This is a genomic window from Streptomyces sp. NPDC110618, from assembly GCF_055657065.1.
The window spans coordinates 1-57671 of sequence record NZ_JBVKBN010000029.1 but is presented as its reverse complement, the minus strand read 5'-3'; the positions used below and the strand labels follow the sequence as shown (position 1 = coordinate 57671).

General features: G+C 71.3%; 47 protein-coding genes, 1 tRNA gene and 1 rRNA gene (1 of these 49 running past the window's edge). 18 read left to right on the top strand and 31 right to left on the bottom strand.

Annotated features, from left to right (window positions below; all coding sequences use genetic code 11):
* Nucleotides 1-613, top strand: partial view of a trypsin-like serine peptidase gene (locus tag ACZ7L7_RS33890; protein ID WP_285516523.1) — the 3' portion only. The gene continues 563 nt to the left of window position 1, outside the view; only the last 613 of its 1176 coding nucleotides appear in the window; its start codon lies off the left edge, out of view; its stop codon occupies nt 611-613.
* 68 nt (nt 614-681) lie between these two features.
* On the opposite strand, the gene hflX is transcribed toward ACZ7L7_RS33890, so the two are convergent.
* The 6 genes from hflX to miaA all read right to left on the bottom strand — a co-directional run bounded on the left by hflX (nt 682) and on the right by miaA (nt 8914).
* On the bottom strand, nt 682-2175 hold the full coding sequence (hflX, locus tag ACZ7L7_RS33885) for a GTPase HflX (RefSeq protein WP_285516524.1): 1494 nt from the start codon (nt 2173-2175) through the stop codon (nt 682-684).
* A 165-nt stretch (nt 2176-2340) separates the two neighbouring features.
* Entirely contained in the window at nt 2341-3828 is a 1488-nt protein-coding gene (locus ACZ7L7_RS33880) for a M1 family metallopeptidase (RefSeq protein ID WP_453603807.1), read from the bottom strand.
* A gap of 144 nt (nt 3829-3972) precedes the next feature.
* Entirely contained in the window at nt 3973-6099 is a 2127-nt protein-coding gene (locus ACZ7L7_RS33875) for a RelA/SpoT family protein (RefSeq protein ID WP_453603809.1), read from the bottom strand.
* 339 nt (nt 6100-6438) lie between these two features.
* Nucleotides 6439-7308 carry a diaminopimelate epimerase gene (gene dapF / locus ACZ7L7_RS33870; RefSeq protein ID WP_471593219.1) on the bottom strand — a complete coding sequence of 290 codons (870 nt, stop codon included), beginning with the start codon at nt 7306-7308 and terminating at the stop codon, nt 6439-6441.
* A 52-nt stretch (nt 7309-7360) separates the two neighbouring features.
* Nucleotides 7361-7867, bottom strand: a complete 507-nt coding sequence (locus tag ACZ7L7_RS33865) for a hypothetical protein (RefSeq protein WP_285516566.1) — start codon at nt 7865-7867, stop codon at nt 7361-7363.
* Nucleotides 7868-7975: 108 nt separating this feature from the next.
* On the bottom strand, nt 7976-8914 hold the full coding sequence (gene miaA, locus ACZ7L7_RS33860) for a tRNA (adenosine(37)-N6)-dimethylallyltransferase MiaA (RefSeq protein ID WP_453603812.1): 939 nt from the start codon (nt 8912-8914) through the stop codon (nt 7976-7978).
* Between the two features lie 242 nt (nt 8915-9156).
* Between miaA and ACZ7L7_RS33855 the strand changes: the two genes are divergently transcribed.
* On the top strand, nt 9157-9351 hold the full coding sequence (locus ACZ7L7_RS33855) for a gliding motility protein (protein WP_352230239.1): 195 nt from the start codon (nt 9157-9159) through the stop codon (nt 9349-9351).
* A 24-nt stretch (nt 9352-9375) separates the two neighbouring features.
* Nucleotides 9376-9654 carry an antitoxin gene (locus ACZ7L7_RS33850; protein ID WP_285516530.1) on the top strand — a complete coding sequence of 93 codons (279 nt, stop codon included), beginning with the start codon at nt 9376-9378 and terminating at the stop codon, nt 9652-9654.
* 119 nt (nt 9655-9773) lie between these two features.
* On the opposite strand, the gene ACZ7L7_RS33845 is transcribed toward ACZ7L7_RS33850, so the two are convergent.
* The 4 genes from ACZ7L7_RS33845 to ACZ7L7_RS33830 form a co-directional block, all read right to left on the bottom strand.
* Entirely contained in the window at nt 9774-10487 is a 714-nt protein-coding gene (locus ACZ7L7_RS33845) for a class III extradiol dioxygenase subunit B-like domain-containing protein (protein WP_285516531.1), read from the bottom strand.
* A 48-nt stretch (nt 10488-10535) separates the two neighbouring features.
* Nucleotides 10536-12056 carry a tRNA (N6-isopentenyl adenosine(37)-C2)-methylthiotransferase MiaB gene (miaB, locus tag ACZ7L7_RS33840; protein ID WP_285516532.1) on the bottom strand — a complete coding sequence of 507 codons (1521 nt, stop codon included), beginning with the start codon at nt 12054-12056 and terminating at the stop codon, nt 10536-10538.
* A 43-nt stretch (nt 12057-12099) separates the two neighbouring features.
* Nucleotides 12100-13974 (bottom strand): glycoside hydrolase family 5 protein, encoded by a 1875-nt coding sequence (locus tag ACZ7L7_RS33835; RefSeq protein WP_472077859.1) that lies wholly within the window; start codon nt 13972-13974, stop codon nt 12100-12102.
* 343 nt (nt 13975-14317) lie between these two features.
* Nucleotides 14318-14737: a pyrophosphohydrolase domain-containing protein gene (locus ACZ7L7_RS33830; protein ID WP_472077857.1), complete on the bottom strand. Its 420-nt coding sequence runs from the start codon at nt 14735-14737 to the stop codon at nt 14318-14320.
* Between the two features lie 75 nt (nt 14738-14812).
* On the opposite strand from ACZ7L7_RS33830, the gene ACZ7L7_RS33825 reads away from it, so the two are divergent.
* A complete protein-coding gene (locus tag ACZ7L7_RS33825) occupies nt 14813-15808 on the top strand; it encodes a TAXI family TRAP transporter solute-binding subunit (RefSeq protein WP_472077856.1) in 996 nt (331 codons plus the stop codon).
* Nucleotides 15809-15824: 16 nt separating this feature from the next.
* Here ACZ7L7_RS33825 and ACZ7L7_RS33820 read toward each other — a convergent pair whose 3' ends face one another.
* Nucleotides 15825-17216, bottom strand: a complete 1392-nt coding sequence (locus tag ACZ7L7_RS33820) for a sensor histidine kinase (protein ID WP_472077855.1) — start codon at nt 17214-17216, stop codon at nt 15825-15827.
* Nucleotides 17217-17225: 9 nt separating this feature from the next.
* The gene (locus tag ACZ7L7_RS33815) at nt 17226-17912 is read right to left on the bottom strand and encodes a response regulator transcription factor (RefSeq protein ID WP_285516536.1); all 687 of its coding nucleotides are present in this window, start codon (nt 17910-17912) and stop codon (nt 17226-17228) included.
* A 289-nt stretch (nt 17913-18201) separates the two neighbouring features.
* Here ACZ7L7_RS33815 and ACZ7L7_RS33810 point away from each other — a divergent pair, with 289 nt between their 5' ends.
* The 8 genes from ACZ7L7_RS33810 (at nt 18202) to ACZ7L7_RS33775 (ending at nt 24733) form a co-directional block, all read left to right on the top strand.
* Complete coding sequence (locus ACZ7L7_RS33810) at nt 18202-18978, top strand: amino acid ABC transporter ATP-binding protein (RefSeq protein ID WP_285516537.1); 777 nt, start codon at nt 18202-18204, stop codon at nt 18976-18978.
* A gap of 79 nt (nt 18979-19057) precedes the next feature.
* Nucleotides 19058-19906, top strand: a complete 849-nt coding sequence (locus ACZ7L7_RS33805; protein ID WP_285516538.1) for a glutamate ABC transporter substrate-binding protein — start codon at nt 19058-19060, stop codon at nt 19904-19906.
* Between the two features lie 133 nt (nt 19907-20039).
* On the top strand, nt 20040-20717 hold the full coding sequence (locus ACZ7L7_RS33800; RefSeq protein ID WP_285516539.1) for an amino acid ABC transporter permease: 678 nt from the start codon (nt 20040-20042) through the stop codon (nt 20715-20717).
* Nucleotides 20714-21661 (top strand): amino acid ABC transporter permease, encoded by a 948-nt coding sequence (locus tag ACZ7L7_RS33795; RefSeq protein ID WP_453603825.1) that lies wholly within the window; start codon nt 20714-20716, stop codon nt 21659-21661. Before ACZ7L7_RS33800 ends, ACZ7L7_RS33795 begins: the two co-directional genes overlap by 4 nt.
* A 199-nt stretch (nt 21662-21860) precedes the next feature.
* The gene (locus ACZ7L7_RS33790; protein WP_472077854.1) at nt 21861-23501 is read left to right on the top strand and encodes an FAD-dependent monooxygenase; all 1641 of its coding nucleotides are present in this window, start codon (nt 21861-21863) and stop codon (nt 23499-23501) included.
* Nucleotides 23502-23602: 101 nt separating this feature from the next.
* Complete coding sequence (locus tag ACZ7L7_RS33785) at nt 23603-23689, top strand: putative leader peptide (protein WP_351985706.1); 87 nt, start codon at nt 23603-23605, stop codon at nt 23687-23689.
* Nucleotides 23690-23768: 79 nt separating this feature from the next.
* Nucleotides 23769-24311 (top strand): cupin domain-containing protein, encoded by a 543-nt coding sequence (locus tag ACZ7L7_RS33780; RefSeq protein WP_285516542.1) that lies wholly within the window; start codon nt 23769-23771, stop codon nt 24309-24311.
* Nucleotides 24308-24733, top strand: coding sequence for a rhodanese-like domain-containing protein (locus ACZ7L7_RS33775; RefSeq protein ID WP_453603829.1), 426 nt, complete (start codon nt 24308-24310; stop codon nt 24731-24733). Before ACZ7L7_RS33780 ends, ACZ7L7_RS33775 begins: the two co-directional genes overlap by 4 nt.
* Nucleotides 24734-24862: 129 nt before the next feature.
* Here the strand turns inward: ACZ7L7_RS33775 and recX are convergent, their stop codons facing one another.
* Together recX and recA are read right to left on the bottom strand one after the other, a co-directional pair.
* A complete protein-coding gene (recX, locus tag ACZ7L7_RS33770) occupies nt 24863-25714 on the bottom strand; it encodes a recombination regulator RecX (protein WP_453603831.1) in 852 nt (283 codons plus the stop codon).
* A 4-nt stretch (nt 25715-25718) separates the two neighbouring features.
* Nucleotides 25719-26843, bottom strand: a complete 1125-nt coding sequence (recA, locus tag ACZ7L7_RS33765; protein WP_313895784.1) for a recombinase RecA — start codon at nt 26841-26843, stop codon at nt 25719-25721.
* 255 nt (nt 26844-27098) lie between these two features.
* Here recA and ACZ7L7_RS33760 point away from each other — a divergent pair, with 255 nt between their 5' ends.
* A complete protein-coding gene (locus ACZ7L7_RS33760; protein WP_453603834.1) occupies nt 27099-27671 on the top strand; it encodes a GNAT family N-acetyltransferase in 573 nt (190 codons plus the stop codon).
* A 4-nt stretch (nt 27672-27675) separates the two neighbouring features.
* Here ACZ7L7_RS33760 and ACZ7L7_RS33755 read toward each other — a convergent pair whose 3' ends face one another.
* Entirely contained in the window at nt 27676-28932 is a 1257-nt protein-coding gene (locus ACZ7L7_RS33755) for an AI-2E family transporter (RefSeq protein ID WP_285516546.1), read from the bottom strand.
* 125 nt (nt 28933-29057) lie between these two features.
* Nucleotides 29058-29255, bottom strand: coding sequence for a DUF3046 domain-containing protein (locus tag ACZ7L7_RS33750; RefSeq protein ID WP_285516547.1), 198 nt, complete (start codon nt 29253-29255; stop codon nt 29058-29060).
* Nucleotides 29256-29335: 80 nt separating this feature from the next.
* Here ACZ7L7_RS33750 and ACZ7L7_RS33745 point away from each other — a divergent pair, with 80 nt between their 5' ends.
* Nucleotides 29336-30280 carry a prenyltransferase/squalene oxidase repeat-containing protein gene (locus ACZ7L7_RS33745; protein WP_472077853.1) on the top strand — a complete coding sequence of 315 codons (945 nt, stop codon included), beginning with the start codon at nt 29336-29338 and terminating at the stop codon, nt 30278-30280.
* Between the two features lie 474 nt (nt 30281-30754).
* Here ACZ7L7_RS33745 and ACZ7L7_RS33740 read toward each other — a convergent pair whose 3' ends face one another.
* The 3 genes from ACZ7L7_RS33740 to ACZ7L7_RS33730 are packed head-to-tail and all read right to left on the bottom strand — an operon-like array spanning nt 30755 to nt 32645.
* Nucleotides 30755-31063: an AzlD domain-containing protein gene (locus ACZ7L7_RS33740; RefSeq protein ID WP_285516549.1), complete on the bottom strand. Its 309-nt coding sequence runs from the start codon at nt 31061-31063 to the stop codon at nt 30755-30757.
* The gene (locus tag ACZ7L7_RS33735) at nt 31063-31782 is read right to left on the bottom strand and encodes an AzlC family ABC transporter permease (RefSeq protein WP_285516550.1); all 720 of its coding nucleotides are present in this window, start codon (nt 31780-31782) and stop codon (nt 31063-31065) included. Before ACZ7L7_RS33735 ends, ACZ7L7_RS33740 begins: the two co-directional genes overlap by 1 nt.
* Entirely contained in the window at nt 31689-32645 is a 957-nt protein-coding gene (locus tag ACZ7L7_RS33730) for an AraC family transcriptional regulator (RefSeq protein ID WP_285516551.1), read from the bottom strand. The genes ACZ7L7_RS33735 and ACZ7L7_RS33730 overlap by 94 nt, the downstream gene beginning before the upstream one ends.
* 92 nt (nt 32646-32737) lie before the next feature.
* Between ACZ7L7_RS33730 and ACZ7L7_RS33725 the strand changes: the two genes are divergently transcribed.
* The 3 genes from ACZ7L7_RS33725 (at nt 32738) to ACZ7L7_RS33715 (ending at nt 39484) form a co-directional block, all read left to right on the top strand.
* Nucleotides 32738-37603 (top strand): ATP-dependent helicase, encoded by a 4866-nt coding sequence (locus ACZ7L7_RS33725; protein WP_471432118.1) that lies wholly within the window; start codon nt 32738-32740, stop codon nt 37601-37603.
* Nucleotides 37604-37859: 256 nt separating this feature from the next.
* Nucleotides 37860-38687 (top strand): Fpg/Nei family DNA glycosylase, encoded by an 828-nt coding sequence (locus ACZ7L7_RS33720; protein ID WP_472077852.1) that lies wholly within the window; start codon nt 37860-37862, stop codon nt 38685-38687.
* Between the two features lie 32 nt (nt 38688-38719).
* On the top strand, nt 38720-39484 hold the full coding sequence (locus ACZ7L7_RS33715; RefSeq protein ID WP_453603841.1) for an SDR family NAD(P)-dependent oxidoreductase: 765 nt from the start codon (nt 38720-38722) through the stop codon (nt 39482-39484).
* On the opposite strand, the gene ACZ7L7_RS33710 is transcribed toward ACZ7L7_RS33715, so the two are convergent.
* The 10 genes from ACZ7L7_RS33710 to ACZ7L7_RS33665 all read right to left on the bottom strand — a co-directional run bounded on the left by ACZ7L7_RS33710 (nt 39432) and on the right by ACZ7L7_RS33665 (nt 54218).
* Nucleotides 39432-39707, bottom strand: coding sequence for a hypothetical protein (locus ACZ7L7_RS33710; protein ID WP_285516555.1), 276 nt, complete (start codon nt 39705-39707; stop codon nt 39432-39434). The genes ACZ7L7_RS33715 and ACZ7L7_RS33710 overlap by 53 nt on opposite strands.
* A 193-nt stretch (nt 39708-39900) precedes the next feature.
* Nucleotides 39901-40371, bottom strand: coding sequence for a Dps family protein (locus ACZ7L7_RS33705; protein ID WP_453603858.1), 471 nt, complete (start codon nt 40369-40371; stop codon nt 39901-39903).
* A gap of 143 nt (nt 40372-40514) precedes the next feature.
* Nucleotides 40515-40895, bottom strand: a complete 381-nt coding sequence (locus tag ACZ7L7_RS33700) for a helix-turn-helix domain-containing protein (protein ID WP_015657463.1) — start codon at nt 40893-40895, stop codon at nt 40515-40517.
* Between the two features lie 109 nt (nt 40896-41004).
* Entirely contained in the window at nt 41005-41550 is a 546-nt protein-coding gene (locus ACZ7L7_RS33695) for a CinA family protein (protein WP_285516556.1), read from the bottom strand.
* Nucleotides 41547-42272 (bottom strand): CDP-diacylglycerol--glycerol-3-phosphate 3-phosphatidyltransferase, encoded by a 726-nt coding sequence (gene pgsA / locus ACZ7L7_RS33690; protein WP_285516557.1) that lies wholly within the window; start codon nt 42270-42272, stop codon nt 41547-41549. Before pgsA ends, ACZ7L7_RS33695 begins: the two co-directional genes overlap by 4 nt.
* The gene (gene rimO, locus ACZ7L7_RS33685; protein WP_285516558.1) at nt 42269-43738 is read right to left on the bottom strand and encodes a 30S ribosomal protein S12 methylthiotransferase RimO; all 1470 of its coding nucleotides are present in this window, start codon (nt 43736-43738) and stop codon (nt 42269-42271) included. The genes pgsA and rimO overlap by 4 nt, the downstream gene beginning before the upstream one ends.
* Nucleotides 43739-43824: 86 nt before the next feature.
* The gene (locus tag ACZ7L7_RS33680) at nt 43825-44661 is read right to left on the bottom strand and encodes a helix-turn-helix domain-containing protein (RefSeq protein ID WP_472077851.1); all 837 of its coding nucleotides are present in this window, start codon (nt 44659-44661) and stop codon (nt 43825-43827) included.
* A 243-nt stretch (nt 44662-44904) separates the two neighbouring features.
* Entirely contained in the window at nt 44905-47607 is a 2703-nt protein-coding gene (locus ACZ7L7_RS33675; RefSeq protein ID WP_453603847.1) for a DNA translocase FtsK, read from the bottom strand.
* Between the two features lie 134 nt (nt 47608-47741).
* Nucleotides 47742-48425 (bottom strand): response regulator, encoded by a 684-nt coding sequence (locus ACZ7L7_RS33670; protein ID WP_285516561.1) that lies wholly within the window; start codon nt 48423-48425, stop codon nt 47742-47744.
* Between the two features lie 342 nt (nt 48426-48767).
* Nucleotides 48768-54218 (bottom strand): HAMP domain-containing protein, encoded by a 5451-nt coding sequence (locus ACZ7L7_RS33665; RefSeq protein ID WP_472077850.1) that lies wholly within the window; start codon nt 54216-54218, stop codon nt 48768-48770.
* 374 nt (nt 54219-54592) lie between these two features.
* Here ACZ7L7_RS33665 and ACZ7L7_RS33660 point away from each other — a divergent pair, with 374 nt between their 5' ends.
* Entirely contained in the window at nt 54593-57343 is a 2751-nt protein-coding gene (locus ACZ7L7_RS33660) for a SpoIIE family protein phosphatase (RefSeq protein WP_453603851.1), read from the top strand.
* Nucleotides 57344-57438: 95 nt separating this feature from the next.
* Here the strand turns inward: ACZ7L7_RS33660 and ACZ7L7_RS33655 are convergent.
* Both ACZ7L7_RS33655 and rrf read right to left on the bottom strand, forming a co-directional pair.
* Nucleotides 57439-57514 (bottom strand) — tRNA-Thr (locus tag ACZ7L7_RS33655).
* A gap of 54 nt (nt 57515-57568) precedes the next feature.
* Nucleotides 57569-57671: ribosomal RNA gene (gene rrf / locus ACZ7L7_RS33650) — 5S ribosomal RNA — on the bottom strand; the annotation flags it as partial.

Sequence of the window (57671 nt, the reverse complement as noted above, 5' to 3'; positions counted from 1 at the left end):
CGCCGGCGGTAGCGGCGGCTGGTACCGCAACATCGTCTTCGTGCCGGCCTACAACGACCTCGGCAAGTCCGAGACGGAGCTGGCCAACGCCGACTCCACGCAGATCGCCCCCTACGGCAACTGGTGGGCGGACTGGGCCTCCACCTCCAACGAGTGGATCCAGGGCGGCTCGTCCTCGGGCGGCGCGGGTGCGCCGTACGACTACGCCGTGCTGCATGTGAAGCCTGAGCAGGGCGCGAAGTCGCTGGAGGAGACGGTCGGCGCCGCGCTGGACGTGGACTTCTCGGCCCCGTCCGCGACCGAGTCCGGCACGATGGGCGCCTGGGGCTACCCGGCGGCGCCGCCGTACAACGGCCTGAAGATGTTCAAGTGCCTGGACGAGCCGGGCCGTCTGTCGCTGAGCCCGACACTGCCGACGATGTACCGGATCGGCTGCACGATGACGGGCGGTTCGTCCGGCGGCGGCTGGTTCCGGGTGGTGGACGGCGAGACCAAGCTGGTGTCGAACACCTCGATCGGCCCCCAGGACAACACCTGGCTGGCGGGCCCGCAGCTCGGCAAGAACGCCGAGGCGCTGTACCAGAACATGAGCAAGACCTACGGCGGTCAGTGACCCCGACGTGAGAAGGCCCGCCTCCCGGGAAAGGGAGGCGGGCCTTCTGTCGTAGCCGTGTGTGCCGTCTACAGGGCCGGAGCCGGGACGTACGGCATGAGTTCCGCCGCCAGTTCCTCGTGCACCCGCACCTTGAGCAGGGTGCCCTCCGGGGTGTGCTCCTCGGAGATCACCTCGCCCTCGTCGTGCGCACGGGCGACCAGCTTGCCGAGGGTGTACGGCACCAGCGCCTCGATCTCGACCGAGGGCCGGGGCAGCTCGTTGTCGATCAGGGCGAGCAGCTCCGTGATGCCCTGGCCGGTGCGGGCCGAGACGGCGATGGAGCGCTTCTCGATCCGCAGCAGCCGCTGGAGCGTCAGCGGGTCGGCCGCGTCGGCCTTGTTGATCACGACGATCTCGGGTACGTCGGTGGCGCCGACGTCCCTGATCACCTCGCGCACGGCGGCCAGCTGCTCCTCCGGGTTCGGGTGCGAACCGTCGACCACGTGCAGGATCAGGTCGGACTCGCCGACCTCCTCCATCGTGGAGCGGAACGCCTCGACCAGGTGGTGCGGCAGGTGCCGGACGAAGCCGACGGTGTCGGCCAGCGTATAGAGTCGGCCGCTCGGGGTCTCGGCCCGGCGCACGGTCGGGTCCAGGGTCGCGAACAGGGCGTTCTCGACCAGGACACCCGCGCCGGTGAGCCGGTTGAGCAAGGAGGACTTACCGGCGTTGGTGTAGCCCGCGATGGCGACCGAGGGCACCTTGTTGCGCTTGCGCTCCTGGCGCTTGATCTCGCGGCCGGTCTTCATCTCCGCGATCTCCCGGCGCATCTTCGCCATCTTCTCGCGGATCCGGCGCCGGTCCGTCTCGATCTTGGTCTCACCGGGACCACGGGTGGCGAGGCCGCCGCCCTTGCCGCCGCCCATCTGCCGGGACAGCGACTGACCCCAGCCGCGCAGCCTCGGCAGCATGTACTGCATCTGCGCGAGCGCGACCTGCGCCTTGCCCTCTCGGGACTTGGCATGCTGGGCGAAGATGTCGAGGATCAGGGCCGTACGGTCGATGACCTTGACCTTGACGACGTCTTCGAGATGGATGAGCTGGCCGGGGCTGAGCTCACCGTCGCAGATGACGGTGTCGGCGCCCGTTTCGAGGACGATGTCCCGCAGCTCGTTGGCCTTGCCGGAACCGATGTAGGTGGCGGCGTCGGGCTTGTCGCGGCGCTGGATGACGCCGTCGAGGACGAGCGCGCCGGCGGTCTCGGCGAGGGCGGCGAGCTCCGCGAGGGAGTTCTCCGCGTCCTGCACGGTGCCGGTGGTCCAGACACCGACGAGCACGACCCTCTCCAGACGGAGCTGGCGGTACTCGACCTCGGTGACGTCCTCAAGCTCTGTGGAGAGGCCGGCCACGCGGCGCAGGGCCGCGCGCTCGGAGCGGTCGAACTGCTCGCCGTCCCGCTCTCCGTCGATCTCGTGGCTCCAGGCGACGTCCTCTTCCATCAGGGCATCGGCCCGAAGACCTTCGGCGTAGGTGTGCGCGAGGCGCTGCGAGTCCTGGGAAGGGGAAGAAGAGGAGGTCATTGGATCCTTACGTCGTAGAGGATGCGTGCTCGGCGGTCATTGTGCACAACGTACGAGTGCCCCGGGAGATTCCCTCGGAACCTCTGCGGGTCCGCACGGGCCCTCGGGCCCTGTGCCGCGCCGACCCGAAGATGGTCGCACGGCACGGGGCGTCTCGTCACCGCCTTATTTCGGGGGCGCCACCGTCGCGGCGGGCGCGACCGCGGGCCGCGCCTGTGCGGCCGGCTTCCAGTCCGGGTGGCCGGGCATCGGCGGGGTCTTCTCGCCGTACAGCCAGGGGTGGAAGAAGCCGTTCAGATCGCGTCCGGCGATCGTCGAGGCGAGGGCGACGAAGTCGGCGGTGGAGGCGTTGCCGTCCCGGTGCCGGACGACCCAGGCGCGTTCCAGGCGTTCGAAGGCGGCGCGGCCGATCTCCTGGCGCAGGGCGTAGAGGACGAGCGCGGCGCCGTCGTAGACGTTGGGCCGGAAGATGCTGATCTTGCGGCCGGGGTCGGGGGCCTTGGGCGCGGCGGGAGGCCCGCCCGCGGCGCGCCAGCGGTCGGAGACGCTGTAGGCGGCCTTCATACGGGCCTGGAGGGGGCGGTCGGCCTTCTCCTCCGCGTACAGCGCCTCGTACCAGGTGGCGTGCCCCTCGTTGAGCCACAGGTCGGACCAGGTGCGGGGGCTGACGCTGTTGCCGAACCACTGGTGGGCCAGCTCGTGCACCATGATCGATTCCACGTACCAGGCGGGGTAGGAGCGGTCGGTGAACAGGCCCTTCTCGAAGAGGGAGAGGGTCTGGGTCTCCAGTTCGAAGCCGGTGTCCACGTCCGCCATGAGCACGCCGTACGTCTCGAAGGGGTAGCGGCCGACCTTGCTCTCCATCCAGGAGATCTGGTCCGGGGTCTTCCTCAGCCAGGGCTCCAGTTTGTCCCGGTGTGCGGTGGGGACGACGTCCCGGACGGGGAGGGCGTGCGGGCCGGTGCGGCGCAGGATCGTGGAGCGGCCGATGGAGACCTGGGCGAGTTCGGTGGCCATGGGGTGCTGGGTGCGGTAGGTCCAGGTCGTCGCCGCGCGGGTGCGGTCCACGTCGGTGGGGACGCCGTTGGCGACGGCCGTGTAACCGTTCGGGGCGGTCACCCTGATGGTGAACATCGCCTTGTCCGAGGGGTGGTCGTTGCCGGGGAAGACCAGGTGGGCGGCGTCGGCCTGGTTGGCCATGGCCAGGCCGTCCGCGGTGCGCACCCACCCGCCCTCGCGGTCCTTGGCGGGCCTGGGGTCGCTGGTGTGCCGGACGGTGAGGCGCATCCAGCTCCCGCGCGTAAGCGGGTCCTCGGGGGTGACGACGAGGTCGTCACCCGCGGTGGTGAAGGCGGCGGGTTCGCCGTCCAGTTCCACGGAGTGGACCTTGCCGTGGGCGAAGTCTAGGTTGACGCGGTCGAGCGTCGTCGTGGTCCAGGCGTCGATGGTGGTGACGGCCTGGAGGGGTTCGCTGTTGCTGCCTGCGTAGATGAAGGACAGGTCGTACGAGGCGACGTCGTAGCCCGGGTTGCCGAGGTGCGGGAAGAGACGGTCGCCGACGCCCAGGGGTTCGGCGGGAGCGGCGGCGGCGACCAGGCAGACGGTCACGGCCGAGGCGAGGAGGACGCTGGCCTTGCGGGACGTGTGCGGCATGGACCACCGCTACCAGCGGGGACGTCCGGGGCGGCGGCGACGCGCGCCCGGCCCACTCGAACGGGGTCGGCCGGGTGGCTACGGCATCCCCGGCTGGGTCTCCGTCCGGCTCTGCGCCATGCCCGGCTGGCTCTCCGTCCGGCTCTACGACATCCCCGGCTGGGCCTGCGTCCGGCTCACGTCGTACACGCCCGCCACGTTCCGCATGGCCCGCATGAGGGCGGGCAGGTCGGCGGCGTCCGGGAGCTGGACGGTGTAGGTGTGCCTCACCCGCTGCTGGGTGGGCGGTTCCACCGTCGCCGACACGATCTCGGCGCCCTCGGTGGCCATCGCCTCGGTGAGGTCGGCCAGCAGATGCGGGCGGACGAACGATTCGGCGACCAGCGTCACCCGGCATTCGCTCGTGCCGCCCCAGTGCACGGCGATCTCCGGACGGCCCGTGCTCTTCATGCGCGCGACCGCCGTGCACAGCACGCGGTGCACGGTCACCGCTCCCCCGCGTACCGCGAAGCCGGTGATCTCGTCGGGCGGCACCGGAGTGCAGCAGCCCGCCAGCCGTACCGTCGCGTCCGGCTGGTCGACCACGACATTGGCGGCCGGGCGGGCCGTCGAGGAGCCCTCCGTGGACAGCGCCTCGGTGGTGGGGCGGGGCGCGGGGGCGCTCTCGGCGGGGCGCTCGCCCTCCTCCCCGGTCGTCGGGTGCGCGGCCAGCCAGCGCTGGATGGCGATGCGGGCGGCCGGGGTGTGAGCGTGCTCCAGCCACTCCCTGGAGGGCTCTGAGGCGGGGTCCTGGCCCATGAGGAGCTCGACGGTGTCGCCGTCCTTCAGAACGGTGCTGAGGGTCGCCAGACGGCCGTTCACGCGGGCGCCGATGCAGGCGTGGGCGTCCTCGCCGTACTGCGCGTAGGCGGCGTCCACGCAGCTCGCGCCCTCGGGCAGACCGAGGGTGCCGCCGTCGGGGCGGAAGACGGTGATCTCGCGGTTCTGGGCGAGGTCCTCGCGCAGGGTGGACCAGAAGGTGTCGGGGTCCGGGGCGGCCTGCTGCCAGTCGAGGAGGCGGGAGAGCCAGCCGGGGCGGGTCGGGTCGGCGCGCTCGCCGTCGGCGGGTTCGTCGGAGGAGGGGGCGTAGGGGTTGCCGAGGGCGACCACGCCGGCCTCGGCGACCTTGTGCATCTGGTGGGTGCGGATGAGAACTTCGACGACCTGTCCGTCCGGGCGGGCGACCGCCGTGTGCAGGGACTGGTACAGGTTGAACTTCGGTACGGCGATGAAGTCCTTGAACTCCGAGACCACCGGCGTCATACAGGTGTGCAGTTCGCCGAGGACGCCGTAACAGTCCGCGTCCTCGCCGACTAGGACCAGCAGCCGTCCGAAGTCGGCGCCGCGCAGTCGGCCGCGTTTGCGGGCCACCCGATGCACGGAGACGAAGTGCCGTGGCCGGATGAGGACTTCGGCCTGGATGTCGGCGTCCCTGAGCACCGTGCGCATCTCGTCCGCGGCCTCGGCGAGCGGGTCGTCCGCGCGGGAGGCGTTCTCGACGATCAACTCCCGCGTGTGCTCGTACTCCTCGGGGTGCAGGATCGCGAAGACCAGGTCCTCCAGCTCGGTCTTGAGCGCCTGGACGCCGAGCCGTTCGGCGAGCGGGATGAGGACGTCCCGGGTCACCTTGGCGATGCGTTCCTGCTTTTCGGGGCGCATCACTCCGAGGGTGCGCATGTTGTGCAGGCGGTCCGCGAGTTTGATCGACATCACGCGGACGTCGTTGCCGGTGGCCACGAGCATCTTGCGGAAGGTCTCCGGCTCGGCGGCGGCGCCGTAGTCGACTTTCTCCAACTTGGTGACGCCGTCGACGAGATAGCGCACCTCAGCGCCGAACTGCTCGCCCACCTGATCGAGCGTCACCTCGGTGTCCTCGACGGTGTCGTGGAGCAGGGAGGCGGTCAACGTCGTTGTCTCGGCGCCGAGTTCGGCGAGGATGAGAGTCACTGCGAGGGGGTGCGTGATGTACGGCTCGCCGCTCTTGCGCATCTGGCCGCGGTGCGAGGACTCGGCCAGCACGTAGGCGCGGCGCAGGGGTTCGAGGTCGGCGTCGGGGTGGTGGGCGCGGTGGGCCTCGACGACATGGCTGATGGCGTCGGGCAGGCGGTCGCGGCCGGCCGGGCCGAGCAGGGCGGCACGGCCGAGGCGCCGCAGGTCGATACGGGCCCGCCAGCGTGCTGCGGGCCCGGTTACCGGACCGGGCGTCGCGGGGTTCGTGGCCTCCGCACTCATGGGCACCTCCGGCTGCGTGGACCGGCGGACGGGGTGCCCCATGACGGACACGGCTCCGGGGACTGGCAACGGTCCCCCGTCCGGGCCGGTGCTTGATGCTACCGAGCCCATCACGCGCGGCTGACCGCCTCTCGCCGAGCGTGAAACGGATCACCCATTCGAGCGAAGGTTCGCAGGTTTACGGTTTCGAACCCCGCGACCTGCGGCCGACCGGGGTTTCGATCCTCGACCGGGTACCCACGGAGGACGACCCTCCGCGGGCCGGGCACCCGGCAGAACCGATATCAAGTCGTTGCGGTACGACGGGTTTCAGCGAGCCGTTGAGGCGCTGAAACGGACTCAACCGGCGAGCGAGGCCAGCCAGTCGGCGTCGATCTCGCCCTCGGCGACGATCACCGCGGGACCGGTCATCTCGATCTCGCCGTCGGGCAGTTCGGTGATCACCAGAGTGCCGCCGGGCACGTCGACGGTGTACGTCGCGGGCGTGCCGGTGACCGCGGGGTCGGCGCCATCCCGGCGGGCGGTGGCGACGGCGACGGCGCACGCGCCCGTGCCGCAGGAGCGGGTCTCCCCGGCGCCGCGCTCGTGCACGCGCAGGGCGACGTGCCCAGGGCCGCGGTCGACGACGAACTCGACGTTCACCCCGTCCGGGTACGCCGAGGCCGGGCTGAACGGCGGCGGCGCGAGCAGGTCCCCGGCGTGCGCGAGGTCCTCGACGAAGGCGACCGCGTGCGGGTTGCCCATGTTCACGTTCCGCGCGGGCCAGCTGCGCTCGCCGACGCTGACGACGACCTCGCCCTCGGGCAGCCGGGCCCTGCCCATGCCGACCGTCACATCGCCGCCCTTGGCGAGGTGCACGCGCTTGACGCCCCCGCGCGTGGCGACCGCGAGGTCGCCTTCGCCGACGCGTCCGGCGCGCTGGAGGTAGCGGGCGAAGACGCGGACGCCGTTGCCGCACATCTCGGCGATCGAGCCGTCGCCGTTGCGGTAGTCCATGAACCACTCCGCCTCGGCCGCCATCTCCTTGGCCTCGGGGTGCGCGGCGGACCGCACGACGTGCAGCAGCCCGTCACCGCCGATGCCCGCGCGCCGGTCGCACAGTGCGGCGACGGCGGACGGGGGCAGGTCGATGGCGTTCTCGGGGTCCGGGACGATCACGAAATCGTTCTCGGTCCCGTGACCCTTGAGGAAAGCGATCCGCGTGCTCATGCCTCGATCGTACGGTGCCGCACCGACAGTCACGGAAGCTGCAACCGGTGGCTCAGCGCAGCCGGGCCACGCGCAGTACGGCGAGCATCACCACGGCGGCCACGAGCACGGCGTACAGCAGCACCATGCGCCAGTCCGCGCGTCTGCCGGAGCCGCGCTGGGGCAGGCCGGGCCACGTGTAACCCACGCGGCGCGCCGCCATCATTCCCCAGCCCGCCGCGCAGGAGCAGATCAGCAGGCCCAGCATGGCGATCACGGCGCCGCTGTCGCCGAAGTCGAAGGCCAGCGGGAAGGCGAACATCAGGGAGCCGACCGCGGCCAGGGCCACGATGGGGGCCAGCTGCCAGATACGCAGTCTGCGCTGCGGGCGCAGCTCGACCTCGACCTCGGGGCCGTCGGGGAACATCTCCTCCGGCTCCGGGCCGTCGGCGGTCACCCCGCCCTGGATGTCGTCGTCGGGACCGTCCGGGCTGAGACGGTCGTCGCTGCGCTCCGGTTCGCCCCGGTCACCGGTGACGGCTTCGGTACCTTGTGCGGTGTCGCGAGGGCCGGCCTCCATCGCCACGCGCCCTCCCAACTCGGACTCCACTTGGTCGATCGAAGCTCGATGATGGCATGGCGCCGGAGGCCACGATGACGGCCGGAGCGTCCCGATGCCATGACGTGATCAGGCTGTAACCGGTCGTTCGACCAACGCCAGCGCGAGCTGCGGAAGTTTGGTCAGATCCTCCGCGGCCCCACTGAGCCAATGCACCCGCGGATCGCGTCTGAACCATGAATCCTGACGGCGCGCGAAGCGCTTGGTGGCGCGGACGGTCTCGGTCCGGGCCTCGGCCATGGTGCACTCCCCGGCGAGCGCCGCGAGCACCTGCTGGTAGCCGAGCGCGCGCGAGGCCGTACGCCCCTCGCGCAACCCTCGCGCCTCCAGTGCGCGCACTTCCTCGACAAGCCCGGCGTCCCACATCCGGTCGACACGCCGGGCGATCCGCTCATCGAGTTCCGGGCGGGCGACGTCGACGCCGATCTGCACGGTGTCGTAGACCGAGTCGTGGCCCGGCAGGTTGGCCGTGAAAGGCTGCCCGGTGATCTCGATCACTTCGAGAGCGCGGACGATACGGCGACCGTTGCTGGGCAGGATCGCCTGGGCGGCGTCCGGGTCGGCGGCGGCGAGGCGGGCGTGCAGGGCGCCGGAGCCACGCAGGGTGAGCTCCTCCTCCAGGCGGGCGCGGACCTCAGGGTCGGTACCGGGGAACTCCAGGTTGTCGACGGCGCCGCGGACGTACAGGCCGGAGCCGCCGACCAGGATCGGCCAGCGTCCCTCGGCGAGCAGCGCGTCGATCCGCTCCCTCGCCAGGCGCTGGTACTCGGCGACGGAGGCGGTGACGCTGACGTCCCAGACGTCCAGCAGGTGGTGCGGGACGCCGCACCGCTCCTCGGGCGTCAGCTTGGCGGTGCCGATGTCCATCCCTCGGTAGAGCTGCATGGAGTCGGCGTTGACGACCTCGCCGCCGAGCTCTCTGGCCAGGAAGACGCCCAGATCGGACTTTCCGGCCGCGGTGGGACCGACGACGGCGATGACGCGGGGGGCGGAGGGTGTGCTGCTCACTGAAACAGTCTCGCAAACCTCAGAGGGTGACCTCGAACGAGTTACGTGACGGCTCCGGACCGACGTCGTTGCCAGATGCGAGATACGCGCCGCCGGTCCCGAGGGGCGGCGATCCGGGCGACGCAAACGGACGCACCGGACGACGCGGGAATTCGCCCGCACGAGTACCGTATGGAGTTGATATGGGCGTTTTGGCACGGCTGTTCCGGAGGTCTAGGACGGCGGAGGAGGCGTCGACCGCCGTGGCTGAGGCCGACACCGCGGCCACCGAGTCCGGGACGGAGGAGACGGCTTCGGCGGAAGAGACCACCGAGGCGAAGGACTCGGCCGGGAATGAGGGCACGGAGACGGCGGCGGCCGCCGAAGGCGTGATCCCCAGGCAGCAGTCCGCCGAGGAGGCGGCCGACCGAGAGGCCGGCGAGGGCGCCCGCACCTGACGATCCCGCGTGGGAAGGCGAACGATGGGTCTCCTGGACAGTTTGAAGGCCAAGCTCGGCCCGGCCAAGGGCAAGGTCTCCGACCTCGCCCATCAGCACGGGCCCAAGGTCCAGCACGGTCTGGACAAGGCCGCCAAGGTCGTCGACGAGAAGACCAAAGGCAAGTACAGCGAGAAGATCCAGTCGGGCACGGGCAAGGCCAAGGACGCCGTGGACCGGCTCGGGCACAAGAACGAGGGGCCGAGCCGCGGCACGGGCGGTGACACCACCCCGCCGAACAGCCCTCCGCCTCCCGCTTCCTGATCACGGCGGCACGCAGCACCACAGCACGGATACATCGGCGGACGGCCGCGGAGCATCCCCGCTCCCGGCCGTCCGCCGTTGCACCGGGACGGTGGCCCCTGCCCGCTCCGGAACCGCCGCTACGACCAGGTCGCGACCAGGTACCCCACGCCGTACGGCGCGCTCTCGTGCAGCAGCGCGCCGGACAGCCCGGCATTCTGCGCGGCGCCCGCGAGCACCTGCCAGGGCGCCCGGCCGGACGCCTTGAGCTCGCGCGCCAGCTCGGTGTCCAGTTCCTTGAGCGCGGTCACGTCCGCCGCGCCGAGGGCCCGCGCGACGGCCGCGTCGAAGGGCTCCGCGCGCTCGTCGAGGTAGCCGGGTGCCTTGAGCGTGCGGCAGGCGCTGGCGTCGCCCATCACCAGCATCGCCACGCGGTCGGGGCCCGCGGCGATCTCCCTTCCGGTTTCGATACACCGCTCGGCGTCCAGAGGTTCCCCCACGGCGAGTCCCTCGATCGGGGCATCGGCCCAGCCGGTCCGCTCCAGCAGCCAGGCCGCCACCGCCAGCGAGGCGGGCAGTTGCCGCGCGTTCTCCGGAGCCTGCCCGGTGCCGAGTCGTACGTCGATCTCCACGCCGAAGCCCCGGAAGGAGCCGTGCGCGCCCTGCGGGTAGGCCCCGTGCTCTTCCGGTGCCGCGGGCCCGACGACCACGAGGCGGTCGGGGCGCGCGGCGGCGAGCACGCCGAGCCCGTCGGCGCACGCGGCGCGCGCGGTATCCAGCTCGGGCGCGGCCCCTGCGGCGACCTCGGGCACGAGCAGCGGCGGACAGGGACACACGGCGGCGGCGACAAGCATGATCGGCAGCGTAACCCCGCGCGGGATCAGCGCGGGGTCACGGGGGCGTCAGTCGCAGCCGCAGCCGCTGCCCGAGGCCACCGGCAGCGGCTCCGGGGCGCCGATCCGCGGCAGGCCGAGCATGACGCCCGCGGGCTTGGCCGCCTCGGCGGCGTTGCGCTTCTCCCAGGCGTCGCCCGCGCGCGTGCGGCGGATCGAGAGGACCTCGCCCTCGGCCAGCAGGTGGTGCGGGGCGGCGTAGGTGATCTCGACGGTGACCACGTCGCCGGGGCGGACCTCCTGGTCGGGCTTGGTGAAGTGCACCAGGCGGTTGTCGGGGGCGCGGCCGGACAGACGGTGCGTGGCGCCGTCCTTGCGGCCCTCGCCCTCGGCGACCATCAGCTCCAGGGTGCGGCCGACCTGCTTCTTGTTCTCCTCCCAGGAGATCTCCTCCTGAAGGGCGACCAGACGCTCGTAGCGCGCCTGGACGACCTCCTTGGGGATCTGGTTCTCCATGGTCGCGGCCGGGGTGCCGGGGCGCTTGGAGTACTGGAAGGTGAACGCCTGCGCGAACCGGGCCTCGCGGACGACGTGCAGGGTCTGCTCGAAGTCCTCCTCGGTCTCGCCGGGGAAGCCGACGATGATGTCGGTGGTGATCGCGGCGTGCGGGATGGCGGCGCGGACCTTCTCGATGATCCCCAGGTAGCGCTCCTGGCGGTAGGAACGGCGCATCGCCTTCAGGACCGTGTCCGAGCCGGACTGGAGCGGCATGTGCAGCTGCGGCATCACGTTCGGCGTCTCGGCCATGGCGGCGATCACGTCGTCGGTGAAGTCCCGCGGGTGCGGGGAGGTGAAGCGGACGCGCTCCAGGCCCTCGATCTTGCCGCAGGCGCGCAGCAGCTTGCTGAACGCCTCGCGGTCGCCGATGTCGGAGCCGTAGGCGTTGACGTTCTGGCCGAGCAGCGTGATCTCGGAGACGCCCTCGGCGACCAGGGCCTCGATCTCGGCGAGGATGTCGCCGGTGCGGCGGTCCTTCTCCTTGCCGCGCAGGGCCGGGACGATGCAGAAGGTGCAGGTGTTGTTGCAGCCGACGGAGATCGACACCCACGCCGCGTAGGCGCTCTCGCGCCGGGTCGGCAGCGTGGACGGGAACGCCTCCAGCGACTCGGCGATCTCGACCTGGGCCTCCTCCTGCACGCGGGCGCGCTCCAGCAGGACGGGCAGCTTGCCGATGTTGTGCGTGCCGAAGACGACGTCCACCCAGGGCGCCTTCTTCACGATGGTGTCGCGGTCCTTCTGCGCCAGACAGCCGCCGACCGCGATCTGCATGCCGGGACGCGACGCCTTCTTCGGCGCGAGCCGCCCGAGGTTGCCGTAGAGGCGGTTGTCGGCGTTCTCACGGACGGCGCAGGTGTTGAAGACGACGACATCGGCGTCACCGTCGGCACCCTCGGGGGCGCGGACGTAGCCGGCCTCCTCCAGCAGCCCGGACAATCGCTCGGAGTCGTGGACGTTCATCTGGCACCCGTAGGTGCGCACCTCATACGTTCGCTTGGCGTCCACGTCCTGGCTCCGGTCGATGCTGCTCATGCCACAAGGGTAAGGGCGCGCCGGGAGCGCCCCGCCCTCGCGGTCACAGCGGACGGCAGTACAGGGCGTCCGGGGTGCGGCGCGAGCCGATACGGCCCGTGTACGCGATCCCGGCCGCGTACTCGTCGTCCGCGCACTGTCCCTTGTAGTGGCCGTGCGCGAAGTCGCCGCCCTTGGGCGAGGCCCCGCGGTTGTCGCTCCGGTCGAACCAGACCGTACGGCCGCCCGCGGTGCCGACCGGGGCCCGTGTGCACAGCGCGGCCGAGACCGCGGCGCCTCGGACGCTGTAGCCGGTGAGGGCGTGGCCGCTCGGGCACTGGAGCTTGGTGTAGCCGGACGCCCAGTCCTGCCCCGGCCGGACGTGGCGCTCGTCCACGACGACCTCGTACTCGCCTGTCGGCCCCGACGACAGGCCAACGTCGGAGCAGAGTCCCCGGTTCCCGGTGTGGCTCAGTCCGAGCAGGCGCTGTCCGTCCGGGCAGACGGCCTTGCGGGCGCCGACGTCCCAGTCGGGCCGGGCGCGCATCCGCCGGGAGGCGATGAAGTCGGCGTGGTCGGGGCTGAGCATGGACCAGTCGGCCACGGGCGCCACGTACCCGGTGCGGCCCTGGGCGGCGATGAGCCGGCTCCAAGCGGCTGAGCGCCAGTCGTCGCCGTCGTGGACGCCCATCCGGTTGCCCTCGGCGTCCCAGTGCAGCAGGGCCCAGCCGTTGCCCCGGCGGTTCTCGTGCCAGCCGACCAGCGGCCAGTACGCGAAGTCGGCGTCCATGCGGATGAGGTGGTCGACGAAGTTCTCGAACCAGGCGCGCGGCTTGGCGCCGGTCTCCTCCCGGCCGCCGACACCGAACTCACTGATCCACACCGGGGCCGTGAAGTGCTGGTCCTGCTCGGAGGCGACGTAGAAGGCCTGGCGGTTCAGGACGGAGATCAGCTCGTCGGGGCTCAGGTCCTGGTAGCGCGGGTCGCTGGTCTCGCCGGTGCCGGTGGCGCCGCTGTGGTTGGGGCCCGTGTAACCGTAGAAGTGGGCCGAGTACACGAGCTTGCCGGAGTCGACGAGGGTGTGCGAGAGGCGGCGTACCGGCTCCAGGGTGGGGCGCTCGTGGGCGAAGCCGTCGACGGGGATGCCGGTCCAGTTGATGCCCTCGACGATGATCAGCAGGTCGGGGTTGGCCTCGGTCAGGATGCGGTCGGCGACGCGCTGCGAGGCGGCGAACCAGTCGTGGTTGTCGCCTAGGCCCCAGTTCGGGTCGTCCCAGATGGTGCGGCGGACCTCGTTGTACAGGTCGGCGCCGACGACCCGCTTGTTGTCCTTGTAGCGGCTGGCCATGAACAGCCAGTCCGCTTCCCAGGACGCGGTGGACTGGCTGGCGTTCCAGCGTTCGTTGCCGTCGACGCCGCAGCACCAGCGGGTGGTGTTGGTGTGGTTGTTGAGGATGACGGCGAGTCCGGCGGCGGTGAGTTCGCGGACCACCACGTCGTAGACCTGGAGCGGGGTCTTCCCGCGCAGGGACGGGTTGGCGGCGACGGCGTCGTCCGTGACGGGGCGGGAGTCGCGGATCATCTCGTTGGAGAACGGCAGCCGGATGCTGTTGATCCCGATCTCCCGGAAGCCGGCAATGATCTCGGCCATGGGGGCGCGGTCCAGGCCCAGCGGTACACGGCCGGAGTTCTCGCCCGCGTGATGGTTGACGTCGTCCTCGGTACTGCCCGATCCGTTCCAGGTGCCGCTGGCGCCGTGCCAGTTGCCCGAGCGCAGTTTGAACCGGTCGCCGTCCGCGTCGACGATCCAGCGGCCCCTCGTGCTGAGCGGGCCCGTCCAGTCCGCCTCCTGCGCATCCGCCGCCCGCGCGGGGAGGGACGTCAGGGGCACTAACAGCAGCACGGCGGCCAGCGCCGCCCTGAGGAAGCTCATCCGCATTGTCATGGCGTCGTCATCATGACGGGCGGGGCTGGTGCAGTCCATACCTGCGGCGCGAGGGACGGTGGGCGACGTTTTGCGCGGCGCGCGAGCCACCCAGGACGGCGCGAGGGCGCGGAAGGGGCGCGGAGCGGTGGAGTGCGCTCCGGCGCTCACGGCACTGCGATCGGCGCGCGCCGCACGCCACGCCCCCGGCGTGCACCACACGCCCCCTCCCTGCACGTCACACGCCGTCCGTCGCCTCTCCGCCCCCCTCCCCGCGCGTCACACCCCGTCCGTCGCCTCCCCGCCCCCTCCCGCACGTCACACCCCGTCCCGCGCCTCCCCGCCCCCTCTCCACACGTCACGCCCCGCCCGCCGCCTCCCCGCCCCCGTCCCACCCCTGACTCCGCAGCACCCCCGCCACGTCCGGGGCCTCGTAGTGGTCGCCCTTGAGGACCTTGCCGTCGGCCCGGCGGGACACCGTGCCGTCGGGGCCCAGCTTGGTCATGTTGGAGCGGTGGATCTCGGCGATCACCTCGTCGAGGTCGATGCCGTGGACGAGGGCCGTGCCATAGGCGATGTACACCACGTCGGCCAGTTCGTGGGCGAGTTTGTCGAGCGGTCCGGTCACCGAGACCTCGGCGACCTCCGCGGCCTCCTCCGCGAGCAACTCGCCCCGGTGCTTGGCGAGTTCCGGTGAGACCTCGGTGGGCCGGGTGCGGGCGTCGAGCCCGAAGGCGTGGTGGAAGGCGCGGACCAGTTCGGCGGGCGAGGAACTCATGGCGCGACCCTATCGGCCGCCCCCGGGCCCGCCGCCCCTGGTCAGCGGGGCGCACCGCCTGGCAGGATCGCACGCATGTCCACGCTGCTCCCCCGTATCGGCAGGCGCCGCGCCGTCCAGGTCGCGGTCGCCGCCGCTGTCGCCCTCGGGCTGCTGCTGTGGTGGCTGCTGCCCCTGGGGGAGAAGCCACCGCGCGGGACGATCACGTTCAGCACGGGCACCCAGGCCGGCGTCTACCACGAGTACGGCAAGCGGCTGCGGGCCGAGCTGGCCAAGGACATGCCGGATCTGAAGGTGGAGCTCCAGCCCAGCGCCGGGTCCCAGGAGAACGTCCGCCGCGTGGCGACCGGGGAGGCCGACCTCACCATCGCCGCCGCCGACGCCGTGGAGACGTACGCGCTGGAAAAGGGGCCCGGCGCCGGCCGGCTGCGCGGTGTGGCCCGGCTGTACGACGACTACGTGCAGCTCGTTGTCCCGCCGGATTCCGACATCGAGTCGGTCGCCGACCTGCGCGGCAAGCGCGTGGCCATAGGGCTGCCGCACTCGGGCGTCCGGCTGATCGCCACCCAGGTGCTGGAGGCGGCCGGGATCGACCCGGAGAAGGACATCACGCCCCGCTCGGACGGCATCGACACCGGTCCCAAGCAGCTGGGGCGCGACCTGGACGCGTTCTTCTGGTCGGGCGGGCTGCCCACGGGCGGGCTGAAGGAGATCGCGGAGACCTCGACCTTCCGGTTCGTACCGATCGACGAGAAGCTGGTCGCCAAGGTGCACGCCCAGGGCGGCGCCACCCGCTACTACCGGGCCACCAATATGCCGGAGTCGGCCTACCGGACCATCCAGAACGGTTCCACCGTGCCGACCATGGCCGTCGCCAACGTCCTGGTGACCCGCAACGACCTCGACCCCCGGCTCGCCGAGTGGCTGACCCGGACCGTGCTGGACAGCCGCGACGGCATCGGCGCCCACGTCCACTCCGCGCAGCTCGTCGACGTACGCACCGCGATCTACACCGACCCGCTCCCGCTGCACGAGGGCGCCCGGCGCTACTACCGCTCCGTGAAGCCGTAATCCCCCGAGAAAGGCCTCACTCCGCCAACGGCCCCCGCGGCACCCGTACCGTCACCTTCAGCCCGTGCGGCTCGTGATGGGCGTACGCGATGGTGCCGCCGCCCGCCGAGAGCAGGGCCCGGGAGATGGACAGGCCCAGCCCGGACCCCTTGACGTTCTGATGACGGCCGCTGCGCCAGAAGCGGTCGCCGATCCGGTTCAGCTCCTCGTCGGTCAGTCCGGGCCCGAGGTCGGTGACGACGACGGTCGCGCTGTCGCCGTTGGAGGAGACCGTCACCTCCACGCGCTGACCCTCCGGCGTGAACTTCACGGCGTTGTCGATGACCGCGTCCAGCGCGGAGGAAAGGGCCACCGGATCGACCCACGCGGTGGTCGCCGGGCACTCCCCGACGAGGGCCACGCCCTTGGACTCGGCCGTGGGCGACCAGGCCGCGACCCGCTCCGCGGCCAGCGCGCCGATGTCGGTGAGCCGCAGCTCGGCCGCGGTGTGCTCGGCGAGCGCCAGGTCGAGCAGATCGTCCAGGACCTGGGCCAGACGCTTGCCCTCGGCCTGGACCGAGGCGATCTCCTCATTGCCCTCGGGCAGTTCCAGGGCGAGCAGTTCGATGCGCAGCAGCAGCGCCGACAGGGGGTTGCGCAGCTGGTGCGAGGCGTCGGCGACGAAGGCGCGCTGCTGCTCCAGCACGTCCTCGACGTTGTCGGCCATCTCGTTGAACGACCGGGCGAGCCGTCTGAGTTCCGGCGGGCCTCCGGCCGCCGCGACCCTGGTCGTGAGCCTGCCGCTGGCGATGGCGTGGGTGGTGGCGTCCAGGACGCGCACGGGCCGCAGTACCCAGCCGGTCAGCCGCAGGGCCGCGCCGACGGCCAGCAGCATCGCCGCGAACTCGCCCGCCGCGATGAGCAGCCAGCCGCGCAGGATCCGCGAGCGCATGTCCCCGGTGGGCGAGTCGGTGACGACGACCGCGACGACATCGCCGTCCCGCACGACCGGTGAGGCGACGACGAGGCGGCCCCGCTGCCACGGCCACACCTGCTCCGGGTCGTGGCTGCGGCGGCTGAGCAGCGCCTCCTCGAAGGCCTCGCGCACCTCGCCGGACTCGGGCAGGAACCAGGTCTCCGGCGCGTTGGCCAGTGGGGTGTCCCCGGGCAGGAAGACGCCCGCGCGGATGCCGTAGACGCCGTAGTAGCTCTCCAGGGCGTGGCTGAGGTTGCGGCCCTCGTCGCTCGGGCCCTGGGAAGTGTCCATGACGGAACGGGTGATGGCCGCGAAGTACGCCGTGTCGTCGATCCGGTCGACGACCACCTTCTGCTGCTGGGCCGCGGCCAGGCTGACGGCGAGCGGAATCCCGAGCGCCAGCAGTACCGCCGCCATCAGGACGATCAGCAGCGGGAGAAGTCGAGTGCGCACCCGTCCCCGCTAGGCGGCCGGGGCGACGAGCCGGTAGCCGACGCCGCGCACGGTCTCGATCAGGGCCGGCATGCGCAGCTTGGAGCGCAGCGAGGCCACATGGACCTCCAGGGTGCGCCCGGTCCCCTCCCAGCTGGTCCGCCAGACCTCGCTGATGATCTGCTCCCGGCGGAAGACCACTCCGGGCCGCTGGGCGAGCAGCGCCAGCAGGTCGAACTCCTTGCGGGTCAGCTGGACGACCGAGCCGTCCACGCTGACCTGCCGGGTCGGCAGCTCGATGTGCACCGGGCCCAGCCGCAGCACGGTGTCCGCGGCTCCGGTCGGGTCCTCGTGGACGCTGCGCCGGCTGACGGCGTGGATCCTGGCGAGCAGTTCGCCGGTGTCGTACGGCTTGACCACGTAGTCGTCGGCGCCGAGGTTGAGGCCGTGGATGCGCGAGCGGACGTCGGAGCGGGCGGTCACCATGATCACAGGTGTGCTGGTGCGCTTGCGGATCTTGCCGCAGACCTCGTAGCCGTCCTGGTCGGGCAGGCCGAGGTCGAGCAGGACGACCCCGAAGCCGGGGCCCTCCGGGACCAGCGCCTGGAGCGCCTCCTCGCCGCTGCGGGCGTGCGTGACGTCGAAGCCGTGCCGCGCCAGGACCGCGGACAGGGCGGCGGCGACATGGTTGTCGTCCTCGACGAGGAGCAGTCTCATCCGTCCCCCTCCTGTTCATCGGCCGTACGGGTTGGATCGAGCTGGAACACGACCGGGCACGCGCGCGTGCCCATGGCAGTCACGCTGATGGACGCCAGCCCCGTCAAGTGGGTTCCGGTTGCGCGAGGCTTGTCGTTATCCACCCGGTACGCGCCCAGGTCGCAAGTGCTACGACACGTGTCTGATTGCTACCGGATCGTGATGCTCAAATTCCCCTCAGGACTAATGACGCAGGTCGGATACGGTTATTACTGTCCTCCGAAACCGAGGAGGACGGAGCCTGAGAGCGATGACCGAAGTATCGGTGGCCAAGGAAGACAAGGCCGCGAACGACGACTTGGTCGTCCTGAAGAGTGTCAACAAGCATTTCGGCGCGTTGCACGTGCTCCAGGACATCGATCTGACGATCGCCCGCGGCGAGGTCGTCGTGGTCATCGGACCCTCCGGGTCCGGGAAGTCCACCCTGTGCCGCACCATCAACCGTCTGGAGACGATCGACTCGGGTTCGATCACCATTGACGGCAAGCCGCTGCCCGCCGAGGGCAAGGCGCTTGCCCGGCTCCGTGCCGATGTCGGCATGGTTTTCCAGTCATTCAATCTCTTCGCACACAAGACAGTGCTGGAGAACGTGATGCTGGGCCAGATCAAGGTCCGCAAGGTCGACAAGGCCAAGGCGGAGGAGAAGGCCCGCAAGCTGCTCGACCGGGTGGGCGTGGCCACCCAGGCGGACAAGTACCCCGCTCAGCTCTCCGGCGGCCAGCAGCAGCGTGTGGCCATCGCGCGCGCCCTCGCGATGGACCCGAAGGTCATGCTTTTCGACGAGCCGACCTCGGCCCTCGACCCGGAAATGATCAACGAGGTGCTGGAGGTCATGCAGCAGCTCGCCCGGGACGGCATGACCATGATCGTCGTCACCCACGAGATGGGCTTCGCCCGTTCGGCGGCCAATCGAGTGGTGTTCATGGCCGACGGCCGGATCGTCGAAGAGGCTGTGCCGGACCAGTTCTTCAGCAACCCGCGCAGCGACCGTGCCAAGGACTTCCTGTCCAAGATCCTGCACCACTGACGGCGCGCAGACGTCCCCGCAGTTCCGCGCCACCCGCACTCACGGATCGCCTCTCTTCACCAGACAAAGGATGTTCACCATGAAGCTCCGCAAGGTCACCGCGGCGGCCGCCGCTGCGTTCGTCCTCTCCCTCACCGCGACCGCGTGCGGTGGCGACGACAACGGCAGCGACAGCTCGGACACCGGTTCCAGCGGCGGCGGCAAGATCAAGGTCGGCATCAAGTACGACCAGCCCGGTCTGGGCCTGAAGGAGCCCGACGGTTCCTTCTCGGGCTTCGACGTCGACGTCGCCACGTACGTGGCGGGCGAGCTCGGCTACAAGCCGGACCAGATCGAGTTCATCGAGACCAAGAGCGCGGACCGCGAGAACGCGCTCGCCCGTGGCGACGTGGACTTCATCGCCGCCACCTACTCCATCACCGACGAGCGCAAGGAGAAGGTCGACTTCGCCGGCCCGTACCTGCTGGCCCACCAGGACCTGCTGGTCAAGGCCGACTCGGACATCGCCGAGGGCACGGACCTCAACGGCAAGAAGCTGTGCTCGGTGACCGGCTCGACCTCCGCGCAGAACGTCAAGGACAAGATCGCCCCTGACGCCCAGCTCAAGGAGTACGGCACGTACTCGGAGTGCATCGCCGGTCTGCAGAGCGGCGCCGTCGACGCCGTGACCACCGACGACTCGATCCTCGCCGGCTTCGCCGCGCAGGACCAGTACAAGGGCCAGTTCAAGCTCGCCGGCCTGAAGCTGAGCAACGAGAACTACGGCATCGGTGTCAAGAAGGGCGACACCGAGATGGTCAACAAGATCAACACCGCCCTCGAAAAGATGTACGAGGACAAGGCCTGGGAGAAGGCCGTCACGGACAACTTCGGCCCGGCCGACTACAAGAACGAGCCCGCGCCGAAGATCGGCAACATCGTTCAGTAACGCGGATTCCGCCCTCGCGCCGCCGCCGTCGGCCTGACCCACGCGGCGGCGGCGCGGCACGTCAGTGCGGTGCGGCCCGACACGAACCGCCCCGTACACCACGTACGCCACCCACCCGGAAGCGCGGGAGATCGTGTTCGACTTTCTTTCTGACTATGACGACCCGAGCCTGCTCGGCGCCTTCTGGGTGACGGTGCAGCTCACATTCTTCTCCGCCGTCGGCTCCCTGATCTGGGGCACTCTGTTGGCGGCCATGCGGGTCAGCCCCGTACCGCTGATGCGCGGTTTCGGCACGGCCTACGTGAACATCGTCCGCAACATTCCGCTCACCGTCATCATCGTCTTCACCTCGCTCGGCCTCGCCGACATTTTCGGAATGACGATGGGGGCGCCCGACGACTTCGAGGCCCAGGGCTTCCGTCTGGCGATCCTCGGCCTGGTCGCCTACACCGCCGCCTTCGTCTGCGAGGCGCTGCGCTCCGGCATCAACACCGTCCCGGTAGGCCAGGCCGAGGCGGCCCGCGCCATCGGGCTGAGCTTCAGCCAGGTGCTGCGGCTGATCGTGCTGCCGCAGGCGTTCCGCGCGGTGATCGGCCCGCTCGCCAACGTACTGATCGCGCTGACGAAGAACACCACGGTGGCAGCCACGATCGGTGTGGCCGAGGCGGCCCTGCTGATGAAGGAAATGATCGAGAACGAGGCCCAGACGCTGCTCATCGGCGCGGTCTTCGCCTTCGGTTTCGTGGTTCTGACCCTGCCCACCGGTCTGTTCCTCGGCTGGCTGAGCAAGCGACTGGCGGTGAAGCGGTGACCTCGGTTCTGTACGACGCCCCCGGCCCGAGGGCCAAGCGGCGTAATGTGATCTTCTCGATCGTCTTCTTCGTGCTGCTCGCCCTGGTGCTGTTCTGGGTCTGGCGCGTGATGGACGACAAGGGCCAGCTGAAGTGGGCCCTGTGGGAGCCGTTCACCACCTCCCAGGCGTGGACGACGTATCTGCTGCCGGGTCTCGCCAACACGCTGAAGGCCGCGGCGCTGGCCATGGTCATCGCGCTGCCGCTGGGTGCCGTCTTCGGTATCGCCCGGATGTCCGACCACCGCTGGGTGCGGATCCCCGCCGGTGCCGTGGTGGAGTTCTTCCGCGCCATCCCGGTGCTGCTGCTGATGCTGTTCGCGAACGAGTTCTTCGCCCGTTCCACGGACGTCTCCAGCGCGGACCGGCCGCTGTACGCGGTCGTCACCGGCCTGGTGCTGTACAACGCCTCGGTCCTCGCCGAGGTCGTCCGCGCGGGCATCCTCGCCCTGCCCAGGGGGCAGACGGAGGCCGCCCAGGCGATCGGTCTGCGCAAGGGCCAGACGATGACCACGATCCTGCTGCCGCAGGCGGTCACCGCGATGCTCCCGGCGATCGTCAGCCAGCTGGTGGTCATCGTGAAGGACACCGCGCTCGGCGGTGTGATGCTCGGCTTCACCGAGCTGCTGAACTCGCGCGGCACGCTGGCGGCCAACTACGCCAACGTCATCCCCAGCTTCATCGTCGTCGCGATCATCTACATCGTCCTCAACTTCATCCTGACCAGCTTCGCGAGCTGGCTGGAGGGCTGGCTGCGGCGCAGCAAGCGCTCCACCGGGGCGGTGCTGGGCGCGGAGGACATGGAGGAGCTGAACCCGGCGGCGGTCGGCGGCTCCTTCGGGACCGGCGGTGAGGGCGGAGGCCTCGGCGGCTTCGGCGGCATCACTCATACGCCCAAGAAATGACGGTCGGTCAAGTGACCTGAGCGACGCCGGAAGCACGGTGTGAACGACACGAAGGCAGTGGCATGATCGCCACTGCCTTCGGTCACTTGACGCAAGCACCGGCAATAGGTTGCATACGTTCTGTGATCGTGCACCCTGCTCAAACCTCCTGTTCACACCCGTCCCTCGGGACACCGCCGCGGGCAGGGGGCACTTCGCCGTGGACCCGGTGATCATCGTCGGGGCGGGGCCTGTCGGGCTGACGCTCGCCCTTGCCCTGGCGCGCCAGGAGGTGCCGTCGGTCGTCCTCGACGAGGGACCCGGCAAGGACGAACCCCGCCTCGCGCGCACCGTCGTCCTGCGCGAGGACACCGCTGCCCTCATGGAGCGGCTCACCGGTCTGCCGATGGCCGAGGCCGGCTGCCGTTGGGCCGGATGGCGGTCCATGCGGCGCAGGCAGGTGATGCGCCGGGTGTCCTTCGGCACCCCGCCCCCGGACGACGCCGGCGCCGAGGACGTCTCCTACGAGCCTGCCGCGCCCGTGCACATCGCCCAGCACGTCCTGACCGGCGCCCTGCGTGCGGCGCTGGCCGGTGAGTCCCTGGCACGGATCGTGGTGGACAGCCGCGTCGACGGCATCGAACAGGAGTCCTCCGGTGTCAGCGCGCGCACGCGCGGTTCCAAGGGCACCTGGTGGCGCGGCAGTTACCTGGTCGGCTGCGACGGCCCCCGCTCCACCGTGCGCAAGCTCCAGGACATCCGCTTCCCCGGCCGCACGGCGGTGGAACGGCACGCCGTGGCCGCGCTGCGCGCCGAACTGCCCTGGCCTGACGAAGCGTTGCTGCACCGTATGCCGCCCTGGCGTTCGACCGGCCCCTCGGCCGGGGAGATCACCGCGCGTCCGCTGCCGGGCGGCGCGTGGCGGCTGGACTGGCTGCTGCCGCCGGGCAAGGACCTGGTCACGCCCGAGCTGCTGGTGGCGCGCGTCCGGGAGACCCTCGCGGGCTGGTCGGACGGCCCGACCCCGGCGTACGAACTCCTCGACACCGGTGTGCACACCGTGCACCACCGGCTGGCGCGGCGCTGGCGGGTCGGGCGGGTGTTCCTCGCCGGGGACGCGGCGCACCTGCTCGGGGCGCTGGGCACGCACGGGCTCGACGAGGGGCTCAGGGACGCCGACAACCTGGCCTGGAAGCTGGCGCTGGCCTGGCACCACGGGCCGCGCGAGGCGCTGCTGGACAGCTATCAGACGGAGCGGCGCGCCGTCGTCGCCGCCCGGCTGCGCGCCGCTGACCAGGCGCTTCCGCTGCTGCGCGGGGGCGGTGGACTGCGCGCGTACGTGCCCGGCTCGGCCCGGGGTCATGACGCGCTGCTCGCCGAGGGTCACCTGGGGCACGGCGCGCTCGGTGCGCCGGGGGCGTACGCCGACTCGCCGCTCGCACCCCGGCATCTGGAGGGCGAGGTCCCCGTCGACACCTCGGTGGGAGCGCCGGTCGCCGATGTACGGGTGACCGCGGAGGACGGCTCGTTCGTACGGCTGCGGGACCGGCTGGGGCGGGGCGCGCTGCTGGTGCTGCTGATCGCGCCGGGCACGGGGGTGTGGGACCGCAAGCACTGGGTGACCGCCGGGATCATGCCCAGGCTGGCGGCGGCGGTGGCGGCGCTGCCGCATCCGGCGGAGCTGCTGGTCGCCGAGACCTATCCGGGTGCCCCGGCGCACAGCGTCCTGTTGATCCGGCCCGACGGCCACCTGGTCACGGCGCTCGGCGGGGTGCGTCCGGCCGACCTGTACGCCGCCGCGGAGGCCACTCTGGGCGGTCCGGTGGAGTCGGGGGCGCAGGCCACGGCGGGGTCGCGCTGAACGGTTCCGGCGCGACGATGTCCACATGCTGATGGCGAGCCCATTGTCCACATGCTGATGGTGAGTTGACCGGCCCAGATCATCATGGTGTACTCCGCACCATGACCGACACCTGCGTGCACTTGTGGCGGAAGGTCCATGTGGACCTCGTCCGCTACGCGGGCTGCATGTGTACCCGGTCCTGCTGAATTCGCATCCCTCTCTCCTTCGCGCGCACCGCTGTCGTGCCGTCGCGCGCACCCGCGAACCCTCATCAGGACGGTTGAAGTGTCTGCCATCCCCTCTTCCGCTGTTGCCCGCACCGCTGCCCCCTCCGCCGCGCCCACACAGGCGGACCTCCTCGACTTCGCCCGGCGCACTGCTGCCGACGCCGAGCTGATCGCCTCCTTGCCGCTCGACCCCGAGGGCCGCACCTGGGTGCGCCTCGACGGCCCCGGTGGCAGCGAGGCCTGGCTGATCGGCTGGCCGCCCGGCACGGGTACCGGCTGGCACGATCACGCGGACTCCGTCGGCGCGTTCGTGACGGCAGCCGGTGAGCTGAAGGAGAACTCGCTCGCCGCGCGGCTGCCCACGGACGGCTGGAAGACCCTGGAACTGAGCGAGGACGTGGACCGGGAGCGCCGCCTGCCGGCCGGGCAGGGCCGCTCCTTCGGCCGCCACCACGTCCACGAAGTGCTCAACGAGTCGACGGACCGGCACGCGATCTCCGTGCACGCCTACTACCCGCCACTCCCCCGCATCCGCCGCTACAGCCGCACCGGTCCGATCCTGCGTCTGGAGCAGGTGGAGCGTCCGGAGGACTGGCAGTGAGCGCGGGCGGCGAACAGCCGGTCGGGATCGACGAGTTGTTGGACCGCGTCCGCGCGACCTACGCGCGCGTGGAGCCCCGGGAGGCGTACGAGGCCGCTCGCGCGGGTGAGGCGTTGCTGGTGGACATCCGGTACACGGCCCTGCGGGAGCGGGACGGGCTGATCCCCGGCGCGCTGGTGGTCGAGCGCAACGAACTGGAGTGGCGCCTGGACCCCCGCGGCAGCCACCGTCTGCCGGAGGCCGACAGCCACGACCTGCGCGTGGTGGTCATCTGCAACGAGGGCTACGCCTCCAGCCTGGCGGCGGAGTCCCTGCACCGGCTGGGTCTGCACCGGGCGACCGACCTGACGGGCGGTTTCCAGGCGTGGCGGGCGGCGGGGCTTCCGGTGACGGCGCCAGAGGGGGCGTCGGAGGGGCAGTAGGGCGGCCCGGGCCGGATCCGCGGGGCGGCGCGCCCCTCTGCGGCGTCCCGCGCGTCTCAGGTCCCCTCGCCCTCCTCTGCGGCGTCCCGCGCTACCCAGGTCCCCTCGCCCTACGGCGGGCGTCCCGCCTCAGTACCCCTCGTCCCCCAGGAACTCCGTGTCCTCCCCCTCGGCCTCCAGCGCCTGGCGGACCACGCGCAGGGCCATGCCCTCCGGGTACCCCTTGCGGGCGAGCATCCCGGCGAGGCGGCGCAGGCGCTTGTCGCGGTCCAGCCCACGGGTGGAGCGGAGTTTGCGGTCGACGAGTTCGCGCGCGGTCGCCTCCTCCTGCTCGGAGTCGAGCTGGGCGACGGCCGCGTCGATGAGGGCGGAGTCGACGCCCTTGGTGCGCAGTTCCTGGGCGAGGGCGCGCCGGGCGAGGCCGCGTCCGTGGTGCCGGGATTCCACCCAGGCGTCCGCGAACGCGCTGTCGTTGATCAGCCCGACCTCCTCGAACCGCGACAGCACCTCCTCGGCCGCCTCGTCCGGGATCTCCCGCTTGCGCAGGGCGTCGGCGAGCTGCTTGCGGGTGCGCGGAGTCCCGGTGAGCAGGCGCAGGCAGATCGCCCGTGCCCGCTCCACCGGGTCCCCCGGGGGCTCCCCCTCCTCGGCCCTCGACGAGGTGAAGGTGCCTCCGTCCTCACCGGACGGTTCCTCGCGACCGCGCCGACGACGCCCTCGGGCGCCGCCCGCGCCACGAGCCCCGCCGGCTCTCCGGCGCGTGCCACCGGCGAGCTCATCGGCCTGCGACGCCGGGTCTCCGTCTGCCCGGCGCCCACCGCCGTACGGTCCGTCCATGCCCGGGACGCCGCCTTCGCCGTACGGCCCGTGCTCGCCGTAGGCGTCGCCGTCCCGGTCCGCGGAGCCTCGGACACCTCGCCCGCCCCGCTCCCCCGGCGGGTCGGGCCGGGTGTACTCGGCCCAGTCGGTTCGTCGTGTCACGGGGTCAGCTCTTGGCGGCGGCGGCCTTGGTCTTGGAGGCCTTGGCCGCGGCCGGAGCGGGCACCGTCTTCGCGTCGGCCGCGGCGGCGGAACCCGCGGCGTCCGCGCCCGGCTCGGCGGCCGGCTCCTCCGGACGCACGCCGACGCCCAGCTTCTCCTTGATCTTCTTCTCGATCTCGTTGGCCAGGTCGGGGTTGTCCTTCAGGAAGTTGCGCGCGTTCTCCTTGCCCTGGCCGAGCTGGTCGCCCTCGTACGTGTACCAGGCGCCGGCCTTGCGCACGAAGCCGTGCTCCACGCCCATGTCGATCAGGCCGCCCTCGCGGCTGATGCCCTGGCCGTAGAGAATGTCGAACTCGGCCTGCTTGAAGGGCGGCGCGACCTTGTTCTTGACGACCTTGCAGCGGGTGCGGTTGCCGACCGCCTCGGTGCCGTCCTTCAGGGTCTCGATGCGGCGGATGTCGATACGCACCGAGGCGTAGAACTTCAGCGCCCGGCCACCGGTCGTGGTCTCCGGGGAGCCGAACATCACGCCGATCTTCTCGCGCAGCTGGTTGATGAAGATCGCGGTGGTCTTGGACTGGTTGAGCGCGCTGGTGATCTTCCGCAGCGCCTGGCTCATCAGACGGGCCTGCAGACCCACGTGGCTGTCGCCCATCTCGCCCTCGATCTCCGCGCGCGGGACGAGCGCGGCGACGGAGTCGATGACGATGAGGTCGAGGGCGCCGGAGCGGACCAGCATGTCCACGATCTCCAGGGCCTGCTCGCCGTTGTCCGGCTGGGACAGGATGAGGTTGTCGATGTCGACACCGAGCTTCTTGGCGTACTCGGGGTCCAGGGCGTGCTCGGCGTCCACGAAGGCGACCTGGCCGCCGGCCTTCTGGGCGTTCGCCACCGCGTGCAGGGTCAGGGTCGTCTTGCCGGAGGACTCCGGTCCGTAGATCTCGACGACACGGCCGCGCGGCAGGCCGCCGACGCCGAGGGCCACGTCGAGCGCGGTCGACCCGGTCGGGATGACCTCGATGGGCTCCTTCGACCGCTCGCCCATGCGCATGACCGCGCCCTTGCCGAATTGCCGTTCAATCTGTGCGAGCGCGGCATCCAGGGCCTTCTCGCGGTCGGTTCCTGCCATGGGTTCCACCCGATTTGCTTGAGTCGATCGCTTCACGTCAAAGACGCTAACGCCTGCCACTGACAATGCGCCCCGACGCCCGTCCGGCCTGTGGATAACTCGGGCACTTCACCACCGAAACCATGGCGAAACACCCGCCGAGAACCCTGCCGGAGCCTCCATAAGAATGGATGTTCGATTTTTGTGTCAAGCGCACCACGCGGGCCGCTGCGGCGGGCTTGAGCACGGGGGTGACGACAGTTCTATGGTGTGGTCATGACCATCGAGGTGCGCCCGGCGTCGGTCTTCGAGGACGTCCGGGCCGTGCTCGGCCCGAAGTCGCCGAACGCCAACGTCTGCTGGTGTCTGAGCTACCGGATCCCCTCCAGGCTCAACAACGAACTGCGCGGGCCGGCCCGCGGCGAGTACGTCGCCGAGCTGTGCCGCGCCGCACCGCCGCCCGGGGTGCTCGCCTACGACGGCGAGGAGCCGGTGGGCTGGGCCGCGGTGGCCCCGCGCGCGGAGACGACCTTCGCCCGCAACCGCAAGATCCCGCACGTCGACGACCTGCCTGTCTGGTCGCTGTGGTGCGTCCGGGTCCGCCCCGGCCACCGCAAGCAGGGCATCTCGCACGCCCTCATCTCAGGGGCGGTGGAGTTCGCCCGCGCCCACGGCGCACCGGTCGTGGAGGCCTACCCCCTCGACAACGGCGACGCCGGGGTCGACCTGACGATGGCCTACGCGGGACTGCGCAAGAACTTCGAGCGCGCCGGGTTCGTCCACGTCGCCGACACCACCTCGGTGCTCGCCGGGCATCCCCGCATCCTGATGCGGCTCGACCTGCGCTGAGGGCTCAGCCCTCGCCGGAGCTCCGCGCCTCGGCGGGCTGTTCCTCCGGCCGCAGCCAGGCACGCGCGCGTGCCACCAGGTTCGGGCCCGAGCCGCGGTTCCGGTGCCCCTGCACCCGCGGGTCGTCGGTCACGTCGTACCGCTTCACATACGCGCCCAGGAAGGCTTGGAGGGTGGCGACCGCCGGAATCGCGATCAGCGCGCCCACCGCGCCCAGGAGCGCGGTGCCGGCTATGACGGAGCCGAAGGCGACCGCGGGATGCAGGTCGACGGTCCTCGCGGTCAGCTTGGGCTGGAGCACATAGTTCTCGAACTGCTGGTACACCACCACGAAGACCAGCACCCACAGCGCGTACCAGGGATCGACCGTGAAGGCGATCAGCATGGGCAGGGCGCCCGCGAGATACGTGCCGATGGTGGGGATGAACTGCGAGACCAGCCCCACCCACACGGCGAGCACGGGTGCGTACGGCACTTCCAGGGACTGCAGCAGGATGTAGTGCGCGATCCCGGAGATCAGCGCCATCAGTCCGCGGGAGTACAGGTAGCCGCCGGTCTTGTTCACCGCGATCTCCCACGCGCGCAGCACCTCGGCCTGCTTGGCGGGCGGCAGCACGGAACACAGGGCGCGGCGCAGACGCGGGCCGTCCGCGGCGAAGTAGAACGAGAACAGCGTGATCGTCAGCAGTTGGAAGAGACCGCCGATGACCTGCGCGGAGACGTCGAGGACCCCGGTGGCGCTGTTCTGCACGTAGTTGCGCAGCCAGTCGGAGCGCAGCAGCCCCTCCTGGATGTCCACCCGCTTCAGCTCGGTGTCGAAGTGGGTGTTGACCCAGTTGATGACCGAGTCGAGGTACTCCGGGAAGTCCTCGACCATGGTGACGATCTGGCCCGCCAGCATCGAGCCCATCAGCGTGACGAACCCGGCGGAGGCCACCATCACCGTGAGGAACACCAGCGCGGTCGCCAGGCCCCGACGCATCCCGCGCGCGGCCATCCAGCTCACCGCGGGCTCGACGGCCAGCGCCAGGAAGAACGCGATCAGGACGTTGATCAGCAGTCCGGTCAGCTGGTGGAAGGCCCAGCTGCCGAGCTGGAAGGCACCGACGAGCGCGAGGGCGAGCACCATGGCGCGTGGGAGCCAACGCGGCATGCGGTCGTTCGGCCGCGCCGCGCCCTCGGCCGGGGGCCGGGCGGGGGGCGTCGTACCGAACGGGGTGCTGTCCTGGGCGAGCTGCCCGGTGTCGTCAGTGGGGGCCACGGAGCAAGTCTGGCCCACGCCACCGACAATCGGGTCCGCCCTGTGATCCTCGTGACGTGTCAGCGCTGTTCTTGTGGCACGTTCATGACGTGTCAGCGCCGTTCCTGCGGCACGTTCATGACGTGTCAGCGCTGTTCCTGCGGCACGTTCATGACGTGGCAGACCACCCGCCACACGTCCTTGGCCTCCCAGCCGGCGGCCAGCGCCTCGTGCACGGTGCGTCCGCCGAGTTCCGACATCACGTGATCGCGCGCGAAGGTCTCGGCGTACCCGGTCGTGCCGAAGTGCTCCGCCATCCGCTCCCAGAAGACCGTCAACCTCATGACATCAGTATCCCGTCCTGCGGGTGGGCCCTGGCCGGACCCCCTCGGCGAGACCGCTTTCCGGCCCTACGGTCTGCCCCATGGCCGAATCAGGAGCTTCCCCGCTCCCCCCGTCGCCCTCGGCGCGCTCCCCGCTCTTCCGCGCCGAGCAGTTCGTGTGGCTCACCGCGCGCGTACTGGAACAACGCCTCTTCGCGTACCACTTCCTGCACGGCGACGCGGACCCCGTGGAGACCGCGCTGGACGCCTACCGCAACAGTGACGGCGGCTACGGGCACGCGCTGAAGCCCGATCTGCGCGGTCCCGTGAGCCAGCCGCTGCACACCGCGCACGCGCTGCGGGTACTGGACACCGTCGGCCGTTGCGGCGGGCAGCGCGTGGAGCGGGTGTGCCGCTATCTGACCTCGGTCTCCACGGCGGACGGTGCCCTGCCGGCGGTCCATCCCGGCCAGCGGGGTTATCCGGCGGCGCCGTTCCTGCCGATCGAGGACGACCCGGGCAGCGAGCTGCTGGCCACCGGCCCGGTGGTGGGCGTGCTGCACCGCAACGAGGTCTGGCACGCGTGGCTGTTCCGGGCCACGGACTTCTGCTGGCAGGCGGTGCAGTCCCTGGAGAAGTCCCACCCCTACGAGGTCCAGGCCGCCGTGGCCTTCCTGGACTCCGCGCCCGACCGCGCCCGCGCGGAGGCGGCCGCCGACCGGCTCGGCCGGCTGGTGCGGCAGCAGCGGCTCGCCGTGCTGGACCCGGACCGCCTCACCGAGTTCCCGGTGCCGTCCGGGTACGCCCCCGCCGAGCATCACTTCCCGCACGACTACGCGAGGTCCCCGCAATCGCTGGCACGCGCGTGGTTCACCGACGACGAGATGAGCCGCTCACTGGACTTCCTCGCCGCGCAGCAGCAGGACGACGGGGGCTGGCCGGTCCGCCGACGGCGCTGGTCCCCGGGGGCCGCGCTGGAGGCGCGCGCCATGGTGACGATCGAGGCGCTGCACATCCTGCGGGCCTACGGGCGGGCCATCGGGTGACGCACCGGGCGGCCCCGGCGGCCGAGGGCTCAGCCGCCGGGGTCCATCCGCCGGCGTTCCAGCCGCCGCGGCTCATCCACCGGGGCATCCGCCAGCAGTTCATGACGTCGGGGACATCCGTCGGCAGCCCAGGACGCCGGGGCCTCGTCAGCCGGGGTTCATCCGCCAGGGGCGCACCTGTCGCCGTTTCAGGCGCCGGGACTCACACACGGGAGGCGTCCGCCAGCGTTGCAGACGACAGGGGCTCACCCGCCGGAGAGGCACCCGCCAAGGGCTCACTCCCCGGAGGGCATCCACCGGCGGGGTGAGCCGCCAGAGACCCCACCGGGGGCACCCGCCAGCAGCCCAGCCACCGGAGGCCCACCCACGCGGGGGCCCCTCCCACAGCCCAGACGCCAGCAACCCACCCACGCGTGGGGACGCGCCCACCAGCAGCCCACCCGCCGAAGGCACCCCACAGGCTGATCCGAGGGCTTACCCGCCCAGCGCCCGCACCCCCGCCGTCACGGCCACGGCGGCCGCCACGACCACCAGGAACGGCGCTCTGAGGAGCAGCGCCACGGCCGCCGCGGCCAGTCCGGCGGCCCGTGCGTCCAGGACCAGCTCCCGGCCGTCCGCGAAGGTCTGCTGGGCCGTGAGGGCGGCCAGGAGGGCGACTGGGAGCAGCGCGGCGAGCCGCCGGACCAGGGGCCGTTCCAGGGCGCCCGCGGGCACCAGGAGGCCGGCGAGCTTGACGGCGTAGCAGCCGAGGACGGTCAGGCCGATGGCGATCCAGACGTTCATCACCGGTCCTCCTTCTGCGCGCGCCGCCCCTGGGCCCACAGCACGGCGGGCGCCGCCAGCGCGGCCACGAGCACCGGCACCCCGGCGGGCAGCACCGGCAGCAGGCCGAGCCCCAGCACGACCGCGACACCGGCGACCGCGCGCTCGGTGGTGGTGCGCAGCATGGGCGCGAGCAGCGCCAGGAACACGGCGGGTCCGGCCGCGTCGAGGCCCCACGCGTTGGTGTCCCCGATGGCCTCGGCGCCGAGCGCCCCGGCCAGGGTGGTGAGGTTCCACAGGACGTACAGAGTGAGTCCGGTGACCACGAACCCGAGCCGCGCGGCACGCCGGGTGGGCTGGGCGAGCGTGACGGCGGTGGTCTCGTCGATGACCCACTGGGCGGCGAACGGCCGCACCGCGCGGGGAAGGGCGAGCACCTGTGACAGACGCAGCCCGTAGAAGGCGTTGCGCACCCCGAGGAAGAAGGCGCCCGCTGCCGCTGCGAACGCCCCGCCGCCCGCGGCCAGCGCCCCGACCAGCGCGAACTGGGACGCGCCGGTGAACACGAGCAGGCTGAGCACGCAGGTCTGCCACAGCGTGAGCCCGCTGCCCGCGGAGGTCACCCCGAACGCGAACCCGGACAGCCCTACGGCGACGCCGACCCCGAGCGCGTCCCGTACGACGGCGGCGTCCGGCTTCCTCTCGCCGTCCCGTATGTCTGTGAGTGTTGTCTCTGCCACGCCTCGGACGGTACGAGAAGCCGTGCGGCCGGGTCTTGTACGTTCTTGCGCTCGCGCTGGTACGCGCCGGGCGGCACGCCCACGATGCGGGTGAAGTGGCGGTTCAGGTGAGGCTGGTCGGCGAAGCCCACGGCGACGGCGGCCTCGGCGGGCGTCACTCCGGTGTCCAGCAGTCGGCGGGCCTGGCGTACCCGGGCGTCCGTCAGCCAGGTGTGCGGCGGCATCCCGTAGGTGTCGCGGAAGGCGCGCAGCAGCGCGAACGGGCTGGTGCCGAGTTCCGCGGCGAGCTTCTCCAGGCTGGGCGGCTGCGCCATCCGCTCCTGGAGCACGCCACGCGCGCGTGCCGCGATCCGGGCGCCCGCCGTGCGGACCTCGCGCTGTGGCAGGGGTCCGCCGTTCAGCCGCAGCAGCCGGGTCACCGCGACCCGCAGCAGGGTGTCGGCGGCCAGGGCGTTGCCCTCGTCGGTGGCGCGCAGCACCTGGTGGACCAGGGAGGCGGCGTAGGGGTCGTCGAGCACGGGCGCGACGAAGCCGGGGGTGCCGCGGATCGTCGTGGTCTCGGCCGCGATCTCCGCCACGACCTCCGGGGAGGGGTACACGGCGCCGTACTGCCATCCCTCGGGCACCCCGGCCCGCCCGGTGTGCGGGGTGTCCGGGTTGACCAGCGCCAGCGCCCCGGCGCCCGCGTACTGGTCGGAGCCCCGGTGGGCGAAGACCTCGACGCCGTCGGCGATGGCCGCGATCACGAAGTTCTCGTGGGTGTGCCGCACGAAGCTCTTGCGGATGTACCGGGCCCGCAGCAGATCGACACCGGGCAGTTCCTCGTACCGCCAGTGCCGCGCCCGCTCCCTGGAACCCGCCATGCTTCCCATTCTCCCCGGGCCGCGACTTCGCTCCACCGCCCCCGTCCCCGCAGCTCGGCCCGATTGTCAGTGCCCGGGTGCAGGATGGACGCATGGTCAGCTCCGCACATCGAGCTCTGGACGGCTTCTCCCCCGCGACCCGCGGCTGGTTCACGGGGGCCTTCTCCGCGCCCACCGCGGCGCAGGCCGGGGCGTGGCGGGCCATCGCCGAGGGCTCGGACGTGCTGGTGGTGGCCCCGACCGGCTCGGGCAAGACGCTGGCCGCGTTCCTCGCCGCCCTGGACCAGCTGGCCTCGACGCCCCCGCCCGCGGACCCGAAGAAGCGCTGCCGGGTCCTGTACGTGTCCCCGCTGAAGGCCCTCGCGGTGGATGTGGAGCGCAATCTGCGCAGCCCGCTGACCGGCATCCGGCAGGAGTCCGTGCGCCTGGGGCTGCCCGAACCAGAGGTCAAGGTCGGCATCCGCTCCGGTGACACCCCTGCCGCCGAGCGCCGGGCGCTGGCCACCCGCCCGCCGGACATCCTGATCACCACCCCCGAGTCCCTGTTCCTGATGCTCACCTCCGCCACCCGGGACGCGCTGACCGGCATCGATACGGTGATCCTCGACGAGGTGCACGCGGTCGCGGGCACCAAGCGCGGCGCCCACCTCGCGCTCACCTTGGAGCGCCTCGACGAGTTGCTCCCGAAGCCCGCCCGCCGGATCGGCCTGTCGGCAACCGTCCGCCCGGTCGACGAGGTCGCCCGGTATCTGTCCCCTCGCCGCAAGGTGGAGATCGTCCAGCCGGAGTCGGGCAAGGAGTTCGACCTGTCGGTGGTGGTCCCGGTCGAGGACCTGGGCGAGCTGGGCGGCTCCCCCGTGTCCGACAGCGGCGAGGCCGGAGAACGGCCGTCGATCTGGCCGCATGTCGAGGAGCGGATCACCGACCTCGTCCAGTCCCACCGCTCCACCATCGTCTTCGCCAACTCCCGCCGCTTGGCGGAGCGCCTGTGCAACCGCCTGAACGAGATCGCCTACGAGCGGGCCACCGGCGAACCCCTGGACGAGCACCACGCCCCCGCGGAGCTGATGGGCGGTTCCGGCGCTGCCCAGGGCGCCCCGCCGGTCATCGCCCGCGCGCACCACGGCTCGGTCTCCAAGGAGCAGCGCGCCCTCGTCGAGGAGGACCTGAAGGCGGGCCGACTGCCCGCGGTGGTGGCCACGTCCAGTCTCGAACTGGGCATCGACATGGGCGCGGTCGACCTGGTCGTCCAGGTGGAGTCCCCGCCCTCGGTGGCCTCCGGCCTCCAGCGCGTGGGCCGCGCCGGCCACCAGGTGGGCGCGGTCTCGACCGGCGTGGTCTTCCCGAAGTACCGCGGCGACCTGGTCCAGGCGGCCGTGGTCACCGAGCGGATGCGCACCGGCTCCATCGAGTCCCTGCACGTCCCGGCCAACCCCCTGGACGTCCTGGCGCAGCAGCTCGTCGCCATGACGGCGATGGACACCTGGCAGTTCGACGACCTGCTCGCCACGGTCCGCCGCGCCGCCCCCTTCGCCTCGCTGCCGGAGTCCGCGTTCACCGCCGTCCTCGACATGCTCGCCGGGCGCTACCCGTCGGACGCCTTCGCCGAACTGCGCCCGCGCGTGGTGTGGGACCGCGTCGCCGGGACCATCACCGGCCGCCCCGGCGCCCAGCGCCTCGCCGTCACCTCGGGCGGCACGATCCCCGACCGCGGCCTGTTCGGGGTGTTCCTCGCCGGGTCCGACCCCAAGAAAGGCGGCGGACGGGTCGGCGAACTGGACGAGGAGATGGTCTACGAGTCCCGCGTGGGCGATGTGTTCACGCTCGGCACCAGCTCCTGGCGCATCGAGGACATCACCCGCGACCGCGTTCTGGTCTCCCCCGCGCCCGGCGTCCCCGGCAGGCTGCCGTTCTGGAAGGGCGACCAGCTCGGCCGCCCTCTCGAACTGGGCCGCGCGGTGGGCGCGTTCCTGCGCGAGGTCGGCTCACTGTCCAAGGAGGACGCCCGGCTGCGCCTGCTGGCCGCCGGCCTGGACGCCTGGGCAGCCGACAACGTCCTGTCCTACCTGGACGAACAGCGCGAGGCGTGCGGGCACATCCCCGACGACCGCACCATCGTCGTCGAGCGCTTCCGCGACGAGCTGGGCGACTGGCGGGTCGTGGTGCACTCCCCCTTCGGCGCCCAGGTGCACGCCCCCTGGGCGCTCGCCCTCGGCGCGAAGCTCTCCGAGCGGTACGGCATGGACGCCCAGGTGATGCACGCCGACGACGGCATCGTGCTGCGCCTGCCGGACGCCGATCTGATGGGCCTGGACCTGCTGGACCAGGAGCCCATGAAGGCGGGCACCGAGTTCGACGCCGACCAGGCGCCCGTCGGTGCCGCCGACGTCGTCTTCGACAAGGGCGACATCGACCAGATCGTCACCGACCAGGTCGGCGGCTCGGCCCTGTTCGCCTCCCGCTTCCGGGAGTGCGCGGCGCGCGCGCTGCTGCTGCCGCGCCGCAACCCCGGCAAGCGCACCCCACTGTGGCAGCAGCGCCAGCGTGCGGCGCAACTGCTCCAGGTGGCCAGCGAGTTCGGCTCGTTCCCGATCGTCCTGGAAGCGGTGCGCGAATGCCTCCAGGACGTCTTCGACGTCCCCGGACTCACCGAGCTGATGGGCGACCTGGAGTCCCGCAAGGTGCGCCTGGTCGAGGTCACCACTCCCGAACCGTCGCCGTTCGCGCGGTCGCTGCTCTTCGGGTACGTCGCCCAGTTCCTGTACGAGGGCGACTCCCCGCTCGCCGAGCGCCGGGCCGCCGCGCTCTCCCTGGACTCCCGTCTGCTGGCCGAGCTGCTCGGCCAGGCGGAGCTGCGCGAACTGCTCGACGCGGAGGTCCTGGCCGAGCTGGAGCGGGAGCTTCAGTGGCTCACCGACGACCGCCGCGTCAAGGACGCCGAAGGCGTCGCGGACCTGCTGCGGTTGCTCGGCCCGCTGACCGACACAGAGTTGGCCGAGCGGGGCGCGGAGCCCCAGTGGGCGGCGGAACTGGCCGGGGCCCGCCGCGCCATCAAGGTCCGTATCGCGGGCATCGACCACTGGGCGGCGATCGAGGACGCGGGCCGACTGCGCGACGCCCTGGGCACCGCGCTGCCGGTCGGCGTGCCGGAGGCGTTCACGGAACCGGTGAAGGACCCGCTCGGCGACCTCCTCGCACGCTACGCCCGTACCCACGGCCCCTTCACCTCGGTCACCGCAGCGGCCCGGTTCGGGCTGGGCGTGGCGGTCACGGAGGGCGCCCTGCAACGGCTCGCGGCGGCGGGCCGGGTCGTACAGGGCGAGTTCCATCCGGCCGGAATCGGCCAGGAGTGGTGCGACGCGGCGGTGCTGCGGCGCCTGCGCCGACGCTCCCTGGCCGCCCTGCGGCACGAGCTGGAGCCGGTGCCCCCGGCCGCGCTGGCCCAGTTCCTGCCCCAGTGGCAGCACATCGGCAAGGGGCACGGGCTGCGCGGTATCGACGGACTTGTGCGCGCCATCGAGCAGTTGCAGGGCGCGTCGGTGCCCGCCTCCGCCCTGGAGAAGCTGGTCCTGCCGTCCCGCGTGGTCAACTACACCCCGGCAATGCTCGACGAACTCACCGCCGCCGGAGAGGTGGTGTGGGCCGGTGCCGGTGCGCTGCCCGGCAAGGACGGCTGGGTCTCCCTGTACATGGCGGACGCGGCCCCCCTGCTGCTGCCCGCGCCGCACCCGCTGGAACTGACCGCGCTCCACGAGTCCATCCTGAACGCGCTCGCCGGGGGCTACGGCCTGTTCTTCCGCCAGATCGCCGACCAGGTCCGCGCCACCACCCACCCCGAGGCCACTGACCCGCAACTCGCCGACGCCCTCTGGGAGCTGGCGTGGTCCGGCCACCTCACCAATGACACGCTCGCCCCGATGCGCTCCCTGCTGGGCTCGGGCCGCACCGCGGGCTCCACCGCGCACCGGGCCAAACGCACCGTCCCGCGCGGGCGGTACGGCTCCCTCACCGCAGCCGCCCGCTCCGCGTCCCGCTCGGGCCCGCCGACCGTCGCCGGACGCTGGTCCCTGCTCCCGGCCCACGAACCCGATCCCACCGTCCGCGCCCACGCCCTGGCCCGCACCCTCCTCGACCGGCACGGCGTAGTGACCCGGGGCGCGGTCTCCGCGGAGGGAGTCGAGGGCGGTTTCTCGGCGACGTACCGCATCCTGTCCGTGTTCGAGGAGAGCGGTCAGGCCCGGCGCGGTTACGTGGTGGAGGGCCTGGGCGCCGCGCAGTTCGCGATGGACGGCGCGGTGGACCGCCTCCGCGCGGTGGCCAACGCCCGCGACCGCGGCGAGGCCCTGCCGGGAGCGGCGTTCGCGAACGGGGACTTCCCTCCGCAGTCCTCTTCGTCCGACTTCCCGCCCGAGGCTTTCCCACCCGCGCCCTTCGAGGACCACGCCTTCGCGGCCCCCGGCTCGTCCGACGGCTTCGGCGAGGAAGCCCCCCGCCCCCGCCCCGGCGAGTACGTCTCCCCGCGGGACTACCCGGCCCCCACCCCCCACCGGACCCGCACCGCCCCCGACACCCGTGCTGTCGTCCTGGCCGCCGCAGACCCCGCGAACGCCTACGGCGCCGCCCTCCCCTGGCCCGAGCCCCCGACCGGCGCCGGCCACAAACCCGGCCGCAAGGCGGGCTCCCTCGTCGTCCTCGTGGACGGCGAGCTGACCCTGTACATGGAGCGCGGCGGCAAGACCCTGCTGGCCTGGCCCAGCGCCCCCGACGACTCCCCCACGCAAGACCCCCGCCTGCAGAGCGCCGCCGAGGCCCTGGCCACTGCCGCCCGCGCGGGCTCGCTCGGCACGGTCACCGTCGAACGCGTCAACGGCACCCCCGCCCTGACCTCCCCCTACGGCACCCTCCTGGAGTCAGCTGGCTTCATCGCCACGCCCCGCGGCCTACGCCTGCGCGCCTGACCGCCCGACCCGCAGCCAGCGCCCGCGCACCCGACCACGCCCGACCCGCAGCCAGCGCCCGCGCACCCGACCCGCCCGACCCACGGCCTACGCCTACGCGCCCGACCACGCCCGACCCGCAGCCTGCGCCCGCGCACCCGACCTCCGCCCACAACCGCCACGCCGGGCCCGTACGGGCCCACCCGCACATCGCCGTCGAGCCGCCCCTGCCCGCCCTCCGCCCGCCCCCTGCGCTCCCCCGTGCCACCCTTGACCCATGCCCGAAGGAGACACCGTCTGGCAGGCCGCGAAGCGGCTGCACGCCGCCCTCGCGGGCAAGGTGCTGACCCGCACCGACTTCCGCGTCCCGAGGTTCGCCACGGTGGACCTCACCCAACGCACCCTCCTGAACGTCACCCCCCGCGGCAAGCATCTCCTCGCCCGCGTCGAGGGCGGCTGGACCGTGCACTCGCACCTCGGGATGGAGGGCTCCTGGCGGATCTACGCCGAGCGGGAGCGCTGGACCGGCGGCCCCAACCACCAGATCCGCGCGGTACTCTCCACCGCCGACCGGACAGCCGTCGGCTATCGCCTCCCCGTCCTCGAACTCCTGCGCACCGCCGAGGAGTCCAAGGCGGTGGGCCATCTCGGCCCCGACCTCCTGGGCCCGGACTGGGACCCCGACCAGGCCCTGGCCAACCTCCTCGCCGACCCCGCCCGCCCCCTCGGCGAGGCCCTTCTCGACCAGCGCAACCTCGCCGGCATCGGCAACATCTACAAGAGCGAGCTCTGCTTCCTCCTCGGCGCCACCCCCTGGCTCCCCGTCGGCGCCCTCCCGCCCGACCGCGCGGCCCAACTCCCCGCGCTGGCCAAGCGGCTGCTGGAGGCCAACCGCGAACGCCCGGTGCGCAGCACCACGGGCCGCCGCGGCCAGGACCTCTTCGTGTACGGCCGTGCCCCGCGCCCCTGTCTGCGCTGCCGCACCCCGATCCGATCCACCGACCAGGGCGACGGCTCCCGCCAGCGCCCCACCTACTGGTGCCCGAGCTGCCAGACCGGCCCGGCCCCCGCTCCGGGACGCCGCCGCCACCGTACGACCAATTGACGGTCCGTCAGAAATGCTCGTACCGTCGGTTCATGGCCGTCGACGCGTACGACCTCACCGGACGCACCGCCTTCGTCACCGGCGCCGCGAGCGGGATCGGCCGGGCCTCGGCCGTGCTGCTCGCCCAGGCCGGCGCCACCGTGCACTGCGCGGACCGCGACCCACGGGGCCTGCACGAGACGGCGACCCTGATCAAGGAACGCGGCGGCACGGCCCGCACCCACACCCTGGACGTCACCGACCGCGACCAACTCCAGGAAGCCATAGCGGAGTGCGGGCGTCTGGACGTGTTGGCCGCCATCGCCGGGATCATGCACAGCAGCCCCGTCCTGGAGACGACCGACGAGGACCTCGACCGCGTCCTGGACGTCAACTTCAAGGGCGTCCTGCACGCCTGCCAGGCAGCGGCCCGGCTGATGCTCACCGAACGCACACGGGGCAGCATCATCACCATGGCCTCCGGCGCCGTCGACACCGGCGGCCCCGGCCTGCTCTGCTACGGCGCCGCCAAGGCGGCCGTCGTACAGCTGACGAAGACCCTCGCCACGGAGGTCGGCCGGCACGGCATCCGGGTCAACGCGGTGGCCCCGGGATGGATCCGCACCCCCATGACGGACCACCACGACGACGAAGCGCACGCGCACACCGAGGCGCTCATGACGCGGATGGCGCCCCTGGGCCGGGTCGGCGAACCGGAGGACGTCGCGCACACGGTGCTCTATCTGGCCTCCGACGCGTCCGCGTTCATGACGGGCCAGATCCTGCGTCCGAACGGCGGTGTGGCGATGCCGTGGTGACAGGGGCCGCCCGCCATGCCCTGGCCCACCGCCCCGATTCCAGGGCGCCCGCGGCACGCGTTTTCGGCACGCAGTGCACAGGCAGCAGGCTGAGCCCCCATCCCCCGGCGGCCACCGCGCCCTCCAGCACCCCGGCGTCCGCCGCCACGGCGAGCCGCAGTACGGCCCACCACCACAGCGCCCCCAGCCCGAGCGCAGCCCCCCAGCGCGCTATCCCCGCCATGACCGCCACCTCCAGCCCGACGCTAGACCGCCGCCCACACCTGCCGGGAGGGCGCACCGGCGGCACACGGGCGCACCGCCGCGAAGAAGCACCCCCGACCAGGGAGGCACCACCGCAGAGGGCGGCGCATGGAAGCACCGCGGACGGTCCTCACCAGCCGTTCCCGCGCACAAGAGCACCGCGGAGTTCCCCGTCAGCCGTTCTCGGCCTGGAACATCCAGTGATGCTTCTCAAGATCCGCCGTGATCGTGATGAAGATGTCCTGGCTGACCGGGTCCGCCTCGGCGGTCGCCGTGACCCGCTCGCGCATCCGGACGATCACCGCGCCGAGGGCCCGCACCAGGGTGCCCACCGCGTCCACGTCCTTGACCCAGCCGTCGGGCACCACTCCGATGCCACTGCCCGCGGCCACCGTCGGAGCCCGGCCGTCGGGCGGCACTCCCAGGGCCGAGGCGCGCTCGGCGACCGTGTCGGAGTGGGCCCGCGCGGTGTCCACGACCTCGTCGAGTTGGAGATGCACGGTGCGGAACCGCGGCCCGACCACGTTCCAGTGGATCTGCTTGGCCACCAGGGAGAGGTCGACGAGATCGACCAGGGCGCCCTGCAGGGCCTCTCTGACGGTCTTGAGGTCGGCGTCGGACAACGGGCTCTTCACGACGTACATCGAGATGCTCCGATCGGTGGTGCCGGCCCCGAGTGCCATGCTCCACCATGCACGAAAGCCCCGGCCGTCGCCTCTCCAGCAGTCCGGAGAGGTCCCGACCGGGACTTTCGCACTCGGCGCATGATCAGTTCATGCGCCCACACTCACGCGGCGACCACGTCCACTGCCTCCGCGGGCGCCTTGATCGTCACCCGTTCCGGTGGCACACCGGTCACCGAAACGGAACCCAGCATCGGCCGGACCGATGTGGGTACGGGCTCACTGGGGGTGGCCGCTGCAGACTGGGCCAGCTCGGCGAGGGCGAGCTCGTCGCTCACTTCCCGCATGAGCTCGGACATCCGTACGTCCAGCGCGTCGCAGATGGCGGAGAGCAGCTCGGAGGAAGCCTCCTTCTGCCCCCGCTCCACCTCGGAGAGATAGCCGAGCGATACTCGGGCGGACGAGGAGACTTCGCGCAGAGTACGGCCCTGGCGCTGGCGCTGCCGACGCAGCACGTCACCCAGCAGGCGACGGAGCAGAATCATCGGTGGCTCCCTCCTCGGACCGCGTAGCCGCATCCTTCACGCCCCACCGTACCGCCTTGCGCTGCGGCCGTGCGGGGAGCGATGTCGTGTTCACTCAGGGCTGCAAACATCAAAACCCCCCGTTCTGTTCCGTATCCTGTGCCCGCTCATTCTCGGTCTGTTCGCTCGCGAGCTGCTGAAGAAGCAGCGCGAGTACGCTCCGTACACTCTCCATACGAATTTCCGCCCGGTCGCCGTTCAACCGCAGCGAGGACACTTTTCCGCCGCCGGCCGAACCGGAATCGGCCCCGTAAGGGCCGTCCACGGCCACGAAAACGGTGCCCACGGGCTTCCCGTCCTGCTCCTCGGGACCCGCGACACCGGTCGTCGCGAGGCCCCAGTCGGCGCCCAGCGCCTTGCGCACTCCGGCCGCCATCTGGGCCGCGACCTGCGGATCCACCGCTCCGTGCCGCTCCAGCAGACCGGCGTCCACACCGAGCAGCCGGTGCTTGAGCTCGGTGGCGTAGGCGGTCACCGAGCCCCGGAAGGCCTTGGACGCCCCAGGGGCCGCTGTGATCTCCGCCGCAACAAGGCCACCCGTCAGCGACTCCGCGACGGCGAGGGTCTCGCCCCTCACTGTCAGTAGTCGCACCACGTCGGCGGCCGTGGAATTCACGCTTCCGTCTCCTCCAACGCGGCCTTGCGCTCGGCGATCCCCCGTCTGCGCAGCACAATGGCCTGTCTTACATAGTCCAGCCCGGTCACCACGGTCAGGACGACGGCCGCACCCATCACCCAGAACCGCAGAGTGGCCAGCCATCCCGTCAGTGCCAGGATGTACATGCCGACGGCCACGCCCTGGGTGAGCGTCTTGAGCTTGCCACCGCGGCTCGCGGGGATGACGCCGTACCGGATGACCAGAAAACGCAGCAGGGTGATCCCGAGTTCCCGGCCGAGGATCACCGCCGTCACCCACCACGGCAGATCACCGAGGGCGGACAGACAGATCAGCGCCGCCCCCATGATCGCCTTGTCGGCGATGGGGTCGGCGATCTTCCCGAAGTCGGTGACCAGGTTGTACGTCCGGGCCAGATGACCGTCGAACAGGTCGGTGATCATGGCGATGGCGAAGGCCGCCCAGGCGAACGAGCGCCACGCCGGGTCGTAGCCGCCGTTCGCCAGCATCAGCGCGACGAACGCGGGCACCAGCAGCAGCCGGAGCATGGTCAGCAGGTTGGCGATGTTCCAGACGCTGGCCTGGTTGACGGCCGCCGCCGCGATCTTCCCGCCCCGGGCCGGCTTGACGCCCGACGCGTCGGAGGAGGCCGTGCCCGCGGGGGTCGCCTTGGGCGTGGCCTTGGCGGAGCCGCCTGCGGCGGACGCCGGGACTCCGGTCATCTGGCCCCCTCCTCACCGGATACGAGCGAGCCGGGCAGCGGCTCGGCCACGAGGTCGACACCCTCGGTGCCCACCACCTTCGCCTCGACCATACGACCGACGCTCAGCTCCTCGCCGCCCGTCAGCAGCACCTGGCCGTCCGTCTCAGGGGCCTGGTGCGCGCCCCGGCCGTACACGCCCTCCTCGTCGACGGACTCGACAAGCACCCGGACGGTTTCGCCCAGGCGCTCCTCGGCCCGCTGCGAGACGAGCTGCTCGGCCAGCCGGGAGACCCGCGCCAGCCGGTCCGCGACGAGGTCGGGGTCCAGCTTGTCCTCGTACGTCGCCGCCTCGGTGCCCTCCTCGTCGGAGTAGCCGAAGACGCCGATGGCGTCCAGCCGCGCGTGGTTGAGGAAACGCTCCAGCTCGGTCAGGTCCGCCTCGGACTCGCCGGGGAAGCCCACGATGAAGTTGGAGCGCACACCCGCCTGGGGCGCCTTGCTCCGGATGGTGTCCAGCAGCTCCAGGAAGCGGTCGGTGTCGCCGAAGCGGCGCATCGCGCGCAGCACACCGGGCGCGGAGTGCTGGAAGGACAGGTCGAAGTAGGGCGCGACCTTGGGGGTGGAGGTCAGGACGTCGATCAGGCCGGGACGCATCTCGGCCGGCTGCAGGTAGCTGACCCGGACCCGCTCGATGCCGTCGACCTCGGCCAGTTCCGGCAGCAGGGACTCCAGCAGGCGGATGTCGCCGAGGTCCTTGCCGTAGGAGGTGTTGTTCTCGGAGACCAGCATGATCTCCTTGACGCCCTGCTCGGCCAGCCAGCGCGTCTCGTTCAGCACGTCGCTCGGGCGGCGGGAGATGAAGGAGCCGCGGAAGGACGGGATGGCGCAGAAGGTGCAGCGCCGGTCGCAGCCGGAGGCGAGCTTCACCGAGGCCACGGGGGCGCCGTCGAGCCGGCGGCGCAGAGGCGCGCGGGGGCCCGAGGCGGGCGCGAGGCCGTCGGGGAGGTCCACCGGGGCGTGTCCGGGCAGCGCGACCTCGGCGGCCGATTCCTGCCGCTCGGCCGGGCTGATCGGCAGCAGCTTGCGCCGGTCGCGCGGGGTGTGGGAGGCGTGGACGCCGCCGCTGAGGATGGTGGTGAGCCGGTCGGAGATGTCGGCGTAGTCGTCGAAGCCGAGCACGCCGTCGGCCTCCGGCAGCGCCTCCGCCAGCTCCTTGCCGTAGCGCTCGGCCATGCAGCCCACCGCCACGACGGCCTGGGTTCTGCCGTGCCCCTTGAGGTCATTGGCCTCCAGCAGGGCGTCGACGGAGTCCTTCTTGGCGGCGTCGACGAAACCGCAGGTGTTGACGACAGCGACGTCCGCTTCGGCGGCGTCCTCCACGAGATCCCAGCCGTCCGCCTCCAAACGGCCTGCGAGCTCTTCCGAGTCCACCTCGTTGCGAGCGCAGCCAAGAGTGACGAGTGCGACGGTACGGCGTTCAGGCATGGGCTCAAGACTACTTTGTCGGACTGACACCCCACGCCGACGGGGTTGGTCAATCTTGACCAACCCCGCCCATATGCCCTGGTGACTCAGCCGACCTGCGGGTCGCCCTTGGTGTATGTGAGGCGTTCCACCGCGCCGGGGCGCCAGTCGTCCTCGATCTTCTTGCCGTTGACGTAGAGCTGGATCGCGCCCGCGTCACCGAGGACGAGGTTGATCTTCTCGTTGTCCTGGAAGGTCTTGGACTCACCCTGCTTGAGCAGACCGTCGAAGAGCAGACGGCCGTTGTGGTCGTGGGCGGAGATCCAGCTGCGCCCGTCGTCGGCGCTGACCTTCACCGTCACCTTGTCCTGCGGCGCGGCGGCGATGGCGCTGTCGGTCGGGTCGGGCTTGTCGGACTTCGGCTTCTCGGACTTGGGTTTGGTCGTGGCGGACTTGGTGGGCGAGGGAGTCGCACCCTCGGCGACGGAGGACGGACCGCCGTCGTCACCGCCCTTGAACGCGGTGAAGCCGACGAAAGCGATCACGACGACGATCGCCGCGACCATGGCCGCCGTCCAGTTCGGCCCGCGCCGCTCCGGGCGGATGCGCTCCGCCTCGAACAGCGGGGCCGCGGGGGTCGGCGCCGGACGCCCGCCGTGCTCCTCGTCGTACTGGGCGAGCAGCGGTGCCGGGTCGATGCCGACGGCCCTGGCCAGGGTCCGGATGTGCCCGCGCGCGTACACGTCTCCGCCGCACGGGGCGAAGTCGTCCGCCTCGATGGCGTGCACGATGGGCAGCCGGACTCGGGTGGCGTTGCTGACGTCGTCGACGGTCAGGCCGGCAGCGATGCGCGCCTGCTGGAGGGCACGGCCGACGGAGGGGCGGTCGTCGCTGGAAACGTCTTCGAACGGACGCTCGTCTTCAGGGGAGTTGCCGATGGACACGGGGGCGCCTTTCGAGCGTGTAGCCACCTGTGCTGGAGGTTCAGTCTAGGGGGGGTACGAAAGGGTGGGGCAACCGGGCGGTGGGACTTTGTACGCCATCGGTATGGCCGGACACACCGATGGTGGGGCGGGAGCTTTCCGCTTCCCTCAACTTGACGTACGGCATAGGGAAACGGTTGCTCAATGATCCCTTACGGGTGAGTCACGATCGAGTATCGGGACCCGCCCGGCGCGGGGCTTTCCTCAAGCCTCCCCGCGGATCTGCGCCAGCACGCCGTCCAGCTCGTCAGGCTTCACAAGAACGTCACGCGCCTTGGAGCCCTCGCTGGGCCCGACGATGTTCCGCGACTCCATCAGGTCCATCAGCCGCCCGGCCTTGGCGAAGCCCACGCGCAGCTTGCGCTGGAGCATGGACGTCGAGCCGAACTGGGTGGAGACGACCAGCTCGGCCGCCTGGCACAGCAGGTCCAGGTCGTCGCCGATGTCCTCGTCGATCTCCTTCTTCTGCTTGGTTCCGACGACGACGTCGTCCCGGAAGACCGGCGCCATCTGGTCCTTGCAGTGCTGGACGACCGCCGCGACCTCCTCCTCGGTCACGAAGGCGCCCTGCATCCGCACGGGCTTGTTGGCGCCCATCGGCAGGAACAGTCCGTCACCCTTGCCGATCAGCTTCTCCGCGCCGGGCTGGTCGAGGATGACCCGCGAGTCGGCGAGCGAGGAGGTGGCGAAGGCGAGCCGGGAGGGCACGTTCGCCTTGATCAGACCGGTGACCACGTCCACCGACGGCCGCTGGGTGGCGAGCACCAGATGGATACCGGCCGCGCGCGCCAGCTGTGTGATGCGCACGATGGCGTCCTCGACGTCGCGCGGCGCGACCATCATCAGGTCGGCCAGCTCGTCGACGATCACCAGCAGGTACGGGTACGGCTGGAGCTCGCGCTCGCTGCCCTCGGGCGGCTTGACCTTCCCGTCCCGTATGGCCTGGTTGAAGTCGTCGATGTGCCGGAAGCCGTACGCCGCCAGGTCGTCGTACCTGAGGTCCATCTCCCGTACGACCCACTGCAGCGCCTCGGCGGCCCGCTTGGGGTTGGTGATGATCGGCGTGATCAGGTGCGGGATGCCCTCGTAGGCGGTCAGCTCGACGCGCTTGGGGTCGACGAGGACCATGCGCACGTCCTCGGGGGTCGCCCGGACCATGATCGAGGTGATCAGGCAGTTGATGCAGGACGACTTGCCGGACCCGGTGGCGCCGGCGACCAGGACGTGCGGCATCTTCGCGAGGTTGGCCATCACATAGCCGCCCTCGACGTCCTTGCCGAGCGCCACCAGCATGGGGTGGTCGTCCTCGGCCGCCGCCGCGAGGCGCAGCACGTCACCGAGGTTGACCATCTCCCGGTCGGTGTTGGGGATCTCGATGCCCACGGCCGACTTGCCGGGGATCGGCGAGATGATCCGGACGTCCGGGCTGGCCACGGCGTACGCGATGTTCTTGGTCAGCGCGGTGATCCGCTCGACCTTCACGGCCGGGCCCAGCTCCACCTCGTAGCGGGTGACCGTCGGGCCGCGCGTGAAGCCGGTGACGGCGGCGTCGACCTTGAACTCGCTGAACACATTGGTCAGGGAGGCCACGACCGCGTCGTTGGCGGCGCTGCGCGCCTTGCCGGGCCCGCCGCGCGTGAGGAGGTCCAGCGAGGGCAGCGCGTAGGTGATGTCGCCGGAGAGCTGGAGCTGCTCGGCGCGGGCCGGCAGGTCGGCGGGGGCCTCGGGCGCGGGCTTGGTGAGGTCGGCGACCTCGACCTTCAGCTTCTCCTGTCGGGGCCGCGCGGCCGGTACGGGCGTGGGAACCGGCGTGGTCTCCTCGCGGTCGCCGACGCTCACGCCCTGGGTGAGGTCGGCGACGACCGGCGAGGGCGGCATGCCGTGCAGCACCGCGCCGTCGAGGGCCGCAGCGGCGGCCGCCGCGACGTCCACCGCGTCCATGGGGCGGCTCATGTCGGGCTGGGGCACCGCGGAGCGCCTCGGGCGTCCCCGGCGCCGGGACAGGGCCTCCTGCTCCGCGCTGTCGGGGTCGTACGCCTCAGGCGGGGGCCCGCCGCGACGCCGTCCCCGCGCGGGCAGCGCCTCGCGCCACTGCTCGTCGTAGCGCTCGTCGTCGCTGTACTCGACGGCCTCCGGGTCGTGCAGGACGCCGAGTCGCACCCCGAGCTGCCGCAGCCGCTGCGGAATGGCGTTGACGGGCGTGGCCGTGACGACCAGCAGCCCGAAAATGGTGAGCAGCACCAGCAGCGGTACGGCGAGGACCTCGCCCATCGTGGCGGTCAGCGGAGTCGCCGCGCTCCAGCCGATGAGGCCGCCGGCGTCCCTTATGGCCTGCATGCCGTCGCTGCGCGCGGGCGAGCCGCAGCCGATGTGCACCTGGCCGAGGACGCCGATGACGAGCGCCGACAGGCCGATCACGATCCGGCCGTTGGCCTCCGGCTTCTCCGGGTGCCGGATGAACCGTACGGCGATCACCGCGAGCAGGATCGGCACCAGCAGGTCGAGCCGCCCGAAGGCGCCGGTCACCAGCATCTCGACGAGGTCGCCGACGGGACCGCGCAGATTGGACCAGGTGCCCGCGGCGACGATCAGTGCCAGGCCCAGCAGCAGCAGCGCGATGCCGTCCTTGCGGTGGGCCGGGTCGAGATTCTTGGCGCCCTGCCCTATCCCGCGGAACACCGCGCCGACGGCGTGCGCCAGCCCGAGCCAGACGGCGCGCACCAACCGGTAGACGCCCCCGGTGGGGTTGGGGGCCGGCTTGGGTGCGGGCTTCTTCGCCGCGGCCTTCTTGGCGGGCGCCTTCTTCGCCGGTGCCTTTTTCGCGGCGGCCTTCTTCGCCGGACCCTTCGCGGGAGCGGCAGCCTTCTTCGCGGGCTGCTTCTTGGCTGCGGAGGGACGTGAGGCCATAGGTGTGAGGTTACCGGTGGAGGCGACAGGGGACACGTGTGCCCACTGCTTCACCCGTTCGTGTCGCCGTTACAACAGCAACGAACTGACGCCCGCTCACCGGGGCGGCGCCTCCAACACGCCCCGCCGCGAGGTCAGTTCTGCGAGGGCACCGAGGAGGTGTTCCCGGCGCCGGGCTCCAACGCGTCCAGCGCGCGCCGCAGTCCGGTGAGTTTGCGCTCCAGATGGGCCGCCGTGGCCACCGCCGCCGCGTCCGCCGAGTCGTCGTCCAGCTGTTTCGACAGCGCCTCGGCCTGCTCCTCCACCGCCGCGAGCCGCGCCGACAGTTCGGCGAGCAGCCCCGCCGGCTCCTTGCTGTCGCCGCCCGCGGCCCGGCCGCCGCCGCCCTCCAACTGCAGCCGCAGCAGCGCCGCCTGCTCCCTGAGCTGGCAGTTCTTCATGTACAGCTCGACGAACACGGAGACCTTCGCCCGCAGCACCCACGGGTCGAACGGCTTGGAGATGTAGTCGACCGCACCGGCGGCGTACCCGCGGAAAGTGTGGTGAGGCCCGTGGTTGATCGCGGTGAGGAAGATGATCGGGATGTCGCGGGTCCGCTCCCGGCGCTTGATGTGCGCGGCCGTCTCGAAGCCGTCCATACCCGGCATCTGGACATCCAGCAGGATGACCGCGAAGTCGTCCGTGAGCAGCGCTTTGAGCGCCTCCTCCCCGGACGATGCCCGGACCAGGGTCTGATCGAGCGCAGAGAGGATCGCCTCCAGCGCCAGCAGATTCTCCGGCCGGTCATCGACCAGGAGGATCTTGGCCTTCTGCACCATGGCCCGCCCTCCTCGCCCCGGCATGGGGCCTCCCCTGTCCGCAGGACTTGGGTAGGCACCGGCGGGTGCCGTCCCAGCGGACGACTCCCTTGCGCCGCCCGTCCTCGTGCCGGTCATGGTAGCCGCACCCCGCCTGTCGCCACACCCTGTCACCGCGATGTCACTGTGCACGTAGCAGAAACGCGGTGGGAGACCAGAAGGTTCCCCGAATCCCGCACTTCTACACGGAATCGAGCACAGTGCGTCAGCAACTCCGTGCGAACACGGTAGGTTCCCGACCGGCCCCGGCCCGGTCCGTCCACCGGGCCGGTACGAACCCCGTACGAGCCCCGACCGGTCCCGTCACTCGACCCGCATCCACTGCTCCATCACCGACAGCAGGTGATCGGGGTCGACCGGCTTGGTGACGTAGTCGGAGGCGCCCGACTCGATCGCCTTCTCCCGGTCGCCCTTCATCGCCTTGGCGGTCAGCGCGATGATCGGCAGGCCCGCGAACTGCGGCATCCGGCGAATCGCCGTGGTCGTCGCATACCCGTCCATCTCGGGCATCATGATGTCCATCAGCACGACCGCCACGTCGTCGTGCTGCTCCAGCACCTCGATGCCCTCCCGGCCGTTCTCCGCGTACAGAACCGACAGCCCGTGCTGCTCCAGGACGCTGGTCAGCGCGAAGACGTTGCGGATGTCGTCGTCGACGATCAGCACCTTCTCCCCGCCGAACCGGATGCCCCGGCGCACCTGCGGCACCGGCTCGTGCTCCGCGGCCGACCAGTCCGGCTGCGCGGCCCGCTGCTCCGCCTCGCCGCCGGGGCCCCGGCGGCGGCGCCGGAAGAGCGCGGCGGCGCCGTTCTGGGTCTCCTGGTACGACTTCACCTCGGCCGGCGTCTCGATCTCCACGTCCGACAGCTCGGCGGCCGGCGGCACCAGGTCCCCGGCCTCCAGGGCCGCCATCGCCTGCTGGTAGCCCTGCGGCGGCAGCTCGCTCGGGTGCAGCGGCAGGTACAGCGTGAAGGTGGAGCCGCGCCCCGGTTCGCTCTGCGCGTGGATCTCGCCGCCGAGCAGCTGGGCGATCTCCCGGGAGATCGACAGCCCGAGGCCGGTGCCGCCGTACTTGCGGCTGGTGGTGCCGTCGGCCTGCTTGAACGCCTCGAAGATCACCCGCATCTTGCTGGCGGCGATGCCGATGCCGGTGTCGGTCACCGAGAACGCGATCAGCCCGGCGTCCGGGTCCCGCAGCGAACCGGCCTCCAGCAGCTGCTCCCGGATCCCCGCCGGTACATCCGCCCCGGCCGGCCGGATCACCAGCTCCACCGAGCCGGAGTCGGTGAACTTCACCGCGTTGGACAGCAGGTTGCGCAGCACCTGCAGCAGCCGCTGCTCGTCGGTGTGCAGGGTGGCGGGCAGCTCCGGGGAGACCCGCACGGACAGGTCCAGGCCCTTCTCCGCGGTGAGCGGCCGGAAGGTGGCCTCCACGTAGTCGACGAGCTGGACCAGCGCGATCCGGGTCGGGGAGACGTCCATCTTGCCCGCCTCGACCTTCGACAGGTCGAGGATGTCGTTGATCAGCTGCAGCAGGTCGGAACCGGCCCCATGGATGGTCTCGGCGAACTCGACCTGCTTCGGGGAGAGATTCCCCTCGGCGTTGTCGGCGAGCAACTTGGCGAGGATCAGCAGCGAGTTGAGCGGGGTGCGCAGCTCGTGCGACATGTTGGCGAGGAACTCGCTCTTGTAGCGCATCGACACCGCGAGCTGCTCGGCGCGCTCCTCCAGGACCTGCCGCGCCTCCTCGATCTCGGTGTTCTTCACCTCGATGTCGCGGTTCTGCTGGGCCAGCAGCTCGGCCTTCTCCTCCAGTTCGGCGTTGGACGCCTGCAGGGCCTTCTGCCGGTTCTCCAACTCCGCCGACCGCTCCTGGAGTTGCTCGGTCAGCTCCTGCGACTGCTTCAGCAGCTGCTCGGTCTTGGTGTTGACGGAGATGGTGTTGACGCTGGTCGCGATCATCTCCGCGATCTGGTTCAGGAAGTCTTTCTGGATCTGCGTGAACGGTGTGAAGGAGGCCAGCTCGATCACGCCGAGCACCTTGCCCTCGAACAGCACCGGCAACACGATGACCTGCGCGGGCGGGGCCTCGCCGAGCCCGGAGGAAACCTTCAGATACCCACTGGGCGCCTTCTCCACCAGGATCGTGCGCTTTTCCTGCGCCGCCGTACCCACCAGCGCCTCGCCCGGCCGGAACGAGGTCGGCATGGAACCCATCGAGTAGCCGTACGAGCCGAGCATCCGCAGCTCGTACTGGTCCTCGCTCTCCTGCCCGGAGTCGGGCATCGCCAGGAAGAACGCGCCGTGCTGCGCGGAGACCACCGGGGTCAGCTCGCTCATGATCAGCGAGGCCACGTCCTGGAGGTCCCGGCGGCCCTGCATCAGCGCGGAGATCCGGGCGAGGTTGCCCTTGAGCCAGTCCTGCTCCTTGTTGGCGATGGTGGTGTCGCGCAGGTTGGCGATCATCTTGTTGATGTAGTCCTGCAGTTCCTGGATCTCGCCGGAGGCGTCGACGTCGATCTTCAGGTTCAGGTCGCCGCGGGTCACCGCGGTCGCCACGCGCGCGATGGCACGCACCTGCCGGGTCAGGTTCCCGGCCATCTCGTTCACGGACTCCGTCAGGTCCCGCCAGGTGCCGTCCACGTCACGCACGCGTGCCTGGCCGCCGAGCTGTCCCTCGGTGCCCACCTCGCGGGCGACCCGGGTGACCTCCTCGGCGAAGGAGGACAGCTGGTCGACCATCGTGTTGATGGTCGTCTTCAGCTCCAGGATCTCGCCGCGCGCCTCGATGTCGATCTTCTTGGTCAGATCGCCCTTGGCGATGGCGGTGGTGACCATGGCGATGTTGCGCACCTGACCGGTCAGGTTGGACGCCATCTGGTTCACCGACTCGGTGAGGTCCTTCCAGGTGCCCGCCACTCCGGGCACCCGCGCCTGACCGCCCAGGATGCCGTCGGTGCCCACCTCGCGGGCCACCTTGGTGACCTGGTCGGCGAACGAACTGAGCGTCTTCACCATGGTGTTGAAGGTGTCCGCGAGCTGCGCGACCTCACCGCGCGCCTCGATCGTCACCGTCCGCGTCAGATCGCCGTTGGCGACGGCCGCCGCCACCTGGGAGATGTTCCGCACCTGCATGGTCAGGTTCTTGGCCATCAGGTTGACGTTGTCGCTGAGGTCCTTCCAGATGCCGACCACACCCGGCACGTGCGCCTGGCCGCCCAGGATGCCCTCGGTGCCCACCTCACGGGCCACCCGGGTCACCTGCTCGGCGAAGGACGACAGCTGGTCGACCATCGTGTTGACGGTGGTGACCAGTTCGAGGATCTCGCCCTTGGCATCGACGGTGATCTTCTTCGACAGGTCGCCCTTGGCGACCGCGGTGGTGACCTCGGCGATGTTGCGCACCTGGATGGTCAGGTTGTTCGCCATGAAGTTCACCGACTGGGTGAGGTCCTTCCAGGTGCCGGAGACCCCCTGCACCTCGGCCTGGCCGCCCAGGATGCCCTCCGTGCCCACCTCACGGGCCACCCTGGTGACCTCCTCGGCGAACGAGGACAGCTGGTCGACCATGGTGTTGAGGGTGTTCTTCAGCTCCAGGATCTCCCCGCGCGCGTCCACGGTGATCTTCTGGGACAGGTCACCCCGGGCCACCGCGGTCGCGACCTGCGCGATGTTGCGCACCTGCGCGGTCAGGTTCCCGGCCATGCCGTTCACCGAGTCCGTCAGGTCCCGCCACACACCGGCCACACCGGGCACCTGCGCCTGCCCGCCGAGGCGCCCCTCGGTGCCCACCTCGCGGGCCACCCGGGTCACCTGCTCGGCGAAGCCGGAGAGCTGGTCGACCATCGTGTTGATGGTGTTCTTCAGCTCCAGGATCTCCCCGCGCGCGTCCACGTCGATCTTCTGCGACAGGTCACCGCGCGCCACGGCCGTCGTCACCTGCGCGATCTGCCGCACCTGCGAGGTGAGGTTGCCGGCCATGAAGTTGACGGAGTCCGTCAGCTCCTTCCAGGTGCCCGACACCCCCGGCACGACCGCCTGACCGCCCAGGCGCCCCTCCGTGCCCACGTCACGGGCCATCCGCGTCACCTGGTCGGCGAAGGCGGAGAGCTGGTCCACCATCGTGTTCACGGTGTTCTTCAGCTGGAGCATCTCGCCGGAGACGTCCACCGTGACCTTCTGCGACAGGTCGCCGTTGGCCACCGCCGTCGTCACCTGGGCGATATTGCGCACCTGACCGGTGAGGTTGCGGAACGCGGTGTTGACGGAGTCCGTCAGGTCCTTCCACGTACCCGCCGCCCCCGGCACCTGCGCCTGGCCGCCCAGCTCGCCCTCGACACCGACCTCGCGCGCCACGCGCGTGACCTCGGAACCGAAGGACGACAGCTGGTCGACCATGCCGTTGACGGTGTTCTTCAGCTCCAGCATCTCGCCGGCCACGTCCACGGTGACCTTCTGCGACAGGTCACCACTGGCCACCGCCGTCGTCACGGCGGCGATGTCCCGCACCTGGATCGTCAGGTTCCGGAACACCGTGTTGACGGAGTCCGTCAGGTCCTTCCAGGTGCCCGCCGCGCCCGGCACGTTCGCCTGGCCGCCCAGCCGCCCCTCGGCACCGACCTCGTTGGCCACGCGCGTGACCTCGTCGGCGAAGATCCGCAGCGTCTCGGTCATCTGGTTGATGGTGTCCGCGAGCTGCGCGACCTCGCCCCGCGCCGACACGGTCACCTTCTGCGACAGATCACCGTTGGCGACCGCCGTGGTCACCTGGGAGATACCGCGCACCTGGGCGGTGAGGTTGCCGGCCATGAGGTTCACCGAATCGGTGAGGTCCTTCCACACGCCCGCCACACCCGGCACCTGCGCCTGACCGCCCAGCTCACCCTCGGTGCCCACCTCGCGCGCGACCCGGGTCACCTCGGAGGAGAACGAGGACAGCTGGTCCACCATCGTGTTGACGGTGTTCTTCAGCTCCAGCATCTCCCCGGCCACGTGAACCGTGACCTTCCGCGACAGATCGCCCTTGGCGACCGCGGTGGTCACCAGTGCGATGTCCCGCACCTGCGCGGTGAGCCGGTACGCCATCGTGTTGACGGAGTCCGTGAGGTCCTTCCACGAACCCGACATGCCACGCACGCGTGCCTGACCGCCCAGCTTGCCCTCGGTGCCCACCTCGATGGCCACCCGCGTCACCTCGTCGGTGAACGTGGACAGCTGGTCGACCAGATTGTTGACGGTACGGCCGACCTTCAGGAACTCCCCGCGCAGCGGCTGTCCCGCGCCGTCCGGGGTCTGCGTCCGCAACTCCATACGCGGCGACAGATCGCCCTCCGCGACCGCCGAGAGCACCCGGCCGACCTCGGAGACGGGCCGTACGAGATCGTCGACGAGCGCGTTGGAGTGCTCGATCGCCGCCGCCCAGGAACCCTCACAGGCACCCGTTTCCAGCCGTTCGGTGAGCTTTCCCTCACGGCCCACCGTGCGCCGCACCCGGGCCAGCTCGCCGGTCAGATGCAGATTCCGGTCGGCCACCTCGTTGAACACGGCCGCGATCTCCGACATCACGCCGTCGCCGGAGACCGTCAGCCGCTTGCGGAAGTTGCCGTCCCGCATCGACTCCAGAGCCGCCAGCAGCCGGTTCAGTGCGGCCGTGTCCACCTCTGTAGTTCCGCCACGCGGTTTGCGCTGGTTCATCAGGGACTGTCCGCCTTTCGCGCGCGTCTTCGTGCCCCGCGTCGCTGCGCCAGACTCCACTGTGTCCCTCCCGCAGGGGTCGACCGTCACTGCCGTGCTCCGGCGCTCCTGCCCGGCGCGCCGGTTACTGCTGCGTATGTCCGCCCGGTCCACCAGGCCGCACCACGGACTACTGCCCGCCGTGATCAAAAGACACCCGGCCTGCCCGGACCTTCACCAGAAGCTTGCCCAGTGTTTCACCCCGGCCGAACCCGGCCATAACAGTTCGGCAGCTTCGCACACCGTCCGCACACCCTCCGGGCGGAAACACTGCAGACCGGCATCCGCGTGGACGGCGAAGGTAAGTAACCTTGCATGCGGCTGTCCAGCCGCACCGGTCCGTCCGGCTAGGGCGGTGGCACGAAACGAGCGGGCATCGGAGGGGCGGCCGCAACATGACCACCGGACTGATCCCGGGGGAGCAGCCCTCGGAACCCCGGCCGAAGGGCGGCCTGCCGCATCCGCGGCAGGAGCCGAGCGGCCAGGCAGCCCAGCACGTCGACAACAGGTCGAGGAGTTCTGTGATCACCGCGCGCGCGGCCGCCAGCTTCGAGCCCCAGGGGCGATCTGTCGCCAGCGCCCGCTCCTTCGTCCGCGACACCCTCCAGGGCTGGGGATTCGCCGACATCCTCGACGACGCCGTGGTCCTCACCAGCGAGCTGGTCACCAACGCCGTGGTGCACGCGGGCACCGCCGCCGACGTCCTGTGCCTGCGCACCGAGGACGGCGTCCGCATCGAGGTCGCCGACCGGTACCCGGAGCGCGACATCCCCGTCCAGGGCATCGCCGACGACATGGCCAGCCCCGACCGCGAGGGCGGCCGCGGCCTCCAGCTGTGCCGGGCGCTGGCCAGCCGCTGGGGCGTCGACTACACGCCCACCCACAAGCAGGTCTGGTTCCAACTCGACCTCCCCGAGCGCCCGGTGGGCACCCGCGCCGCCGGCCCCTCCCTCCCCGCCGACCTCCTGCCCCTGGCCGACGGCCGGGTCCGCGTCGCCGTCGTCCAGATCGACCGCACCGGCGCCATCTCGGCGTGGAACGAGGACGCCGAGGAACTCTTCGGCTACGCCGCCGAGCAGGTCACCGGCAAGCCCCTCACCGACTTCGCCGCCTGGCCGCACACCCCCGGAACCGGCACCGGCATCGCCGAGGCCCTCCAACTCTCCCGCTGGGAGGGCAGCTACGGCATCCGCGGCGCGGACGGCCGGATCACGCCGGTCTACGCCTCCCACCTCCGCGTCCGCGACACCGACGGCGAGCCCTCCACGGTCTGCCTCCTGGTACGGGACCACGAACGCGCCGTCCTGCAGACCCCGTTGCGCATGGCCTCCTCCGACAGCGGCGGCTCCGGCGAGGGCCAGAGCACCGACCCCTTCGAGGTGTTCATCGGCTCCCCCGCCCCGGACGACCTCGACGGCCTCCTCCAGCGCACCGTGGAACGCGCCCGCGACATGCTCGACGGCGACTCCGCCTTCCTGCTGCTGGCCACCGACGACGAGACCGAGTTGGAGGTACGCGCCTCCACCGGCCTGCCCTCCGCCCGCCAGCGCTTCGCCCGCGTACCCGTCGAGGCGGGCCCCGGCCGCTACGGCTCGGCCCGCATGCCCGCCGTCCACGAGGACCTCACCATGGTCCCCGGCGCCGTACCGCTGCTCAGCGGCACCGGAATGCGCTCGGTGGTGACCGTCCCGCTCAAGGTCGAGGGCCGCCTCACCGGCTCCCTCGGCGTCGCCGCCGAGGCGCCGCGCAGATACTCCAACGAGGAGGCCCTGCGCCTGCAGTTCGCCGCCGACCGCATCGCGCTCGCCGTCGAGTCGGCCCGCCTCGGTGAGTTGGAGCGCCTGCGCCGTGGCTCGCTCAGCTTCCTGGTCGAGGCCTCAGACCTGCTCGCCGGCACCCTGGACCGCGACCAGACCCTCGCTCTCATGGCCCAGATGACGGTGCCCACGCTGGCCACCTGGTGCGCGGTCTACACGATCGCCGACCAGGCCTCCGAGCCGTACCTGTCCTACGTCCTGCACGAGGACGAGGAACTCATCGACGGCATCAAGGCGTTGCTCTCGAAGATCCCCGCGCCCGACCCGGTACCCACCCCCGGCGCCCGCATCTGGTCCGCCCCCGCGGAAGCCGCCCACGAGGCCGCGCTGCGCACCTCCATGCGCAGCCTGGGGCTGGGAGAGCCGGTCCGGCGCGTCAGCTCGGGCATCGGCCCGACGCTCGCCACGGCGGCCGCGGTCGGCGGAGAGACAGTCGTCCTGCCGCTGGTCGCCCGCAACCGCGTCATCGGCATGCTGACCCTCGGCAAGCCCACCGACGAACACTTCCGCCAGGAAATCCTGGAACTGGCCGAGGACTTGAGCCGCCGGGCCGCCCTCGCCCTCGACAACGCCCGCCTCTACTCCGAGCGCACCGCCATCAGCCAGTCCCTCCAGCGCAGCCTCCTGCCGCCCGAACTCCCCGAGATCGACGGCGTCGAGGTCGAGGTCATCTACCGCGCGGCCGGCGAGGGCAACGAGGTCGGCGGCGACTTCTACGACCTCTTCCCGATCAGCGACGGCGCCTACGGCTTCGCCATCGGCGACGTCTGCGGCACTGGCCCGAACGCCGCCGCGGTGACCGGGCTCGCCCGGCACGCCCTGCGCCTCCTGGCCCGCGAGGGCCTCAGCGGCCCGGCGGTCCTGGAGCGCCTCAACTCCGCGATCCTCGACGAGGGCGCCCGCAGCCGCTTCCTGACCCTCCTCTACGGCGAACTGCGCCCCCAGGAGGACGGCAGCGCGGAACTGAAAGTGGTCTGCGCCGGCCACCCACTCCCGCTACGCCTGCGCCAGGACGGCACCGTCGAGCCCGCCGCCGAACCCCAGCCGCTGCTGGGCGTGATGGAGGACCTGGAGCTCTACGAGCAGACGGTCACCCTCGACCCGGGCGATGTCCTGCTCTGCGTCACCGACGGCGTCACCGAGCGCCGCGAGGGCACCCGCATGCTGGGCGACGACGGCCTCACCGAGGTCCTCACGACCTGCACGGGCCTCACCGCCGGCGCGGTCGCCGCGCGCATCATGCGCGCCGTGGAACGCTTCGCCCAGGACGCTCCGTCCGACGACATGGCGATCCTCGCGATGCGGGTGCCCGGCCTGCACAAGGACTGAACTCGGCGGCCCGGCGGGACCCCGCCGGGCATGCCGGGCATGTATGTCGGGCATGCAAAAGGCCCCCGCCCGAAAGGGCGAGGGCCTTAGTGCTGTGGAGCCCCCAAACGGAATCGAACCGTTGACCTTCTCCTTACCATGGAGACGCTCTACCGACTGAGCTATAGGGGCCTGCTGGAGTGGGACCCGGAACCGAGGCTCCGGATCCCACTCACATCAATAATTGTTCGGCAGCGTCCTACTCTCCCACAGGGTCCCCCCTGCAGTACCATCGGCGCTGTGAGGCTTAGCTTCCGGGTTCGGAATGTAACCGGGCGTTTCCCTCACG

Coding starts and splice junctions, on each gene's coding strand:
- hflX (WP_285516524.1), bottom strand. CDS start 2,175: ATGACCTCCTCTTCTTCCCCTTCCCAGGACTCGCAGCGCCTCGCGCAC.
- ACZ7L7_RS33880 (WP_453603807.1), bottom strand. CDS start 3,828: ATGCCGCACACGTCCCGCAAGGCCAGCGTCCTCCTCGCCTCGGCCGTG.
- ACZ7L7_RS33875 (WP_453603809.1), bottom strand. CDS start 6,099: ATGAGTGCGGAGGCCACGAACCCCGCGACGCCCGGTCCGGTAACCGGG.
- dapF (WP_471593219.1), bottom strand. CDS start 7,308: ATGAGCACGCGGATCGCTTTCCTCAAGGGTCACGGGACCGAGAACGAT.
- ACZ7L7_RS33865 (WP_285516566.1), bottom strand. CDS start 7,867: ATGGAGGCCGGCCCTCGCGACACCGCACAAGGTACCGAAGCCGTCACC.
- ACZ7L7_RS33850 (WP_285516530.1), top strand. CDS start 9,376: ATGGGTCTCCTGGACAGTTTGAAGGCCAAGCTCGGCCCGGCCAAGGGC.
- ACZ7L7_RS33845 (WP_285516531.1), bottom strand. CDS start 10,487: ATGCTTGTCGCCGCCGCCGTGTGTCCCTGTCCGCCGCTGCTCGTGCCC.
- miaB (WP_285516532.1), bottom strand. CDS start 12,056: ATGAGCAGCATCGACCGGAGCCAGGACGTGGACGCCAAGCGAACGTAT.
- ACZ7L7_RS33835 (WP_472077859.1), bottom strand. CDS start 13,974: ATGCGGATGAGCTTCCTCAGGGCGGCGCTGGCCGCCGTGCTGCTGTTA.
- ACZ7L7_RS33830 (WP_472077857.1), bottom strand. CDS start 14,737: ATGAGTTCCTCGCCCGCCGAACTGGTCCGCGCCTTCCACCACGCCTTC.
- ACZ7L7_RS33825 (WP_472077856.1), top strand. CDS start 14,813: ATGTCCACGCTGCTCCCCCGTATCGGCAGGCGCCGCGCCGTCCAGGTC.
- ACZ7L7_RS33815 (WP_285516536.1), bottom strand. CDS start 17,912: ATGAGACTGCTCCTCGTCGAGGACGACAACCATGTCGCCGCCGCCCTG.
- ACZ7L7_RS33810 (WP_285516537.1), top strand. CDS start 18,202: ATGACCGAAGTATCGGTGGCCAAGGAAGACAAGGCCGCGAACGACGAC.
- ACZ7L7_RS33805 (WP_285516538.1), top strand. CDS start 19,058: ATGAAGCTCCGCAAGGTCACCGCGGCGGCCGCCGCTGCGTTCGTCCTC.
- ACZ7L7_RS33785 (WP_351985706.1), top strand. CDS start 23,603: ATGACCGACACCTGCGTGCACTTGTGGCGGAAGGTCCATGTGGACCTC.
- recA (WP_313895784.1), bottom strand. CDS start 26,843: ATGGCAGGAACCGACCGCGAGAAGGCCCTGGATGCCGCGCTCGCACAG.
- ACZ7L7_RS33760 (WP_453603834.1), top strand. CDS start 27,099: ATGACCATCGAGGTGCGCCCGGCGTCGGTCTTCGAGGACGTCCGGGCC.
- ACZ7L7_RS33750 (WP_285516547.1), bottom strand. CDS start 29,255: ATGAGGTTGACGGTCTTCTGGGAGCGGATGGCGGAGCACTTCGGCACG.
- ACZ7L7_RS33745 (WP_472077853.1), top strand. CDS start 29,336: ATGGCCGAATCAGGAGCTTCCCCGCTCCCCCCGTCGCCCTCGGCGCGC.
- ACZ7L7_RS33740 (WP_285516549.1), bottom strand. CDS start 31,063: ATGAACGTCTGGATCGCCATCGGCCTGACCGTCCTCGGCTGCTACGCC.
- ACZ7L7_RS33730 (WP_285516551.1), bottom strand. CDS start 32,645: ATGGCGGGTTCCAGGGAGCGGGCGCGGCACTGGCGGTACGAGGAACTG.
- ACZ7L7_RS33725 (WP_471432118.1), top strand. CDS start 32,738: ATGGTCAGCTCCGCACATCGAGCTCTGGACGGCTTCTCCCCCGCGACC.
- ACZ7L7_RS33720 (WP_472077852.1), top strand. CDS start 37,860: ATGCCCGAAGGAGACACCGTCTGGCAGGCCGCGAAGCGGCTGCACGCC.
- ACZ7L7_RS33715 (WP_453603841.1), top strand. CDS start 38,720: ATGGCCGTCGACGCGTACGACCTCACCGGACGCACCGCCTTCGTCACC.
- ACZ7L7_RS33710 (WP_285516555.1), bottom strand. CDS start 39,707: ATGGCGGGGATAGCGCGCTGGGGGGCTGCGCTCGGGCTGGGGGCGCTG.
- ACZ7L7_RS33705 (WP_453603858.1), bottom strand. CDS start 40,371: ATGTACGTCGTGAAGAGCCCGTTGTCCGACGCCGACCTCAAGACCGTC.
- ACZ7L7_RS33700 (WP_015657463.1), bottom strand. CDS start 40,895: ATGATTCTGCTCCGTCGCCTGCTGGGTGACGTGCTGCGTCGGCAGCGC.
- pgsA (WP_285516557.1), bottom strand. CDS start 42,272: ATGACCGGAGTCCCGGCGTCCGCCGCAGGCGGCTCCGCCAAGGCCACG.
- rimO (WP_285516558.1), bottom strand. CDS start 43,738: ATGCCTGAACGCCGTACCGTCGCACTCGTCACTCTTGGCTGCGCTCGC.
- ACZ7L7_RS33675 (WP_453603847.1), bottom strand. CDS start 47,607: ATGGCCTCACGTCCCTCCGCAGCCAAGAAGCAGCCCGCGAAGAAGGCT.
- ACZ7L7_RS33670 (WP_285516561.1), bottom strand. CDS start 48,425: ATGGTGCAGAAGGCCAAGATCCTCCTGGTCGATGACCGGCCGGAGAAT.
- ACZ7L7_RS33660 (WP_453603851.1), top strand. CDS start 54,593: ATGACCACCGGACTGATCCCGGGGGAGCAGCCCTCGGAACCCCGGCCG.